At 33.4% G+C, this 57671-nt stretch carries 55 protein-coding genes, 3 pseudogenes and 2 CRISPR repeat arrays (2 of these 60 cut by a window edge); of the genes and pseudogenes, 5 read left to right on the top strand and 53 right to left on the bottom strand.

Translation table 11 applies throughout. The features are described from left to right. The 7 genes and pseudogenes from ACYQ3D_RS05100 to ACYQ3D_RS05070 form a co-directional block, all read right to left on the bottom strand. Positions 1-793, bottom strand: a pseudogene (locus ACYQ3D_RS05100) (efflux RND transporter permease subunit) (it extends 127 nt beyond the left edge of the window). Between the two features lie 82 nt (positions 794-875). Continuing rightward, positions 876-1244, bottom strand: a pseudogene (locus ACYQ3D_RS05095) (efflux RND transporter periplasmic adaptor subunit); the annotation flags it as partial. A 61-nt stretch (positions 1245-1305) separates the two neighbouring features. Next, positions 1306-1701 (bottom strand): HlyD family secretion protein, encoded by a 396-nt coding sequence (locus ACYQ3D_RS05090; RefSeq protein WP_459836851.1) that lies wholly within the window; start codon positions 1699-1701, stop codon positions 1306-1308. After that, positions 1698-1805 (bottom strand): biotin/lipoyl-binding protein, encoded by a 108-nt coding sequence (locus tag ACYQ3D_RS05085; RefSeq protein WP_459837004.1) that lies wholly within the window; start codon positions 1803-1805, stop codon positions 1698-1700. Before ACYQ3D_RS05085 ends, ACYQ3D_RS05090 begins: the two co-directional genes overlap by 4 nt. A gap of 42 nt (positions 1806-1847) precedes the next feature. Then, on the bottom strand, positions 1848-2021 hold the full coding sequence (locus tag ACYQ3D_RS05080) for a hypothetical protein (protein ID WP_459836850.1): 174 nt from the start codon (positions 2019-2021) through the stop codon (positions 1848-1850). Between the two features lie 134 nt (positions 2022-2155). Continuing rightward, complete coding sequence (locus ACYQ3D_RS05075; RefSeq protein WP_459836849.1) at positions 2156-2473, bottom strand: cupin domain-containing protein; 318 nt, start codon at positions 2471-2473, stop codon at positions 2156-2158. Positions 2474-2575: 102 nt separating this feature from the next. Next, entirely contained in the window at positions 2576-3139 is a 564-nt protein-coding gene (locus ACYQ3D_RS05070; RefSeq protein WP_459836848.1) for a TetR/AcrR family transcriptional regulator, read from the bottom strand. A gap of 343 nt (positions 3140-3482) precedes the next feature. Here ACYQ3D_RS05070 and ACYQ3D_RS05065 point away from each other — a divergent pair, with 343 nt between their 5' ends. Together ACYQ3D_RS05065 and ACYQ3D_RS05060 are read left to right on the top strand one after the other, a co-directional pair. Beyond that, positions 3483-3671, top strand: coding sequence for a YkuS family protein (locus tag ACYQ3D_RS05065; RefSeq protein ID WP_459836847.1), 189 nt, complete (start codon positions 3483-3485; stop codon positions 3669-3671). An 89-nt stretch (positions 3672-3760) separates the two neighbouring features. Next, on the top strand, positions 3761-4003 hold the full coding sequence (locus tag ACYQ3D_RS05060) for a YkuS family protein (RefSeq protein WP_459836846.1): 243 nt from the start codon (positions 3761-3763) through the stop codon (positions 4001-4003). Positions 4004-4050: 47 nt separating this feature from the next. Here ACYQ3D_RS05060 and ACYQ3D_RS05055 read toward each other — a convergent pair whose 3' ends face one another. The 9 genes from ACYQ3D_RS05055 to ACYQ3D_RS05015 all read right to left on the bottom strand — a co-directional run bounded on the left by ACYQ3D_RS05055 (position 4051) and on the right by ACYQ3D_RS05015 (position 14580). Then, entirely contained in the window at positions 4051-4272 is a 222-nt protein-coding gene (locus ACYQ3D_RS05055) for a NifU family protein (protein ID WP_459836844.1), read from the bottom strand. An 18-nt stretch (positions 4273-4290) separates the two neighbouring features. After that, on the bottom strand, positions 4291-4866 hold the full coding sequence (locus ACYQ3D_RS05050; RefSeq protein WP_459836843.1) for a hemerythrin domain-containing protein: 576 nt from the start codon (positions 4864-4866) through the stop codon (positions 4291-4293). A 2-nt stretch (positions 4867-4868) separates the two neighbouring features. After that, positions 4869-5264 carry a carboxymuconolactone decarboxylase family protein gene (locus tag ACYQ3D_RS05045; RefSeq protein ID WP_459836841.1) on the bottom strand — a complete coding sequence of 132 codons (396 nt, stop codon included), beginning with the start codon at positions 5262-5264 and terminating at the stop codon, positions 4869-4871. Positions 5265-5666: 402 nt separating this feature from the next. After that, positions 5667-6773 (bottom strand): group II intron reverse transcriptase/maturase, encoded by a 1107-nt coding sequence (gene ltrA, locus ACYQ3D_RS05040; protein ID WP_459835361.1) that lies wholly within the window; start codon positions 6771-6773, stop codon positions 5667-5669. 836 nt (positions 6774-7609) lie between these two features. Beyond that, a complete protein-coding gene (locus ACYQ3D_RS05035) occupies positions 7610-9850 on the bottom strand; it encodes an alpha-amylase family glycosyl hydrolase (protein WP_459836839.1) in 2241 nt (746 codons plus the stop codon). An 84-nt stretch (positions 9851-9934) separates the two neighbouring features. Beyond that, complete coding sequence (locus ACYQ3D_RS05030) at positions 9935-10621, bottom strand: 4Fe-4S binding protein (protein WP_459836838.1); 687 nt, start codon at positions 10619-10621, stop codon at positions 9935-9937. A 231-nt stretch (positions 10622-10852) separates the two neighbouring features. Beyond that, on the bottom strand, positions 10853-11368 hold the full coding sequence (locus ACYQ3D_RS05025) for a phosphatase PAP2 family protein (protein WP_459836837.1): 516 nt from the start codon (positions 11366-11368) through the stop codon (positions 10853-10855). Positions 11369-11523: 155 nt separating this feature from the next. After that, positions 11524-12822, bottom strand: a complete 1299-nt coding sequence (locus ACYQ3D_RS05020; RefSeq protein ID WP_459836836.1) for a Na+/H+ antiporter family protein — start codon at positions 12820-12822, stop codon at positions 11524-11526. Between the two features lie 93 nt (positions 12823-12915). Next, positions 12916-14580 carry a bifunctional aspartate transaminase/aspartate 4-decarboxylase gene (locus ACYQ3D_RS05015; protein ID WP_459836835.1) on the bottom strand — a complete coding sequence of 555 codons (1665 nt, stop codon included), beginning with the start codon at positions 14578-14580 and terminating at the stop codon, positions 12916-12918. Positions 14581-14761: 181 nt separating this feature from the next. On the opposite strand from ACYQ3D_RS05015, the gene ACYQ3D_RS05010 reads away from it, so the two are divergent. Further along, entirely contained in the window at positions 14762-15385 is a 624-nt protein-coding gene (locus tag ACYQ3D_RS05010) for a hypothetical protein (RefSeq protein WP_459836833.1), read from the top strand. A gap of 301 nt (positions 15386-15686) precedes the next feature. Continuing rightward, a CRISPR array of direct repeats spans positions 15687-18321; the repeat unit is 37 nt; unit sequence GTTTCAATCCTTGTTTTAATGGAATGAGCATTATGAT. A gap of 264 nt (positions 18322-18585) precedes the next feature. Here ACYQ3D_RS05010 and cas4 read toward each other — a convergent pair. The 9 genes from cas4 to ACYQ3D_RS04965 all read right to left on the bottom strand — a co-directional run bounded on the left by cas4 (position 18586) and on the right by ACYQ3D_RS04965 (position 29369). Further along, on the bottom strand, positions 18586-19176 hold the full coding sequence (gene cas4, locus ACYQ3D_RS05005) for a CRISPR-associated protein Cas4 (protein WP_459836831.1): 591 nt from the start codon (positions 19174-19176) through the stop codon (positions 18586-18588). Positions 19177-19185: 9 nt separating this feature from the next. Next, positions 19186-19476, bottom strand: coding sequence for a CRISPR-associated endonuclease Cas2 (gene cas2, locus ACYQ3D_RS05000; RefSeq protein ID WP_459837002.1), 291 nt, complete (start codon positions 19474-19476; stop codon positions 19186-19188). Positions 19477-19492: 16 nt separating this feature from the next. Continuing rightward, positions 19493-20467, bottom strand: a complete 975-nt coding sequence (gene cas1, locus ACYQ3D_RS04995) for a CRISPR-associated endonuclease Cas1 (RefSeq protein WP_459836830.1) — start codon at positions 20465-20467, stop codon at positions 19493-19495. Positions 20468-20566: 99 nt separating this feature from the next. After that, positions 20567-21256: a CRISPR-associated endonuclease Cas6 gene (locus ACYQ3D_RS04990; protein WP_459836829.1), complete on the bottom strand. Its 690-nt coding sequence runs from the start codon at positions 21254-21256 to the stop codon at positions 20567-20569. A 197-nt stretch (positions 21257-21453) separates the two neighbouring features. Continuing rightward, positions 21454-22545: direct repeats of the CRISPR family, unit length 37 nt; unit sequence GTTTCAATCCTTGTTGTAGTGGAATGATCATTATGAT. A gap of 275 nt (positions 22546-22820) precedes the next feature. Beyond that, positions 22821-25337, bottom strand: a complete 2517-nt coding sequence (gene cas3 / locus ACYQ3D_RS04985; RefSeq protein WP_459836827.1) for a CRISPR-associated helicase Cas3' — start codon at positions 25335-25337, stop codon at positions 22821-22823. A gap of 3 nt (positions 25338-25340) precedes the next feature. Then, a complete protein-coding gene (gene cas5 / locus ACYQ3D_RS04980; protein ID WP_459836826.1) occupies positions 25341-26063 on the bottom strand; it encodes a CRISPR-associated protein Cas5 in 723 nt (240 codons plus the stop codon). Between the two features lie 17 nt (positions 26064-26080). Next, a complete protein-coding gene (cas7b, locus tag ACYQ3D_RS04975; protein ID WP_459836824.1) occupies positions 26081-26986 on the bottom strand; it encodes a type I-B CRISPR-associated protein Cas7/Csh2 in 906 nt (301 codons plus the stop codon). A gap of 13 nt (positions 26987-26999) precedes the next feature. Next, positions 27000-28976, bottom strand: a complete 1977-nt coding sequence (gene cas8b, locus ACYQ3D_RS04970; RefSeq protein ID WP_459836823.1) for a type I-B CRISPR-associated protein Cas8b/Csh1 — start codon at positions 28974-28976, stop codon at positions 27000-27002. Between the two features lie 192 nt (positions 28977-29168). Continuing rightward, a complete protein-coding gene (locus tag ACYQ3D_RS04965) occupies positions 29169-29369 on the bottom strand; it encodes a hypothetical protein (protein ID WP_459836821.1) in 201 nt (66 codons plus the stop codon). Positions 29370-29485: 116 nt separating this feature from the next. Between ACYQ3D_RS04965 and ACYQ3D_RS04960 the strand changes: the two genes are divergently transcribed. Continuing rightward, positions 29486-29977: a GNAT family N-acetyltransferase gene (locus tag ACYQ3D_RS04960; RefSeq protein WP_459836820.1), complete on the top strand. Its 492-nt coding sequence runs from the start codon at positions 29486-29488 to the stop codon at positions 29975-29977. Position 29978: 1 nt separating this feature from the next. Here the strand turns inward: ACYQ3D_RS04960 and ACYQ3D_RS04955 are convergent, their stop codons facing one another. Continuing rightward, positions 29979-30278, bottom strand: coding sequence for a hypothetical protein (locus ACYQ3D_RS04955; protein WP_459836819.1), 300 nt, complete (start codon positions 30276-30278; stop codon positions 29979-29981). A 423-nt stretch (positions 30279-30701) separates the two neighbouring features. Between ACYQ3D_RS04955 and ACYQ3D_RS04950 the strand changes: the two genes are divergently transcribed. Continuing rightward, positions 30702-32018 carry a sodium-dependent transporter gene (locus tag ACYQ3D_RS04950; RefSeq protein ID WP_459836818.1) on the top strand — a complete coding sequence of 439 codons (1317 nt, stop codon included), beginning with the start codon at positions 30702-30704 and terminating at the stop codon, positions 32016-32018. Between the two features lie 41 nt (positions 32019-32059). On the opposite strand, the gene ACYQ3D_RS04945 is transcribed toward ACYQ3D_RS04950, so the two are convergent. From ACYQ3D_RS04945 to ACYQ3D_RS04815, 27 genes and pseudogenes are all read right to left on the bottom strand, one after another. Further along, positions 32060-33088, bottom strand: coding sequence for an aminoglycoside phosphotransferase family protein (locus tag ACYQ3D_RS04945; protein WP_459836817.1), 1029 nt, complete (start codon positions 33086-33088; stop codon positions 32060-32062). Continuing rightward, entirely contained in the window at positions 33066-33791 is a 726-nt protein-coding gene (locus ACYQ3D_RS04940) for a TIGR04282 family arsenosugar biosynthesis glycosyltransferase (RefSeq protein ID WP_459836816.1), read from the bottom strand. The genes ACYQ3D_RS04945 and ACYQ3D_RS04940 overlap by 23 nt, the downstream gene beginning before the upstream one ends. A gap of 259 nt (positions 33792-34050) precedes the next feature. Beyond that, on the bottom strand, positions 34051-34737 hold the full coding sequence (locus tag ACYQ3D_RS04935; protein WP_459836815.1) for a TIGR04283 family arsenosugar biosynthesis glycosyltransferase: 687 nt from the start codon (positions 34735-34737) through the stop codon (positions 34051-34053). A 1-nt stretch (position 34738) separates the two neighbouring features. Continuing rightward, positions 34739-35800: an ABC transporter ATP-binding protein gene (locus tag ACYQ3D_RS04930; RefSeq protein ID WP_459836814.1), complete on the bottom strand. Its 1062-nt coding sequence runs from the start codon at positions 35798-35800 to the stop codon at positions 34739-34741. 90 nt (positions 35801-35890) lie between these two features. Next, the gene (locus ACYQ3D_RS04925; protein WP_459836813.1) at positions 35891-36700 is read right to left on the bottom strand and encodes an ABC transporter permease; all 810 of its coding nucleotides are present in this window, start codon (positions 36698-36700) and stop codon (positions 35891-35893) included. A 16-nt stretch (positions 36701-36716) separates the two neighbouring features. Then, positions 36717-37589 carry an ABC transporter permease gene (locus ACYQ3D_RS04920; RefSeq protein WP_459836812.1) on the bottom strand — a complete coding sequence of 291 codons (873 nt, stop codon included), beginning with the start codon at positions 37587-37589 and terminating at the stop codon, positions 36717-36719. Positions 37590-37627: 38 nt separating this feature from the next. Beyond that, positions 37628-38884: an ABC transporter substrate-binding protein gene (locus tag ACYQ3D_RS04915; RefSeq protein ID WP_459836811.1), complete on the bottom strand. Its 1257-nt coding sequence runs from the start codon at positions 38882-38884 to the stop codon at positions 37628-37630. A 107-nt stretch (positions 38885-38991) separates the two neighbouring features. Then, positions 38992-39726, bottom strand: coding sequence for a TVP38/TMEM64 family protein (locus ACYQ3D_RS04910; protein ID WP_459836810.1), 735 nt, complete (start codon positions 39724-39726; stop codon positions 38992-38994). Positions 39727-39741: 15 nt separating this feature from the next. Beyond that, positions 39742-42279, bottom strand: coding sequence for an FAD-dependent oxidoreductase (locus tag ACYQ3D_RS04905; RefSeq protein WP_459836809.1), 2538 nt, complete (start codon positions 42277-42279; stop codon positions 39742-39744). A 241-nt stretch (positions 42280-42520) separates the two neighbouring features. Next, a complete protein-coding gene (locus tag ACYQ3D_RS04900; protein WP_459836808.1) occupies positions 42521-43066 on the bottom strand; it encodes a YeeE/YedE thiosulfate transporter family protein in 546 nt (181 codons plus the stop codon). Next, positions 43035-43253, bottom strand: a complete 219-nt coding sequence (locus ACYQ3D_RS04895) for a sulfurtransferase TusA family protein (RefSeq protein ID WP_459836806.1) — start codon at positions 43251-43253, stop codon at positions 43035-43037. Before ACYQ3D_RS04895 ends, ACYQ3D_RS04900 begins: the two co-directional genes overlap by 32 nt. 26 nt (positions 43254-43279) lie before the next feature. Next, positions 43280-43933, bottom strand: a complete 654-nt coding sequence (locus tag ACYQ3D_RS04890; protein WP_459836805.1) for a YeeE/YedE thiosulfate transporter family protein — start codon at positions 43931-43933, stop codon at positions 43280-43282. A 4-nt stretch (positions 43934-43937) separates the two neighbouring features. Further along, on the bottom strand, positions 43938-45218 hold the full coding sequence (locus ACYQ3D_RS04885; RefSeq protein WP_459836804.1) for a PucR family transcriptional regulator: 1281 nt from the start codon (positions 45216-45218) through the stop codon (positions 43938-43940). A 21-nt stretch (positions 45219-45239) separates the two neighbouring features. Further along, positions 45240-46121: a nucleoside hydrolase gene (locus tag ACYQ3D_RS04880; protein ID WP_459836803.1), complete on the bottom strand. Its 882-nt coding sequence runs from the start codon at positions 46119-46121 to the stop codon at positions 45240-45242. Positions 46122-46288: 167 nt separating this feature from the next. Further along, a complete protein-coding gene (locus ACYQ3D_RS04875) occupies positions 46289-47260 on the bottom strand; it encodes a sulfurtransferase (RefSeq protein ID WP_459836802.1) in 972 nt (323 codons plus the stop codon). Positions 47261-47490: 230 nt separating this feature from the next. Beyond that, a complete protein-coding gene (locus ACYQ3D_RS04870) occupies positions 47491-47688 on the bottom strand; it encodes a M48 family metalloprotease (protein WP_459837001.1) in 198 nt (65 codons plus the stop codon). 145 nt (positions 47689-47833) lie between these two features. Further along, positions 47834-48145 carry a hypothetical protein gene (locus tag ACYQ3D_RS04865; protein WP_459836801.1) on the bottom strand — a complete coding sequence of 104 codons (312 nt, stop codon included), beginning with the start codon at positions 48143-48145 and terminating at the stop codon, positions 47834-47836. Between the two features lie 65 nt (positions 48146-48210). Beyond that, a complete protein-coding gene (clpB, locus tag ACYQ3D_RS04860) occupies positions 48211-50772 on the bottom strand; it encodes an ATP-dependent chaperone ClpB (protein ID WP_459836800.1) in 2562 nt (853 codons plus the stop codon). A 149-nt stretch (positions 50773-50921) separates the two neighbouring features. Beyond that, a pseudogene (locus ACYQ3D_RS04855) lies at positions 50922-51085 on the bottom strand (asparagine--tRNA ligase); the annotation flags it as partial. 125 nt (positions 51086-51210) lie between these two features. After that, entirely contained in the window at positions 51211-51522 is a 312-nt protein-coding gene (locus ACYQ3D_RS04850) for a MoaD/ThiS family protein (RefSeq protein ID WP_459836798.1), read from the bottom strand. A gap of 5 nt (positions 51523-51527) precedes the next feature. Then, complete coding sequence (mobB, locus tag ACYQ3D_RS04845; protein ID WP_459836999.1) at positions 51528-52022, bottom strand: molybdopterin-guanine dinucleotide biosynthesis protein B; 495 nt, start codon at positions 52020-52022, stop codon at positions 51528-51530. Positions 52023-52042: 20 nt separating this feature from the next. Further along, positions 52043-52534: a MogA/MoaB family molybdenum cofactor biosynthesis protein gene (locus ACYQ3D_RS04840; RefSeq protein ID WP_459836796.1), complete on the bottom strand. Its 492-nt coding sequence runs from the start codon at positions 52532-52534 to the stop codon at positions 52043-52045. Beyond that, complete coding sequence (locus ACYQ3D_RS04835; protein WP_459836795.1) at positions 52527-53000, bottom strand: MOSC domain-containing protein; 474 nt, start codon at positions 52998-53000, stop codon at positions 52527-52529. Before ACYQ3D_RS04835 ends, ACYQ3D_RS04840 begins: the two co-directional genes overlap by 8 nt. A 35-nt stretch (positions 53001-53035) precedes the next feature. After that, positions 53036-53935 carry a cyclic pyranopterin monophosphate synthase MoaC gene (gene moaC / locus ACYQ3D_RS04830; protein WP_459836793.1) on the bottom strand — a complete coding sequence of 300 codons (900 nt, stop codon included), beginning with the start codon at positions 53933-53935 and terminating at the stop codon, positions 53036-53038. Between the two features lie 2 nt (positions 53936-53937). Continuing rightward, a complete protein-coding gene (moaA, locus tag ACYQ3D_RS04825) occupies positions 53938-54912 on the bottom strand; it encodes a GTP 3',8-cyclase MoaA (protein WP_459836792.1) in 975 nt (324 codons plus the stop codon). Next, positions 54905-56806 carry a molybdopterin biosynthesis protein gene (locus tag ACYQ3D_RS04820; protein ID WP_459836791.1) on the bottom strand — a complete coding sequence of 634 codons (1902 nt, stop codon included), beginning with the start codon at positions 56804-56806 and terminating at the stop codon, positions 54905-54907. Before ACYQ3D_RS04820 ends, moaA begins: the two co-directional genes overlap by 8 nt. Before the next feature lie 15 nt (positions 56807-56821). Further along, positions 56822-57671, bottom strand: partial view of a molybdopterin molybdotransferase MoeA gene (locus tag ACYQ3D_RS04815; RefSeq protein WP_459836790.1) — the 3' portion only. It continues 389 nt past the right edge of the window; only the last 850 of its 1239 coding nucleotides appear in the window; its start codon lies off the right edge, out of view; it ends in the stop codon at positions 56822-56824.

Below are 57671 nucleotides of genomic sequence, written 5' to 3'. Positions count from 1 at the left end.
GCAAATAATAAAGTCATAGCTAAAGGTCTAAACATCTGCTGAATAAATCCACCAATAAACATAATTGGCACTAAGACAATCATCGAAGTAAGAGAACCAGCTATTGTAGCCCAAGCTATTTCCTTTGCTCCCTCAATTGCTGCTTTTAAAGGAGATGTTTCTAACTTTACAAAATGTCGATTAATATTTTCAATTACTACAATTGCATCATCAACTAACATCCCTATAGCTAAAATCATACCAGTCATTGTTGTCGAATTTAAAGTTAATCCAAATACTTTTAATAAAGCTAACGTTATTAAAAATGTTAATGGGATAGAAATAAAAAGATTAAGACCATAGTTAAAATGATTCCTAACTGTAGACTACTAGCTAAATTATCGATTACTAACTTAACTAAATCAGATTGATCATCAGTAATAGTAAACTCCAAATCAGGAAAATCAGACCTTAATCCAGACAACTCTTCTTTAACTCTATTAACTACTGTAACTGTATTAGCATCCTGCTGTTTGATTATATTAATCGCTACAGCAGATTCTCCTTTAATCCGGAACTTACTTCTCACATCTTGATAAGATTTTTTTACTTGAGCAACATCTTTAAGATGAACTAATTCTCCTTGCTGGCCTCCTACAGTCCGAATCAAATATTCATTATTTGGTTTAGTAATTCTTCCTCCTGGTCTAGTAATATTTTCACCATTAACTTTAGTAATCAGATTACTTATTGAAATATTATATTCTTGCAATTTTTCCTGGTTAACACTGATATAAATAGCTTTTTTTGACATCCAAAAGCATTAACTGCAGCCACTCCTTTAACTAGTTGCAATCAATTAACCAGTTCATTATCTATTAAACTCCTTAATTCAGTTAACGTCGAGGAGTTAAAATTTCTACTTGAGACCCATTATCCATTCCAAGACTAACCTCTCTTTTAACAGCGTGACCTTCTTTAATCAAATATAAATACTCTGTAGCTCCTTCACTAAAGATAGCTTCTTTGGGAACTACTAAACTTTGCTTACGATCTTGGGTAATAATCTTTATTTGGGCTACCATGCCTTGCTTTAATTTATGATCATTATTATCCAACACAAATTCAATTCTGGTTAAGCCGGATTGATCAGTTACAGGATGAACTTTATTTACCTTAGCATTAAATACTTGGTTAGGTACTGAAGTAAAGGTTAATTCTGCTGGAGTTCCTGGCTCAATTACTCTTAAATCTTGGGCAGATACCGCTGTAGTAACTTTAACCTTTCATCTCCCCCTAACTACAACTTCACCTGTTGTAGCCAACTCATTGATAATAACTCCTTCCTGAGGAGCAGTTACTGTAGCATAATTTAATCTTAGCTTCTTCTAATCCATCCTCGGCTAACTTCACTCCTAACTGAGCCTTCTGTAAATCCTTCTCTAATAATTTTTGTTTAATATCTAACTGTCCTAATTTGACTTCTAATTTATCAGCTTCAATTTCAACTTTTTCTTGTTGGGCTTCTAAGTTATCCAATTTAGATTCAGAGATAGCCTCTTTAGCAAATAATTTTTTATTTCGTTGATAATCACTCTTTAATTTTTCTAAATTAGCTCTCGCCTCATCTATTTTAGCTTCTAATCCTTGCCAGCCAGCTTGATTCTTAGCTAAATTCAACTTAGCCGTCTTTCTTTCTTGGGCCAAATTAGTCAGATTCAATTTAATTTGTTGTGGTCTAGTTCAACCAATAATTCACCTTCATTTACTCTATCTCCTATCTCTACTTTCAAATCTTTTATTTTACCACCTACTTGAGGAGCTATTTTAACTTTTTGATTTAACTCTACTCGACCAGTATAGTTTAATTACTTACTGATCTCATCTTTGCTCACTTTAGCTACTTTAACTGGAATCCCCCGATCACTATTTTCTGCTTCTATTTCAACAGGAGACTTTCTTGCCTGTTGGACTCTACCAACAATTAATCCTGTTACTACTAATACTAAAATAATTATCAAAATACTGATCTTATTATCCATTCCTTACACCTCTCAGTTAATAGTCATCAGTCGTGAATAGAATTTTTTCGTAATGAATTTGCTCACAACTCATAAATTGATATAAAGTAGCCCAATATAACTTTTGCCCCCTGTAAACCAGAGGGCAATATAAACTACAGACTAGGAGTTTTAACATTTAAAACAACAAATTCTTCCCCTTGATCTGCCTGTAAAGACATTTTAGTGTTCGGAGAACAAGGAATAATATCCTTAGCTTCTACTACCTTCTTCTCATCTCCAATTCTCAAAGTTCCTCTCCCCTCTACTATATAAAAGAATACATTAACTGGAACTGAATGTTCTGGTACTTCATCTCCTGGCTTTAATACTAAATTCATTACCTGCGTATCTTCATTCTTAAGTATCTTTTTAACTGTTATTCCTTCCCATCTCTTACTTCCTTCAAGTTGATCCATCTTAATAATTTCCATTACAATCTCCTCCTTAGTTTATTAATTTACGATTTATAATTAATAATTTACAATTAAGCATCTTTAATTATTAATTTTCAACTCTCAACTATGAATTATTAACTATTTTCCTAATCCTAACCAAATTTGATTAATTATTTTTTTAGCTTGAGGAAAACTAAAATCATCATTCTGAGCTACTTTCATAGCCACTCCTCGAATAGTATTAAAGATAGCAGTAGCAATTAATTCCGAATTAACTTCTCTAATTTCCCCTTTTGCTTGCGCTTGGCCAATCATCTTAGCTAGTAAATCCGGTAACTGATTCATAAAATCATCAACTGCTGCTAGACTATGATTACTCGGTAAATTACTTTCTTGCACTAAAACTGTAGTAGTAGCAGGATTAGATTTTAAATCATTAAAATGTTGATCTAAAAAAGATACTAATTTTTCTTTTAAAGATAAAGCCTCATCTTCTTTTAACTTCTGCAATAACTTAATTCGTTTATCAAACTCAATTGCAAAGATATGATTTAAAATTTCTTTCTTATTCGAAAAATAATTATAAACTGTCCCTACCGCCACATTAGCTTGCTCAGCAATCATTTTCACTGTTGTATTATAATATCCTTCCTGAGCTATTATTTTAATAGCACTCTGTCTAATCAACTCTTTTTTGGCCACTTTTATTTCTCCTCCTTTCTTTCTGAATGAATGTTCAGTCATCTCAATTTAAATTATAATATAGATTCTTTTTCTCCTCTGTGAGATTAATCACACAATAAAAATCATTTAAAAAATATAGTTTCTTAAACTACACTCGTCTCTATAACTCTTCTATCTTCAGTATCAATATATTCTAGACTATTGTAGCTTTTTCATTTTGTATAATAAAAGCAAATCTACCAACTAAATACTAAACATAAATGGCTTTAGAAGATTAAACTGTTAAGATAAAAAATATCTTTTAACTATCTAAATAATTTTACATAACCTATAATAAAATATAATTAGGAGGTGTTATAAAATGATATTCCCTAAAACTACCATTGAAACTAAATCAGCAAAAATCATTCAAGAATTTCAAGGAATTGGCCATAAAATGGTCACTTCAGATAGAAATATTCTGCAAAATGTTGGTGCAATTATTGTTAGTGGAGAGGACAATAATCTTATGAATATGTCTGATATCAAAACTAAATATCCTACCTATTAATTTAAATTTATTATGTATTTTTCGATTACTTGACAACCAAAATATTAAATAAGAAAAGAACTTTTTAAATAGAGGAGGAAATTTAAAAAATGAATAACAAAATTGCTATTGAAGGTGGATTATCAAATGTTACACAAGAACTACAAGATAGTAACTATGACCTAGTTAATTTAGAGGAGAGTAATTTAGAAAATGTGGAAGCAGTTATTCTTAACGGTGAAGATAATAACATGATGAATATGTCCGATATCAAAACTGAAGCTCAAGTAATTAATGCCCAAGGTCTATCAGCTTCTGAAGTAAAAAGTGAACTCCAAAATAGATTAGTCTAAACAAAAATAAAGGAGAACGGCATTAGCCGTTCTCCTAATCTCTCTAATTAAACTGCCTGGACTTCTTTAACATCGGACACTTCTTCTTTTAATCTTTTTTCAATTCCATTCTTTAAAGTCATCTGGGACATAGGACAACCAGCGCAGGCACCTTGTAGTTCTACCTTAACTACTCCTTCATCTGTAACCTCAACTAATTCTACATCTCCTCCATCAGCCTGTAGTGATGGTCTAACTTCATCTAATACTTCTTTTACTTCTTCCTTCATAATTTATTCCTCCTTAATTTATAATTTAATATTACTAACTTGTTCCTCTAATTTAGCAACCAAGTTAAGATAACCTGCTTGAATTCCGGCTCGATTAGCATTTTCTTCAACTATTTTAGCTTCTTCTTCTACCTCAGCCATAACCTCAGAGCTTAATTCTGCTTGAGCATAACTATAAATAATATTATTCTCCTTATAAATATGTCCTGACAGTAAATCAGTATAAGCTATAGCATTACCAATGACATCTACTTTTGCATTTTGATTACCATTTTTTACATCTTCTAAAGCAGATTCCAAATTATTAATAAAGTACCTACCTAAATCATGTTCAGAAAACATGGCTTCAATAGGGTCTTTTTCTTCTTCCTCATCATCTAAATCTAATTTTTCCGACATCACAGCAAAGAGAATATCCTCTTCTTTACCATGATGGTGTTGATCAGCATAATTTCTCACAAAATCTATTGCCTCAGTAAAAGCTGTAAACTCAACCTGATCTGTCTGCAAAATTTTAACACATAATTTGCGCATAACTACTAGCATTCGTTTAATATTATCATGTTCTTCTCTTAGCAATTCTATAACCTTCATCCTCATTCCTCCTTATCAACTGACTGATTTGCAAATAATTTATTCATAAAAGAGATAATAGGAGCTATCTTAACTAAAGTAGGAGCACCTCTTAACCAGACAACTTGCCGCAACACTTCAATGATTTCTTCTTTAGTTGCTCCCTTCTGAACTGCTTTATTCAGTTCTAACTTAGCTCTTTTTTCGTTACCTCCAAATACTGCTGAGGATAAAGCTATTAAGTATTTATACTTTAAGGGAATTACTTCATCACGCCAGACAAGATCATGATAATCAGAAATTAGTTCTTGAAAATCCTCTCCTAATGCTTCACCACTCATAATCCCAGGAGGAATGAAACCTAACTCCTCTTTGAATTTTTCTTTCATCTCTTCCTTATCAAATTTTTCTTGACTCATAAATTAATTCCTCCCTAATATAATTATATCTTTAATTTATAGTTTATCTCACTTAGACTATTTATATTATATTCCTTACTTAATAAAATTTATATGATATTTATCACACACTTGCGGTTCAGTTAGAGTAAATAAATGGACCCGGTCACCATTAATCTCTAACTCAAGATATATATAATCCCTCACCTTAAGTTCTATATATTATTTATTTAAATTTTTCTTTTTAAGTTCCTGCTTTTTTATTTTTTTCTTCTGCAATAAAGTAGGACCAGCTTCACAGCTGGGACCCCTTATCAAACTGCACGAACGGTTTTCCCGTATACAGCTTTCGGTTATTGGTGCTCCATATCAGAGAGTAAGTCAGCGACTCTATGTTACCATAGATGTATATTTCACTCTCGATTACAGCACATCAGTAAGCAGTGAATCTAGTCCTTCTTCTCTTAAAAACTTATTCGATAAGCGATAATTCTGATGAATTATCGCTTTCTTTCCTTCTATGAAAGAACGTATTCTCATTCTTATCCATTTATCTAATTTCCTATATAATGTTTTGATATTGCCTATTTTAAAGTAATGTCCCCAGCCTTTTAGTACTAAATTTAACTCATCAATTATTATTTCCAATTTCTGAGGTCTATTTCTTCTAGTTATATCTCTTATTCTATCTTTAAAGTTATTTATTGCTCTATCTCTTGGACTTTTATAATACCAATGATGAAATCTAAATCCTAGAAATTTAAACCCATCATAAAAGTTTGTTATCACTGTCTTCTCAGGATGGAGTTTTAATTTTAATTCATTTTCTATTATCTGACGAGTTACTTGTAATGCTCTTTTGGCTTTATCTTTACTTTTGGTCAATACTACAAAATCATCAGCGAAGCGAACTAGTTTATATCCCCTTCGAGTCATCTTCTTATCAAAGTAATGTAAATAGATATTAGCTAATAAAGGAGAGATCACACCTCCTTGAGGTGTTCCTTCTTTAGTCTCTTTTCTTCCTTCTTCGGTCATGACTCCTGCAGTTAGCCACGATCTAATTAAGTCTAATACCCATCCATCACTTATATATTCTACTATAAAATCCATTAATAAATCATGGTTTATAGTATCAAAATAAGATTTTATATCTGCATCTACTACCCAATCGTAACCTTGCTGTTTATATTCTTCTATTTTCTCTATTGCATCATGGGTTGATCTGTTAGGTCTGAATCCAAAAGAACATTCACAAAACAATCTCTCAAAGTGTATTTCTAAGATTTGTTTGACTGCTTGTTGGGCAATCCTATCTTTAATTACTGGAATCCCTAGTGGTCTCTTTTCTCCATTTTCTTTTGAGATATACGTTCTTAGTACTGGTCGTGGCTCATATCTATCCTCTCTTAACTGCCTATATAATTCTTGCATATTCAGTTTATAGTTATTTCTATATTCATTGATACTTACATTATCAATTCCACCACAACCACCATTAGCCAGCACTTTTTGTCCTGCCTTATGCATTCGCCATTTATCTGTGATTAAATCTTTCAGACTGTATAAGGTTCGAAAATTTTTTTCACCTATCCTAATTTCACTACTTACCAGTTCTTTCTTTCCTGTCTCGATATCTTAACCCTTATCTTCATAGTACTCCTAAGCACGTCTTTAGGCTCTCACCAATCGCACCTCTTAGTTCACTACTACTTAAGTCATGGTATTTCCTAAATTCATCATATTTTCAGTTATTATTTCCTGTCTATATTTCTTTTAGAGCTCACTATCTTTAATAGCGTCTAAACCATTCTTATTAAGATATCATTGACAGTCTATTCTTAACTTCAATAACCTGACTATCCTTCACTGTAATCAACTTTCATTGATTTTTTTCGCTACTATGATAGCTTCTGAACTCTAATATATCCTCACTCTGGCTTTCCCATTTTAGGTTATACCATCATTTATCTCTATAGATTTCTATACAGAACTATATTAGAGACTCCTCTGGTCAATTACGAAAACTATTATAGCCATCCCAACCATAATCACACCTAGTAATTCGACATGGACACTCTCGTTATCTCGCTTTTTATCCAGAGCCACCTGCATCCCCCAAGTCGACATTGGACTTCTTCATTTTTATGGTGAATCGCCACTACTAAATGCCACCGACGGTTCACATATTGTTTTAGGCTGACTATTCACCTCAAACTCTTCAGATTCTATCTCACGATAGACACCCTGTTACTATTGGTTTCACACACCGATACGACGAAAACAGCATGGATAGAATTCTCATCTACTATTTTCATAATCTACAGAGCACACATAAAAAAAAAGGACACAATTTCACTGTGTCCTTAGGATTTCTTATAAATAAACCCACTATAAGGGGGCAACTTAAAGTTAGTAAAGGTCTTATCTGTAACCTGCAAATTAGTTGCCTCCTGGGATTGATTAGCAGTCACTTGGTTAATATCAGCTAACTTACCCCAACTTCCTGAAGAAGGGAACTCTAAGTCAACTGGTATCTCTTGACCAGCGAAATTAAGCATAACTAACAGTTGTTGATTTCCTTCTTTAGCAATCCAACCAATAACTTTTTGGTTACCTCCCTGTCTACTAGGCATCCACGGGCCAACCATCCAGCTAAATTTACCACTCTCAATAGGATTACTATCTGATATCTTTAAAGCATCATATTTGTTACGCAAATTAATCAACTGCTGGGTCCACTGATAAAACTCATTATACTGATAACCAGGACAATTAGGATCAGGAGTCACCTTATCAATATCAATTATATTTGCTTCCCGATTGACTCCAAATTCTTGGCCCATATAAATCATTGGCTGACCTAAAGCAACCATAGTAGCCATCATGGCTAACCTAGCTTTGCGATCTTTAATATCACAATTTAAGATATCATTGGTTTCCACTTCATATCTAATACTAGGTTCATCATGACTAGCACTATAATTGATAACATTATTTGTATGAGCAGCAAAGTGATTCTTACAAAAATAAAACATATCCCCTAAATCATCCGGACTATCATCACACCAACTTCTATAGACTCCTTCCCGCAATAATGCTTTTAGCTTATCATGGAATAAATCAGCCCACTGGGCATAACCATTAAACCCAGCAAAGTTCAAATCCTCTTGGTTAGGTAAATTTTCTGCAATCAAGATCAAGTCAGATTTAAAACCAGAATCTCTAATCTTCTCTTGAATCTGATATAATAATTTATGGTCAAGATAATTTGTATGTGTAGCATCAAATCTAAAACCATCAATATGATATTCTTCAATAAACATCTTACAGGAATCAACTAACATATTATTAACTTCATCTCGACTAGTATCTAACCGATTACCCCATTTAGTCTCGCCAGCAAAGTATAAACCACCGGGATTAGAACCATCAGCAATTAATTTCCAGAGAGGATTAAAATCATTAGAGGTATGATTAAATACTTGATCCATAATTACAGTTAAACCGTGCTTATGAGCTGTATTAATCATCTCCCGAAAATCATCAGGACTACCAAAATCCTGTTCTACAGATAAGAAACTACAGGGATCATAACCTAAACCAAAATCACTCCAAGCCTCTGAAGTAGGCATTAAAGCTAAAGCAGTAACCCCTAGATCATTAAAATAACCTTCTTTAATCCGCCTAGTAATTCCTCTAAATGTACTCTGATCCTCTAAAGGAATATCCGAATCACCATCAGTAAAACCATATACATTTAACTCATAAATAATCAATTGACTTATATCAGGAGTACTCCAATCCTTATCCGTCCAGTTAAAAGTAGTAGGGTCCACTACAACACAATTGTCAAGATCACGGTCAGAACTATACACTCTAGTATAAGGATCATAAACTGGACGTTCTCGCCCAGCAGTACCTCCTTGCACATAAAATTTATACTCTATTTGTTCTTTAGTTTTCTCTTTAACTTGGGCAGCAGGCACTCTAACCCACCAGATATTAGGTTGATCATAAAAACCACGGTAGAGATCAAGTTTGATTAAATCTTCATCAGATGAATAAGCACAATCTCGACAGCTATTAGGCGTCTGAAAATTATTGAGATTAGAACTTAGATAAACTCTAGCTGCTCGAGGATGAAAAAAACCAAAACTAACAGAACCATCTGTTAACTTATGAGCTCCTAACAAGGATGGCGTCTCAAAATCAGAAACATCAGTAGTCGGCAAATAAAAATTCTCTTGGGGAACTAAATCTTTAATTTCCTGATATACTTCTCTAATATGACCTACTGGCTTAGCTGGTTTGACATTATATACATTATAAAAATCAGCGCTACACCAGATCTCTCTACCTAACCCAAAATCATAACTTCTATTATTTTCTTCATCTTCCCAAACTACTCCTCTTCTACCTACATCCTTAAATTTGAAGTTAAAACTATTTCTATTAATTACTACATCATAATAAACACCATACTCATCTCTACCACTAGGAGCGAATTCCTGTTCTAAACTCCCAGTTCCTACAGTCCAAACCCATAAATGAGGCTGGTTAAAATCATTTCCATTATCATAGTGGATACGAACTTTACTTCTCACTTTGATTCCTCCCCTTGCACCATCATCATTTATTATTATAAACTAATTTCGGAGGAATCATTACCTATTTTATGAAATTCTACTTTATTCTCTAGTTAAAGCATCTACTGGACAAGAATAAACACACTCCTGACAATGTAAACAATCTAAATCTTTATCAGTACCGTCAACAAAATCATAAGGTTCTAAATCCATTGGACATTCTTGCGCACATATCTCACAATCAACACATTTTTCTTTATCAACTCTAATTTGTTTTGGTTGTGCTGTAAACTTATCTTTTAAATCTCTAGTACTCCGCTTTAACTTAACTACTAAAGCTGATAATGATCCCATCGGACAAAAAGAACACCAAGTTCGCTCGTGAAATATAATACCTAAAATAATAGTAATAGCACTTGTTAGAAAAATAATTTTATAAAATACAAACCCAATCTTAGCTAAGTCTCCTCCTGAATTAATAATTCCCGCTACAAAATTATAGATTAAAAAGATAAAAAAGGCTACTCTAAAAGTAACTGTCTTAAATAAACTAGGAATCTGTGTACTCCGACTGACCTTAGCTAATAAATTATCATTAAAGCTCCCCCGAGGACACAAAGCTCCACACCAGACTCTACCTTCTTTCCAAGTAGCTACTATTACTGGGGCCAACATACAAACTAAAGCTATACTCCCAATAATCGGATACTGCCACCCCAAAACTAAAAACGCTACTAATAAAATCCAGATCCACCGACCAATAAAACCTATTATTCCTTGTTGTCTCATCTACTGTCCCTCCTTATTAATAAATAACTATTCACAACTATATTGTCCATATAATCTAATTATGAAACATTAAATTATCATATTTAAATAATACGATATATATTGCAAATAACTTACTAAAATTATATATCCTTAAACCACCTTTGTCAACAAAAAAATGTTTTCTAACTCACAGACATTAGAATGAATTTTCTACCCCTTAACTTTAATTTATAATTTTCATTTGCTTATCTAATTAATTAGATAAGCAAATGAAATACCTATCCCAGCCCCTGTTAATACATCTGAAGGATAATGAACACCTAAATAAATTCTAGAAACACCTACTACTGAAGCCAAAGTAATAAATAAAAAACTATAGGCGGAAAAATTAAAACTTAAAGACATAGCTAAAGAAAAACTAGCTGTAGTATGACCAGAAGGAAAAGAATAATCTGCTACAGGAACTACCTGTAATTGCTCAATATTCTTAAGCACCTTATAAGGACGTAACCGATTAGCTAATCGTTTAACAATTTGAACTACTAAATGACTAGCAGCTAAAACTACTAATATTTCTTTACCTACTGGGGATTCTATAACAGTTAACAATAAACCAATAGAAATAGTAAAGATAGCACTTCCTAAGTGAGTTACATAGAGCATAATTAAATTTAAAATTCTACATCTTACTTTGGTAGATATAAATAGTAATATTCTGATATCCCACCGCCTTAGTAAACCACTCCTCTCTGTTAATCGATTCATTTGACTCCCCACTTTCTATTCGGAGATAATTGAGAAATATTATTTTTTCATATTTAGTGTATCCCATAAAAAGTCTTTTATCCCCAATTGGACCCATTAAATAGAATTATACTTAAAACAAACTGGTAGCAGGGTACACTGCTACCAGACAATAGCTATAAAATTAAGGCTCCTAGCCAAGCAAATAAGATTAAAGGAATGTTATAGTGTAAAAATGTTGGGACACATGTATCCCAAATATGATCGTGTTGACCATCAACATTTAGACCAGCAGTTGGCCCTAATGTACTATCAGAAGCTGGAGAACCAGCATCACCTAAAGCACCTGCTGTTCCAATTAGAACAATCGTAGCTAACGGACTAAAACCTAAAGACTGGGCCAAAGGCACATAAATAGCAGCTATAATAGGAATTGTTCCAAAGGAAGTTCCAATCCCCACTGTAACTAATAAACCAACAACTAACATCAGTAATCCACCTAACAATTGACTACCACTAATTAAAGTAGTTACTGACTGAACAATAGAATCCACACCACCAGTAGCTCTAATTACATCTCCATAGCCACCAGCAATCAACATTACAAAAGCAATAACTCCCATCATCTTAACTCCATCATCAATTAAATCATTTAGTTTATGCCAATCCACACTACCTGTAACTACCAAAATAGTCAAGCCTACTAAAGCACCTAGTGGTAAGGAGTCAATAGTTAACTGGATTACTAAAGCAGCTAGTAAAGCCACTAAAGAAAAAACATGTTGTAAATTCCAACTTACCTCTTCCTTATTTTCTGTTACTTCTTGCTCAGTTAACTTTGCTTCATAATCTCGATCACTATTATAAGTAATAAAAATAGCAACTAATAAACCAACAACCATCCCTAACACTGGAATCCAAATTACACCTGCAATCTCTCCTAGGCTAACTTCCATCCCATTAACAGCCATTTGATCCCGAATAATCTTATGAAAAGCAAGTCCAAATCCAGCTGGAATAGCCATATAAGGCGCTTGTAAGCCAAAAGTTAAAGCTGAAGCTACAGCTCTTCGATCAATCTTTAACTTATTAAATAACTTTAATAATGGCGGTATTAAAATAGGAATAAAAGCAATATGAACAGGAACTATATTCTGGGATAAAGAAGAAAAAATAGCAATAATAACTACAAAAATCTTCTTTTGCTTACCAACAATTTCACTTAAACTATTACTTAATAAGCTTACTATCCCTGTCTGTTGTACTGCAGCCGCTAGAGCCCCTAATAAAATATAACTTAGAGCAATATCAGTGCTAGCTCCCATACCATCAATTAAAGTATTCATAGTTTCTGTTAAACCTAATCCTCCAGTTAATCCTCCTACAAGTGCTGCTACAAGTAAAGCTAAAATAACATTTAAATTAGCTAAACTTAACCCAATCATTGTTATAACTGATATAAGTACTGGATTCATAATAATCCCCTTTCTTATTTTATTACTTTAATTAATTAAAACATCATAAAATTAACATATGAACTACCAAAAGTCAAGCAAATAATAAAATCCTTATCTATTCTGCTGGTAATAATTATAATAATTCTCTAAAACATCCATAATTGCTTGGCTGATAGCTATATAATCCTGATTATATAAATTAGCTAAGGAAACACGCAAAGTCCATTTCGGCCCATCAAAACCTGCTCCTGGGAGGCAAATAATAGCTTTTTCAGCTGCTAGCTTGATGATAAAATCAAGCGCCAAAAAGTTATCAGTCAAATAAGCAGCAAACTCTTCATTATATTCTGCTTGCGCTAAAGAAGCAATATTAATCAGGGTATAATAATGAGCCGCCTGACCTCCCTTTAAATAAGAGAATCCTTCGGGGAATGCAGAATACAAATTTTTAATCCGCTTATCCAGTATCTCGGTAATCATATCTTTATATGATTTTTCCTGATCCATTAGATCAAATAAAGAAAGTAAAGCCATAATTGCTTGTTGGGGACAGGATAAACCACCTGTATGGGCCAACGCCACATCTCGACTATCCATCTCTAACCGATCTATAAACTTAATCCTATCTGGTTCAGTAGATACAATACTATATCTTTCCTCTAACTCAACTTGTTCTGCAACTGGAAGTTGGTCAAGTAAGCTATCAATTACATTATCCTGATGAAGCATAATCACTCCTAGTCTCCACCCTGTCACTCCAAAATACTTAGAATAAGAATAAATACATAGTGTATTTTCCGGTATCTGACTTACCAGAGAATAAAATCGATCCACAAAAGTAGCATAAACAGTATCTGTGATCACAATTAAATCCTGACGTTTAGTCTGGACTAAATCAACTATCTGATCAATAGTTTCCTGACTGATTCCTACAGAAGTAGGATTAGTGGGGTTAACCAAATAAAGTATCTTAATTCTATCATCCTCTAACTTCTGTAACTCCTCGTCTGGAATTTGCCAGTTTAAGTCTTCACTTTCTCTGATTTCTACATTAATCAATTCATAATCCTCTAATTCAGGAATCTCTAAGTAAGGAGAAAAGATAGGAGTTACTGTAGCTATTCTATCCCCGGAACTAATAATTTTACTCTTTTTTAATGACTTAAAAGCATACACCATTGCCTCAGTAGCTCCTTCAGTAGCAAAAAAATCAAAATCGGCTACTGAATTAGTAGCAGATAACAATACATCATCTAAATAAGCCCCCACAATCTGTCTAGTATGCGGTAAAATCCGTGGCGGTGTCGGATAAAAATCTCCTAAGGCTGCATCTACCAGTTCAAATATAAAGTCATTCTGGTCTAACTGAAGCTCGTTTTGAACATATGCAATAGCATCTTGTAAAAAATCTGCTTCTTTACTCTCATCTTTCGTTAAATATTCTTCTAATTTATTACTAATCCCTTGCTTAGCAGGTCGAAAACCTAAAGTTCCCGCAGTAGCCTTTTCATTTGCTATCTCGGTAGAAAACAGAACCAATTTAGCAAAAGCTTGTCTAACTATAGTATTTAAGAAGTTAGGATTACCTCGCCCTGAATTTAGAAGGTTACATCCTCCATCTCTAGAACTGATTTCTACACAGGCTTGAGCAGCTTTATCTTCTAACAAGTCTTCTGTTTCAAAGGGACTTAACTTAGTATACTCTAGTTCTTCGGCGTAGGTTACATCAGGTGCTAGAGCTATTTTATCTCCTTTGGTAGCTTGAGATCCAGTCATTCCGTACCTACCTCCTAACTAAAATCAATTTACTATTCCCCAATCCCTAATTCTATTATATCCCACACTAACCAAAAACTATTTATTATTCTCCTAGTAATTATTAACAAATAAACTAACTAAAAATCATCTAGTGGACAAATCAAGCATAGATTAGTACTAGAAAGGAGGAACAACTAATATGAGGAAAGGAATAACAATTATAGGCATCTGCTTACTCGCCCTAGTAGTCATTGGCCCGCAAACTTTAGCTGCCAACCAAACTCTATATCAACTCCAGACTGCTGAACAAATCAAAGTCAAACTAACTGCTGATTCAGCTATTAAATATGATGTCTTTGCTGATGGAGAAAAAATAGCCCGGGTCACAAGAGATACTCTCCAATTTTTCACTGCTACTTTCAGGCTCCAGGACTTAAAAGGGAATCAGCTTTTAACAGCTAACCTCCCTACTGGACTTACCCCCTTTGCTTCTTCTTCAATCAAGGTAAAAGATAATACAGACCGATTAATAGGCTATATCCATAAAAGAGAATTAAGCAGCACTGTCTACAATAGATCCAGTAGGAAATATCAAATTCAAGTCTTTAATAACCGACAACAACTATTAGCAACTTCAAAAATTATTAACCAATCTGATCAACCAGTAACTAGTGATTTTACTAATCAACAACATAAAATATTTAATCTACAAGAAAAAAAGCCTGGTACTATCTACCAAATTAATAATATTGATGCAAATATACCTGTCTTTTATTCTATCTTTACTGCCTGTGCACTTCCTAAACTACAAAATATGAATTAAAAATTAAGTAGGACAGAGATGATCACCTCTGTCCTTACTCTTATTATAATCAGCTTGCTAAAGTTGGTTGAGAATGATTATTATGATTCCTCTTATAAGTTAACTAAATAGGCTGCCTATTTATTTCAATCCTTGTTTTAGTGGAAACTACACCCCTCTATAAAACTAAACCCTGGCAAATCGAATTACAATCCCCTTAAGCAAAATAAGCTAACGCTTATCCCATCCAGCCTACTAAGGCTGGATGGGAATGAGCATTATGATTCTCTAATAATCAAGATCAGTTTACAGATTTTGATTAGTTTCAATCCTTGTTTTAATGGAATGAGCATTATGATTTGCTGTTTGTTCTTCTAGCTTCTTGATCGTGCAAGTTTCAATCCTTGTTTTAATGGAATGAGCATTATGATACGATTACATCTGAAAGTCTAGTAACTGCACTTGCCAGTTTCAATCCTTGTTTTAATGGAATGAGCATTATGATTAGAAAATATAGAGAAATTGCAGACAAAACTAGAGAAGAAATATGTTTCAATCCTTGTTTTAATGGAATGAGCATTATGATTCAACAGGAATTACAAGTGAAGTAGTCGAGTTAACAGGTTTCAATCCTTGTTTTAATGGAATGAGCATTATGATCATCTGTCTTTTGATACAAATATAGTTCATCATAGATAGTTTCAATCCTTGTTTTAATGGAATGAGCATTATGATTCATATTATCATAAGAGAACTCACCGTCACCAAAACCGTTTCAATCCTTGTTTTAATGGAATGAGCATTATGATATTAATGATATACTGCTAGCACTGCCAGACCAGGCTCGTTTCAATCCTTGTTTTAATGGAATGAGCATTATGATGATAATCTAACAGGTGATAGCTCAGTATATACAGGGTAATAGTTTCAATCCTTGTTTTAATGGAATGAGCATTATGATTTCACTGGTGCGCTGAGTGGGGATCGAACCCACACGTTTCAATCCTTGTTTTAATGGAATGAGCATTATGATTTTCTACTATTTTCTTTGCTTGGGTTCCACTCTTCGCAGTTTCAATCCTTGTTTTAATGGAATGAGCATTATGATTACTAATTACGATCGTGTATATTCACCTAAAAAGATGTTTCAATCCTTGTTTTAATGGAATGAGCATTATGATATATTGCTCTGCCGTTGTCGTCGTATTCAATGAAAGTTTCAATCCTTGTTTTAATGGAATGAGCATTATGATAATTCTTGTAGATCAATAATTTTTCTACTTATCTGGCGTTTCAATCCTTGTTTTAATGGAATGAGCATTATGATTGATACTTTAACAGGTGTTATTTCGTCTTTCCAAGAATGTTTCAATCCTTGTTTTAATGGAATGAGCATTATGATGAGTAGTCTGCTGATCAGGACGGATCAGATACGGGGGTTTCAATCCTTGTTTTAATGGAATGAGCATTATGATAGTTGTAGTAATAGTAGTATAGTATTTAATAAGCACGTTTCAATCCTTGTTTTAATGGAATGAGCATTATGATCATATTTTTCAGCTTTCCCACGGCTACAATCTCTGAACCTATGTTTCAATCCTTGTTTTAATGGAATGAGCATTATGATTCTCGAATTTAGCTCGGTTAGGATTGTATTTGTCTAGTTTCAATCCTTGTTTTAATGGAATGAGCATTATGATTTTAACTTGCTCACCTTTCATCATTTCTTCAAAACTGTTTCAATCCTTGTTTTAATGGAATGAGCATTATGATTTTAACTTGCTCACCTTTCATCATTTCTTCAAAACTGTTTCAATCCTTGTTTTAATGGAATGAGCATTATGATACTTAAAGGAGAGTGGATTAAATGAGTGAGCTTATCAGTTTCAATCCTTGTTTTAATGGAATGAGCATTATGATACACTCTAAGGCGTAAATATGAAAGGGAACAAATTAAGTTTCAATCCTTGTTTTAATGGAATGAGCATTATGATAAAAAACGCAGAAAGATGGAGAAACGAAGGTATTATATAGGTTTCAATCCTTGTTTTAATGGAATGAGCATTATGATATCGAACGCATCAAAACTCATGTCCCCAACATTAAGTTTCAATCCTTGTTTTAATGGAATGAGCATTATGATCTGCAGTATCATTAATCGACCAAGTTCAGTAACCAGTTTCAATCCTTGTTTTAATGGAATGAGCATTATGATAAGAAGGATATGACACTTTAAAAGCAACTGACAGAGGTTTCAATCCTTGTTTTAATGGAATGAGCATTATGATATTAATTTGAGTTACTATTATATTAGCATACACAAAGTTTCAATCCTTGTTTTAATGGAATGAGCATTATGATGATGACAAAACTATCTTGTACATTCCCAGACGTATCTAACTGAGTTTCAATCCTTGTTTTAATGGAATGAGCATTATGATAATTTTGGGGATAAGCAATTATATGTTGAAGAGGGGTTTCAATCCTTGTTTTAATGGAATGAGCATTATGATTTGACTGATTCGGAAACAACTTCAAAAGCCTTTTTATTGTTTCAATCCTTGTTTTAATGGAATGAGCATTATGATATTATATCAGGACTTGCAGGAGTCGAGCTTGACTATCAGAAGTTTCAATCCTTGTTTTAATGGAATGAGCATTATGATGCAGAGTGATAGCTTGGTTACTATTACTCAAATTGCGTTTCAATCCTTGTTTTAATGGAATGAGCATTATGATAGTAGAAAAATTAGAGCAATTTGATGAGGAGGTCAAGTTTCAATCCTTGTTTTAATGGAATGAGCATTATGATAGTAGAAAAATTAGAGCAATTTGATGAGGAGGTCAAGTTTCAATCCTTGTTTTAATGGAATGAGCATTATGATTTCTTCTTCTGTCAAAGATATTAGCTCTGATACAAGTTTCAATCCTTGTTTTAATGGAATGAGCATTATGATCCGTTTTTGATCTAAATCCCTACCAATACAGGGCTTCAAGGACATTTCTTTATCAACTAACTCCCCTATTTTAGCATCGAATATTCATACATTCGACCGTTCAAACCAGGAAATGCCGTAAAAATAAAGCCTCTCTCAATCACTATCAATATAGTATTTATCAAAGTTCGTATAATTATACAGCAATAATTTTCCGGCGTCACTACTAACAATCTCCAATCCTACTTCAATTTTATAAAAAATAACTCCTAAAGTCAAACCTATTTACTTAACACAAATATTCCTGTAACAACAGTCTTTACACCTTCTCTTATAAGAAGTTGCCTCCGGATAATAATTTTCCTCTACTATCTTAATAATCTCTTCTAATATTCTTTCTACTTCCCTAAAATCATTCTGGGTAATAGATATTTCCTTTAACTGATTCTTACTTCTAGTATAGACAATAAAAGCTTTCTTTACTCCTATATCAAAATTATCCTCAATCAACATACTATACATTACAGCTTGATACTTATAAGTCCTAAATAATCTGTCTTTATACTTAGCAAATTTATAATCTAGAGAGGCAGCAGTACCATCTTCCAAAAACAAAATCTCATCTGCTATCCCATGAATCTGATACTTATCTGAACTTAATTTCTGATCAATTAACTTCTTTTGGACTCCAATCTTTTTTCGTAAATACTTCTTATTTGTCTTTCTTTTTCTTTCGTGTACTTTTCTACCCTGCTGTACTTTATATCTTTGGTCTTCTTTTTGCTCAATCCGCAAACACAACATAAAATAAATAAACCGCGGGCAATATAAATACTCAATCACTTCCGAAGGAGTAATACTTACTTTATTAGCCACAATAATCACCTATAACACTAATGTTTTTAATTCGTCATTCACCTTGTCCTTATTAAAAATTTCCCCTCTTAATTCTACCTTCTTAAAATCCTCCTGACACATAGGAAACATATAAACTGAATCCTCATCTTGATCCATCATTTCTTCTGAATATAATAATAATTCATCAGCTGTTGTCTCCTCAATATTACCTAAAAATACAGACTTTTGTACTCGATACAAACCTAATGCAATAGCCTTATCTGCTATTTTTCTTCTAGCAACATCCTCCACTATATCGTAAACAAACCAAGTTAAAATAATTTCAACTCCTTTCTTACTCGTTTATTAATTGATTAGCTAACTTATGTAAATCAGATTGAATAGTAGCTTCCCGTTCTATTTCCCGCCCATTATACCGAACCTGTTTAGCAAAATACTCATTTAATTCCTGAATTAATACTTTCTTCCCCTCTTCATTTAAAGTTAATCCTCCGTAAATATCATTAAAATAAGACTTCTTAATCTGTTTTCTACTGCATAACTTCATTACTATCCGATCTATATGATGCCGATAAGGTTCGATTACATCAAAGACAAAAGATTGCTTATTATAGTTATCAGTATGCAAAATTCCAATATAAGGATCTAAACCAGCTATAATACAAGCTTTTTCCACTTTAGAATATAATACTCCATAACCATAATTCAGCAGACAATTAAACTGATCTTGGGCTGGCCGATAACTCCTACCAGAAAACTCATATCTATCAGGAACTAAATAACTTAGTATTTTAAAATATTTCCGACCGATATTTCCTTCGTAACCCATAAGTTGATCTCTCACTTCCTCTACTAGCCCTGTGACATTACTTAATTTAGTTCTCAATTGTTGGATATCCTCAACTGCCTGCTCTATCTGCTCTTGTTTCTGTTTACTCCTTCTCCGGGCCAACTTCTCTAAGTGATCTACTGAATTATCCACCTTTTTGAGCATTAACTCTTTAACTAGTTCAGTCCCTGCTTCTTCTTTAGCTAATTCTAACTGCCGCCTTCTGATATAATTAGTACTTCCTAACTTAGAATGCCAGACCTTACCTACTGAATCACCATGCTCGTCCAAAAACTGAACTTCAATATTATTATCTAGAGCTAACTTAATAGCATCACTACTAACTGAAGCCCCTGTAGTTATCAAAATGGAATCTACTTTTTTAGTTGATACTTTAGTCTTTTCTCCCTCAGCTTTAAGCTCAAAACAACTCTTTTCCCGGTGCAAATAACTACCATAGGTATTAACTACTAATTGCATTACATCCTCCTATCTACATTAATTTCTCCCTGTTAAACAAATCTTTTTAGATTATTATTCCATATTAGTTATATTTTATAACAAATCCAGCCAATCTCCTTAGACTAATTCCTTCTTTTGAAGTGTACCAAAACCTCGAGCCACTGATTTACCTAATCCAATATATTCTGGGAGCGAAATATTAGAATAAAACTTACCAACAAACCCAATCATTTTTTTATTCTTAAACTGAACTTCTACTTCCTCTAAATCAGGTACTACTTCTATCTCCTCTTCTATCCACCAGTCAACTCCTTTAGCATAAGTTAAAATATTACCAATTAAGATTTTAGCAAAAAAATCTCTTTGCTTCTTAGAAGACTTGTCTCTTATTTCTTCTATATAACGTTTATAATTACGTTGGTTTAATCCTACCCAAGGTGCATAAAATTGATACTCAAACTTAGGCATTGCTATATCTGTTACCACTTCTAATTCCTGATCAACTATTTCTAATCTACCTTCTGGTTCTATATATTCTTCCCCTGCTAAAACGAGTTTTTCAATATCTAAAAATTTATTGGTAATTAAGTTGGCCCCTTCTTCTAGGCCAATTATTGTAGGTAAACCAGCAATAATCTTATACTGGATCAATGGATAAGCATAGCGATAACTACCATCTTCTTTATGATTATGAAATAAAACTTCTTCAAAGCGATTAGCAAAAAAACCTCGTAATTTATGTCCATAGCGCAAAGGTAATTTATCTGATAAATCAAATTTTAATATTGCTTGTTTAACTTCTGTCATTTCTAGCACTCCTTCATTTATTGCATTTAGTTAAATAACTTAAATATCTTTTTAAGTATACTTTTTCGACCAAGATACTTTACAAAAGCAGCCGGACCTTTGAATATCTTTTTGATAAAATTAGCTTTGCAAGCTAATTTATAAAGCAGATTAACAATCTTCAAACTTTCACCTCCTAGCTTTTTTTATCTTTATTTATTTCAATCCTTGTTGTAATGGAATGATCATTATGATTCATCAAAGTATTGTAGTATTTGTTGCTGTGACTTCTGTTTCAATCCTTGTTGTAGTGGAATGATCATTATGATTATATAGATATTTGTTTTCTAAGTTAATTGATATTTGTTTCAATCCTTGTTGTAGTGGAATGATCATTATGATCTAGATTAGACATACTCACATTATTCACCTCCTTCAGTTTCAATCCTTGTTGTAGTGGAATGATCATTATGATTTTGCAACTACATTTTGTCTTTTATTTTCCTCGAACATTTTACGAGTTTCAATCCTTGTTGTAGTGGAATGATCATTATGATCAGATATGGCAGTGGATAATCTTGTGCATGAGGAAGAGTTTCAATCCTTGTTGTAGTGGAATGATCATTATGATGAGTATGTCTAACCTGGCTAAGAAGAAGATATGTGACAGTTTCAATCCTTGTTGTAGTGGAATGATCATTATGATAAAATTGAGGTGCTAAAAGTGTGGAATTATCTCTCGTTTCAATCCTTGTTGTAGTGGAATGATCATTATGATTCCTACTGTCCGTTCCAGGAGATGTGTCTTATCATCTCGTTTCAATCCTTGTTGTAGTGGAATGATCATTATGATTTTTGCTTTCCTGTAATCCGCCTGTTAGCTCGTTTAGTTTCTGTTTCAATCCTTGTTGTAGTGGAATGATCATTATGATCTAGCCTGTTTCTCGCTAGAGAATCTGTTAACTTCATCATGTTTCAATCCTTGTTGTAGTGGAATGATCATTATGATAAGTACTATCCACATTTGTTTTATTGACTGTATCGCGTTTCAATCCTTGTTGTAGTGGAATGATCATTATGATTGCGGTAGCGACTTAGGAGAAGCAAAAGAAAAGATGTTTCAATCCTTGTTGTAGTGGAATGATCATTATGATTAGAAACTTGACTGACAGTGTGCTACTCCGGGAAGGCGACAATAGTTTCAATCCTTGTTGTAGTGGAATGATCATTATGATCCATCAACATAAACAGTTACATAATTATCTGCTTGTTTGTTTCAATCCTTGTTGTAGTGGAATGATCATTATGATCCGTTTTTGATCTAGATCCCTATCAAAACAGGGCCTCAAAGGCATTTCTTTATCAACTAACTCCCCTATTTCAACATTGAATATTCATACATTTGGCCACTCAAACCAGGAAATAGCGTAAAAAATAACCCTCTCTCAATCAGTGTTAATATAGTATTTGTCAAGGTTCGCATAATTATACAGCAATAATTTACCGTTATCACTAATAATTTCCTTTGATTCTTAATCTTATTTTATAAAATATTCTTCAAAAAATCAACCAGTTTTAAAAACTATCATATAATCAAAGTACTTTGCGGAGAAGATTTAGGTTCTCTACAAAAACCTGTATCTTCATCATATAAATACTTCTTTTGGTCGTCATAGCTTACATAATTGATAAACCTAAATTCTTTTATTATTTGATAATCTCTATAGTATTTATTTAGTTGATTACTATAGACACTTATTCTATACTTAGCTAACTCCTTTTTAATTAGTTCAATTTTACCTATTAAAGAATTTAATTTTTCTTTATCGTCATTAACCTCTTTAAGTTCTTCGTATAAAACTGATAATTCATCTATCTTCCCTTCCACATCTATAACATTTCCCGCTTCATCCTGACCTTTTTTACATATAATGATATCTTCTTTACCTGCTTGGTACTCAATTAATTTAAAGGCTTTAATTGGGATTTGATTATCTATTTTTTTGGAATAATTTAATTCAGTTATAGCCTTTAATAATTGAATACTATCTCTTTTATACGAATTTCTGATTTTAGTAAAATAATCTTTACTTAAATCTATAAAATCCTTAGCCTCATAATGATCCTTTTCTCCCATAACTTCTTCACAAATCTCAATCAGTTTACTATCATAAACCCTTTTACAATATTCATTTTCTTTTTCATCTTCTAGCTTAACCACTTTAACTTTTCCTTTACCTGGGGCCAACTCCTGATTTCTATTACAACGGCCAGCAACTTGGATAATAGAATCTAAGGGCCCAAAATCTCGATAAACTTCTTCAAAACTCAAATCAACTCCAGCTTCAATTAGCTGTGTTGATACTACAATTACTTTTTCTCCACTTTCAACTTTTTCCCTAATCTTATCTATTTTTTCTTTTCGATCTTTAGGTATTTGATAAGTAGTTAAAGAAAAAATTTGATAGTCAGCAAACAAATGATCAAGCTTTTCAAAAACATCTAACGCTGCAGTAATAGTATTGCACACAACCAACCCATTATTACTGTTAAAATTAATATCAAAATAATTTACAAATTCATCTATATCTTTAGATTTTAATTCATCTATAATTTCTAAATCTACTCTATTAAAAACCGACATCTTAGCATATTTTTCATCATCTACTAGACTTATAACGTCATTTCCTGGAATTATTTCTGGCTGAGTAGCTGTTAACAACAAAATATGAGTATTAAACTTCTTAGCTAATATCTCTAGTACTTTTCCTACAATCCGATAATATTTAACAGGAATATTCTGTACTTCATCAAGAATTATAATTGAATTAACAATATTATGGAATTTCTTTAGAAAACTATTTTTATTTCCAATAATACTTTGTAATAACTGAACAAATGTAGTAACTATATTTCCTGATTCCCAAGATTCTAATAGTAACTTTTCCTCTAAATACTTATCTAAATCTTGACTTTCTTTACTATCATCTCCTAAATCAACATCTCTTTTTAATTTCATCGGAGTAAGATAATGATGTCTCAATAAATACTTAGTTGGATTCTTTCTATATTTATCTCCTAAATTAAACTCTATAATGTCCTCCAAAATATCATGGTTTTGATCAATAATCGAAGTAAAAGGTAAGCAATAGATGATTCTTCTACCTTGATCATAAAAATCCTTAACTCTATTTGCAAAAGCAAAAGAAGTAAATGTCTTTCCTATACCTGTAGGAGCTGTTAGACTATACAGATAATTATTCTTTTTAAGTTGCGAATTATTTAATACTTCAGTAAAAAATTCGTTTCTAGCTTCATTAATTGACTTACTAGGATCAAATTTTTCCGGTTTTTTCCTCCGACAATCATCAATATAGTCTTTAATATCTATCTCTTTTTCTTCTGCACCATCAAAATAACTATTATCTACCCTAGCAGCATCCTTTTTATCAGTATCTATCACTACTGAATAAAGTAAATTAGTAATTAAAAATAATTCAATAGTTTTATTTTCCCCAGCTTCAAACATATCATCAAACCAAATAATTTCCTCAAACTTATCAATTAATTCATCTTCTTTAGCAATAATTTCAGATAATTCAGTAAATAATTCTTCAACCTCAAAATCAACCTCTGTTAATAATTCATTATAAATTTTCTTAACATTATCTTTAGTATTATCTTTAATATTTTTCAATTGATCTTGGGTTTCATAAAGAATATCTCTTGGTTCTTCCAATGGGGACTCCAAATTTCCATGATGTCTCTTAATCACCATATAAGCAATCATAGCAAATATCTCATCATCAAAATGTTTATCTACTAATAGGTAACCAAATAAAGCAGAAATTAAACCATGGTGAGAAAGTTCATGCTTCTCACCATGAATAAGATAATTTTGAAAAAAGGTTGTTGCTTTACCGAAATCATGTGCAACACCTATTAAATAACTAATTTTAACTAACTTATCTTTTTTAATAATAGAAGATAAATCTAAATCTTTACCTCTGATTTTATTCCTGCTTTTCTCAGCAACATTTTTTAAATGAATATATAACTTTTTCTTATTCTGTTTTGAATAATGAGAATATAACTTATCCATAATCTAATCCCTCACAATCGGTGTAAAAAAGCTAATATTTTCTTCTTCTACTTCTAATACTTCATCAAAGCTCCCAACTATGGATCTTCCTTCCTCCTCAAAACAAACTTTTACCATTTTTTCTGGCTCTCGACCTGACTTAACTTCTTTAAAAGAAGCAGGCATAGTATCTACTGTTAATTTAGCTTGGCTATTTTCATTCAACTTTTTAATATTATCTTTAAATGTTAAAGTACTAACTTTACCTTGATAGTTTCTTAATTTATTAAAAAATTCGATTACCTTAACAAACTCAGCCGTAGCCCTAAATTGTCTTTGTCCTAAAAATAATCCATACCCCAGTTTATCTTCCTTAATCTTTCCTGCCAACTTTTCAACTATTTCATCATTTTTATGAGTGAAAAATATCTGATATTCCACTATATCTTCTTTAGGTAACAACAATTGCAATCTAACCTGTGTATGACCACCATCTTCTTTTAAATAATTCATACATTCAAAATGAGGAATACCAGGTTTTATGATTTTAACCCCAAACTTAGCTCTATTAGGAGCAAACTCTTCATAATAGCTATCTCGGGGATAACCTAAAATAGAAGCAACCATCCCCATTAACACACTTCTAGGAGGTACTCGATAAGTTAAAGAACTCTTATTACTATAGAATTTCTTAAAATGAGCTGCCTTCCCCCTTATATTAAAAACTAGGATTTTATTTATATTCATATCAACAACTCCTAATTTTAATAATTTAATTCCTCGCTATTAAATTCATTTAATAACTTCTCAAATCCATCATCTTTAAAGTTTAATTGACTATCTTTCCAGTAATGAACTTTATTAATTTTATCCTCATTACCACTTAAATAATCTATTAACTTGTCAATATCTACTTGGCAATCACTAATTTCTCTAATATCTTCTTCTCCAACATCATAATCTAACTCAATATGCTCTCTTAGATCATTTAAGAAAGATTCATTATCCTTTAACTCTACTCTCAGATACAATCTAGGAGTTTGTCCAATCTTAGACCGAGTTCTATTTAAAGGAATAGACTTAACTACGGCTTCATCTAATAATTCAATATCATCATCTTTTAGTTGAGTATCTTTAGCTGCTAAACCACTAATACCACCACTAAATGCAATAAAGGAATATTTAACTCGATAATCCTTTCCTACTCCTTCACCTGAACTAAAACTAGAAGTTATCGTCTTAGTCTCTTGTAATTCCACCTTATTTAAAGAATAACCCCAGTTAAATTGAACTGGTCCGGTTAAATGACTATTTCCACCAGGAGTTCCTAAAACAGCTCCAAAAAATTTAATATCAAAACATTCATTAGCAATCTTTAATAATTCTTTATCACTAACAGGTTTTTTCTTAGAAGGTTTTCTATCCAACAATTGTTGCACTCTATTTTCTGCCTTTTCAGCTTCTTCGCTTACAAACAATGTTTTTCCCTTAACAGTTTCTAAATAATCTCTAATATATCTTTTCAATCTTACATCACTAACTAAATTAGTTCCCGTATCCCAATCCATTCTCGGCTTGTTTTCATTATCCATATCACCATTTGGATTACATCTTTTAGCATCATATAAAAATAAAATTTCTGAATTATTAATTTGATTTTCTTTACTCATCTTAATCCCCTTTCTAGTTACTTTGATTATATTTGTGGCCTAAATATCTACCAAAAGAAATACCAGATAAAATATAAAATACAACTTCATCCTTATTTAAATTAGAATTTTCGATTCCTTGTAATCTATCCATCATCTGAGCATGTAATAACTGATTAACTCCGTACTTGTCATAAATATTTAAAATCTCAGTTATATCCTTAGCAAACTTTCTTAATCTCCTTACTGGTAATCCATCAAAACTTAATTTATCTAAAATATTAGCTGATTTATTCTCACTTTGCTGTTCCTTTAATACCTCATTCATTAATTTTCCTAAAATAAATAATCCTTGTCGATAATTATTATCTGCATAAATATCAGCATGAACTTCAAAAAATTCTTTTATATCATCATTTATAACATCAGTTAAACTAGTTCCTTCTGCCACATTAAATCCTCCTTTCAAATCAGTTATTCGGTTAAACCAAGACAATAAAATATTCATTTGTAATGGTTGATAAATAATATCCTTCTTGTTTTTAAAATATCTCTTTCTAAAAATAAAAGTAAAATTATCAATCAAGTAACTATAATCTATTTCTCTTTTCTTCAGTATTGAATTAAGTAAATTAAGCAATTCCTTGCGATATAATTTAGGATCCGGATTAGAATGAGATTTATAATTAGGAAATAATAACCAGTAAATACTGTTTAATTTAGGTTTTAATTCTCTAGATAACTTACTATAGAATTTATTTCGTCTAATATCCCTCAATTCAGAGAAAATTTCTTGTAAATCATTATAGTAAACATCATTAATCGAATCTAATACAATAAATGAAGCTTGATCAGTTCGCCAAAATAGAAAATCAACTTTTAAATCTCTTTTCTTAATCTTATTAACCAATTCTAAATCTTGATCATAATCATCTGGTTTATCAGATAAAGTTTTTTTAATCCATTTAAGTCTCTTTTCATAGCTCAAGTTAGTATTGATGTTCTTAGGAATAACATAGTAGTTAAGTTGATTAAATAATCTTGCCGAACAATCTTTTTGTATTTTCCCTATTCCTACCATAACCTGTTGATAACAATTTTGACAAATACCAAATGACTTATAAGCATTTTTATCATTTAAATTTTCAAAGAAATTAGGACTACTAGTAACATAAAATTTCGTTGGAATATCAATTTTACCAGTTACTAACTTACTTTGATTGCAAGCTCCACATAATGATTCCTCATTAACCATATCTTCTGACTTATCAAAAAATCTTTGCTGTAAGATATAATGAACTACATCAAGGTATTCATTTTTATAATTAGTTTCAATTATATACTTATCATCGATTTTTAAAGAAAAGATGTTCAGATAATATTTACTTTGTTTAACAAACTTTTGTGTTGAATCTAAAAAATTACTAATTAATTTTAATAAAGTTTTCTTTAAATCATTATGATTTATTACCTCAAATAAATTTTCTCCATTTATATCCTTTTTCTTTTCCAAATATTGTTTCAATTTTTCTCTTTGTTTTTCTTTAAATTTATTCACCTTAAGATAAGATACTGGTCGATTAAAATAATCTGTTCCTTCAACTATATAAAATATTTCTCTTAATTTTTTTAAATAACTTAAAAATTCACTATAATCACTATTATTAAAATAGTCTTCTTTTTGTATATAATAAATCAAATGTGGAATTGTGAGTAAATGATAATACCACTTATTACTAGTGAAGAAGGTTTTGCTACTATTCCCTGATAATTCAAATCCAAAAAATTCTTCTCTATTATCTTCCAAAAGCTCTTTTCCTTGTTTGACTTCTATTTCTTCTTGTTCAGTATCAAGATTTATAATCACTTCTCGATATTTTTCACGATCTTCATCATCAGAATCCGGCTTATTTGGTTCAATAGTTTGGGTTTCTAAAAACTTCCTCTTCTTTTCACTTTCAGATAATCCTTTTAGTTCTTTTTTTCCTAATTCTTTAAACGCATCAATCACTTTAACACCTCCTTTTTTAACTAATAATTAAGAATAAATTACCTTTTATACTAAATGATAATTTATTTTACAATATTATTAACAACATTGACTTTATTATAACATACTATTTAAAATTATAAATAGTATAATCATAATTTCCCAAAAAATAAAAAATTTCGAACCATTAGTTCGACATCACTTAATCTTAAATTAAAATTCAAAACCTACTAAAGCTAATAGAACATAGAATACAAAGATAAAATAGTTAATAGTTGTTAGGTTAGGCATCAGTTGGCCCACAAAAAAGTATCCACTAGATTCTAACATTCCAAAGATCATAGGTATAGTTAATCGAAATAATTGCTGAACTACATTCCTTTCTGTTAATCTTACTTCTTTAGCTGTCTTCATTAGTATCACCTACTTACAATCTAGTTTCTAATTGCAACCATTCTTACTTTACAAAGCCTTTTTTAATACTTATAATATCTATCAGGAAGTAACAGACCTAAAAAAGGAGAGATAAGATGAAAGTTAGACAGGCTAAATTAACTGATTTGGAGAGAATAACTAACATATATAATCACGCTATAAAAAATACAGTTGCTACCTTTGATACCAAACCTAAAACAAAAAAAGAACAACTAAAGTGGTTTAAAGCACATAATAAACAATTTCCTATCCTAGTAGCTATAGACAAAGGAAAAATAAAAGGCTGGGTAGCCCTATCTCGCTTCTCCTCTAAAGCTGGTTATGACCAGACAGCAGAAATTTCAATTTATGTTGCTCAAGGATTTAGAAGACAAGGGATAGGCCAACTATTAATGACAGAAATTATTACTTACGGCCAACAAAAGACAGACCTACATACAATCATTGCTAAAATTGCTGGAAATAATCAAGCCAGTTGCAAACTACATAGTAATTTTGATTTTAAGCAAATAGGAACTATGAAAGAAACAGGGTATAAATTTGAGGAATATATTGACGTTCACTTATACCAAAAAATCCTTGACTAAACTACCTATCTTCCATCTGAGCCAAAGCTAATTTCACTCCCTGCCGATAGAAATCATTAACTTGATACACTTCTTCTTCCTTAGGCGCTTGAGTTATATAATCAGTTTCTACCACTTGGGCCAATCCTTCTTTAACTTTCTCCTCACTAAGATCTGTCACTTCTAAAATATCTTCCCTACTAAACTCTTCCTCTAAAAAGTTAGCAAAAATAATACATAATAAATTATATACTTCTTGGGACATTTCACCTGCTTGATAATCTTTCCGGATTGCTCCTGGTAACACCAATTCTTCTCTCATACTTTTCCCCTCCTAAATAAATATAGTTTGTGGTTGCCTTTAATTTTCCCTTTTTTAGTTAATTAATTACATCTATTATTATTAAAGCTATCTGCTATGTGCCATGTGCTAATTCAAATTCAAAACCATAAATCTAGTTCCCCCCTTAAAATATAGCAATGATAAGGGGATTAGATGTTGAATTCAAAAGTTTTGAATTAGCAGATAACACACAGCACACCTTTCGGGTCTCACGACCACTTCATGATAAATCTACTGACGACTGTGTCACCTGCGGTGACACAATATATCAACAAAATCATTACTAATCATTGCTTTTTTTAAGATTAGCTATTATAATGATTATGTATTTTTGCTAAAAATAATCTTACTACTAATTAAATTAAATCTAATAATATTCATTATGTTCTAGGAGGTATGAAAATGTCAAATCGAGATACTTGGACTAGTAAATTTAGTTTTGTTCTAGCTTGTATTGGATCTGCTATTGGATTAGGTAATATTTGGATGTTCCCCTGGCGACTAGGAAAATATGGAGGAGCAGCATTTTTAATTCCTTATTTATTATTTGTATTTGCTCTCGGAAGTACTGGTTTAATAGAAGAATTTGCTTTGGGAAGATCACAAAAAACAGGTGCTATGGGCGCTTTTACTAAGATCTTTAAGAAAAAAGACTTACCTTTTGGAAATTTAATAGGAGCAATTCCAGTTTTAGGACTTACAGGAGTCTTTATCTTTTATACAATAGTTGCGGGCTGGATTCTTAAATACTTTTTATTAACTATTAGTGGCTCTTTTCAAACCGCTGGAGAGATACCTAATTATTTTAATAGTCTCGCTGGCCAACCCGAAAGTATTTTATGGCATCTATTAGCAATAATACTTACTTTAGCCATTGTACGATTAGGCGTTAAAAAAGGAATTGAAAAAGTAAATAACTTTATGATGCCTACTTTATTTGTTATCTTTATTATTCTAGTGATTAGATCATTGACACTGCCTGGAGCAAGTGCAGGAATCAGATTTATGCTGGTACCAGACTGGTCACTGCTACTAAAACCTATTACTTGGGTTATGGCCTTAGGACAAGCCTTTTTTACTGTTTCCTTAGGTGGAGCAGCTATGTTAGTCTATGGTAGTTATCTTAAAGAAGATGCTGATATTCCGTCAGCAGCCTTTAATACTGTTGTGTTTAATACTCTATCTTCTTTTTTAGCTGCTTTTATCATTATCCCAGCAGTTTTTGCTTTTAATCTAGATCCTCAATCGGGACCTCCTTTATTATTTATTACAATCCCCAAAATATTTCAACAAATGACTGGAGGTTATTTCTTTGGAGTTCTATTCTTCTTAAGTATTGTTTTTGCAGCTATTTCTTCCTCTATAAATCTGATGGAAGTACCTGTAGAAGCATTAATTGATCAATTAAACTGGAGTAGAAAAAAGAGTGTCTTTACTGTAGCTAGTTTAAGTTTCTTAGCTGGAATCCCATTAGATCTAAATATGAAGTTTTTTGGTCAATTTACTGATATTGTTAGTATTTATCTTATCCCTTTAGGATCAGTATTAGCTGCTATTACTTTCTTCTGGGTGTTTGGGATCTCTAATGCTCAAGAACAGATTAATCAAGGAGCTAAATATCCTGTAGGCAACTGGTGGGCATTTTTTGCTAAGTATATCTTTACTAGTGTATCTATTATTGTCTTAATCCTAGGTATTATCTATAATGGAATTGGGTAAAGCATAAAAAAGACTCCTGCCTTAAGGCAGGAGTTATATTATTAAATAAGTTCAGGGAATAGATCAGCTAAAAACTCCTCTTGTAAATAACTATCCATTGTTTTAAAAGTATCTTCATTCTTTAATAAACGATCAAGTTGTTGATACTCAACCCAAGCCATAGCCGGCCAAGAGATACCTCGCATAGCAGAAAATTTATCAAAAATCTCTAATGCATCTTTGATTTGGACTAATTGATTTGCACTTAATGACCTTTCCTCACAATAAGCTTGTAAAAATTCTTCTCTATCTTCTTTAGTCAACTGATAATCTGTCTTCCATAAAGTTGTCGTAGGAACCACAAAGTGGCTTAAATCTTGGAGAGGACTAGTTACCAAAGGCTTCTCCCAATCAACTAAATAAGCAGCATTAGTCTCCTCATCTACTAAAAAATTCCCGGAATTAACCTCTGTATTAACAATAGATAATGGTAATAAGTCCATAATCTCTTCTTCTTTAGACCGTAACTTATCTAATTGATTAATCATTCTTTCTAAAAATTCCTTAATATTATCTTTGCCTAAGGGAGAATTAAGATAAGCAGGGATTAAATTAGAGCATTCTTTCCAAATCCCAGACAAAGGCTTTTCTTCCTTAATCAATTGATGATCTTCAGGAATAGATACTTCATGTATCTTAGCTAGTACTCTAGCTGCTTTAGTTAAATCAGTTCTATAATCTAAACTTCTACCTGGTAAATATTCCATAACTAACATATCTAAAGATAGCTGATCACAAGAATCATCTATCAATAAAGGACTAGGAGTTACCTGGGAAGGAACTAAATAATCTAACGCCTGATACTCATACTTGATCTGATTATCCAGATTCATCTGACTACCTGTATTCAACCGTAAAACAAATTTCTGCCCACTAGTCTGGACTAAAAAATTAATATTATATTCCCCTTGGGCCAAAAAAGAAACCTCAGGAGTTTCTGCCAAACTAAGAATAGTTTTAAAATCTTTACTTGCTACATAATCTTCTACCTGGTTTAATAATTGATTTTTACTTAACTTGCTGTTGGACATATAAATCTCCTCCTTCTTCAAGCTTAGCCTCAACTAAATCTGTTACTAATTTAGCAGTAGCCTGAGGATAACTCTCCCATTGATTATCAGCCGTTAAATCATTATATAATTCCACTAATTCAGGAAATAAATCAATATCAGGCCAAGTAGTAACTAGCTCATACTTTAATCCTTTTTCTTTAATAGCTTTAATAGTAGCTTCTAAAACATCATTATTACCAAACACAATATCAGTAAATAAAACTGAAGTAGGAGTTTTAGTACCTAATAAATAATAACCTCCATCTTGGGAAGGGCCAACTACTACATCTTGCTTATCTAACTTTTGTAGAGCAGCTAAGATTATATTCGGTTGTAAAGTAGGTAAGTCACTACCTAGAATAATCTGTTTCTCATTTTCAGAAGCTACATGTTCTAAAGCATGATACATCTTAGCTCCTAGATCTGGCCCTTCTTGAGCAAAGAAATTAAATTCAGCTGGAACTAAATCTGTAAACATATCTGCCGTACTACTAGGAGTATAAGTTAAATATAGATTAATAGCTTCTCTTTTCTCTTTAATTTCTAATAACATCTGACTAATATCCTGTAAAAAAGCCTGATGCAGTTGCGCACACTGCTGACCTGTTAAATGAGTCTCCAAACGAGTATTAGTTTCTCCGGGAATCGGGGCCCGAGTCATTAAGATAATTCCTGTCGACATGATATCCCTCCTCCTTTATTTAATTTACAATTGAGAATGGAGAATTTACAATTAAAATTTAAATTGATATAAAGTGGCACTTTCGTGCCACAGCTATCTGCTATCTGCCATCTGTCGTGAGTTAATTCAAATTCAAAACCATAGATTTAACCCTTTGAAACATAATAATTTTAAGAGTTTAGATTTTGAATTTAAAAGTTTTGAACTGACTGATAGCTGATAGCACACAGCACACGACTGTGTCACCTTTGGTGACACCTTATCTCGCCTCTCGATAAATCTTTTTTAACTTTTTAGGCTCTACTCCCCACATGTACAAAATTTTAATCTTATGCATTAAAAATATTGTCTTCCAGATTCCAAACTTATGCCATCTACGAGCCGAAGTATATATTTTATGCGGAATAACAGCTAATTCACCATCTGCTTTAGCTAACTTACGAGAAAATTCCCAATCTTCCATTAATTCAATATCAGGATAACCATCTAATTCCTCAAATACAGATCGACGAACAAAAATCCCTTGATCACCAAACATTAGATTCAGATATTGAGCCCGTAAATTAGAACTCCAGGCAATAAATTTAAGTGGCCAACTGTCATCATCAATCTCTAGATTTAAACAACCACCGATAATCTTATCATCCTCTAAAGCCTGTTTAATACCTAATAGAGCCTCTTTTGCCAACCAAGAATCACTATGTAAAAAAAGCAAAATACTTCCTGTGGCTACCTTAGCTCCTTGATTCATCTGATAACCACGACCGCTTCTAGTCTCAAATACCTTATCTGCTAACTGACTAGCTAACTGACAAGTGTTATCTTCACTACCACCATCAACTACAATAATCTCTTTACTCCCCGCCAACATATTAACCTGTTCTAATGTATCTTTAATTGTACTAGCCTCATTTAATACCGGAATAATCACTGATATAGCACTCATATTAATCACACTCCATTAACCAAATATTAGCTATATCAATAGTAAGTATTACTTCTTCTCCCACACTAAAATCAGAAGGGAGTAAATTGGTAACTTTAATCATTTGAGTTCCCGTATCAATCTGATAACAAATTCGCTCACCGACAAATTCGCGGCTAGTAATAGTACCAGTCAATTGACCGGTCGTCTCTTTTTCAGCCCGAGCCAAGCTTACAAATTCCGGCCGAAGCATCAATTCTAACTTCTCTCCCTCTACTAACTCAACTTCTGGAGCTACCACTGATGATTCAACTGGTAATTTTCCCTCCGAAAAATGAAACAAGCCAGCTTGATAGTTACCAGAAATATAATTAGCAGCTCCTAAAAAATTAGCTACAAATCTAGTTCGAGGATGTTTGTATAATTCCTCTGGGCTTCCTACTTGTTCAATTTGGCCCTGATTCATAACTGCAATCTGATCTGCAATTAACATAGCCTCATCTCGGTCATGAGTGACAAACATACTAGTCATTTCCTGCTTATCGTGCAAATCACAGATTAATTGCTGCATTTCGCCCCGGAGATTAGCATCTAAATTAGTCAATGGTTCATCTAGCAATAATACCTCGGGATTAATTGCTAAGGCTCGGGCCAATGCTACCCGCTGTTGTTGGCCTCCCGAAAGTTCTTGCGGAGTATGCTCTTCATAGCCCGACATATTAACTAAATCAAGTAACTCTTTAACTCGCTGGCGCTGATACTCTTCTTTTGCTCCCTGCATCTTAAGCCCAAAGGCAATATTATCTGCTACATTAAAATGGGGAAACAGTAAATAATCTTGAAAAACCAAGACTGCTCCTCTAGTCTCTGTAGCTACATCAACTACTGACTCCTGATTAAATAAAATATCACCTGTATCCGGCTGCAACAAACCAGAAATTAACTTTAAGGTAGTAGTCTTTCCACAGCCTGAAGGGCCTAATAAAGCCACCAATTCTCCCGGGTTTACCTTTATATTTAAATTAGCAATTACTTGTTCCTCAGCAAAACTTTTTGTTAAATTTTCAAGCCTGATTTCTACCATCCTTATTACCCCTTTTTCAGTTGATAAGTGCTATATAGTTGTGAGTCGTGGATTAAATTTAAAAGAATTAAATTTAATCCACGATAACTATTACATATAGAAGTGGTCTTCGGGCTGATCGCCACCTTTAAATAACCGCTCCATAATTATAGTAAAGATTAAAGCAGCAATAATAAATACCCAACTATAAACTGCTGCTAACATCCGATCTCCACTCTTGACTAAGGGAAATAAAACCATAGGAAAACTAACTATCTGGCCTCCCCCAATTAAAAAAGTCAGTAAGTACTGACTAAAAGAAATAATAAAGACCATAATCCCGGCGGAAAAGATTCCAGGATAAATTAAGGGTAATGTGATATGAAAGAATCGCTGCCAGATATTAGCTCCTAACACCTGGGCCTGAGCTTCCAAACGGTCACCTAAAGCTTCAAAAACATGAGTTAAAATCCGGACCGAATAAGGAATAGTCGGAATTAAATGGACTAAAATAACTCCAGTAATAGTATCACTTAATCCTAACTTCATAAAATTAATATGAATCCCCATCGTCACAGCCAAGGGGGGAACAATTATCGGGGCTAAAACTAGTAACTTAATTAGTTCACGACCAGGAAACTCATAGGTTCCTAACGCCTTCCCCGCCGGAATACTGACTGCTAAGGCCAGACTAGTAACTCCCAAACCAATCACAAAACTAGTTTTTAAAGCCGACAGGGCATCATTTACCGGATTCCAAAAATACTTCCACCCCTGTAGAGTAAACTCTTGGGGCAGTAGATAGGGCCAAGTCCAACTCTCAGTTACTGACCAAATAACCAGTATAATCAGCGGTAAAATTAATACAAATATTAAACTATATACTACTGTATAGCGGATTATTTTTCCTGGATTAGTCATGATTAACCTCCCTACATCAATTATAACGTAATACTAAATCAAACAATCTTTTATACAGATAAATCAACCCAAAACAAATCGCTGCTAATGTAATTGCAATTACCATTGCATAAGGTCGTTGGGTTAAATCAGAACTAGCATAGCGCTGGTAAGCTAGAACCGGCAACGTCTTGGGGTAAGTTGGCCCTAACAAATAAGGGATTTCAAAGGCACCAAAGGAAAAAGCAAAAACAATTATAAAAGCTGTCCCAATACTAGGCAGAGCTAAGGGAAAATAAATTTTCCAGAATATCTGACGAGCGTTGGCCCCTAAATTAGCAGCTACTTGACTAAAAGAATCATTAATATGCTTTAATACCGTATAAGTAACTAAAGCAATAAAGGGGATCTCTTTCCATAGATAAACTAAAATAATCCCTACTCCTCCTCGGTCAAAAACAAGCCGGGGAAAATTTTCTAATTGATCTATAATCCCTAATTCAAATAATAAACGTGATAATAAGCCACTTTGAGTAAAAAATAAAAATATTAATAAGGAAGCAATAATATGGGGTACAATAATTGGTAATTTATACAACAGTTGAACTATCTTATGCTCTCGAGGCAATTTAACCAATTGATAAGCTAGCCCAACTCCAATTACTACTGCTATTAGCGCTGACATAAAAGAAACATATAAACTATATAATAAAGCATCTAAAAATTCAGGACTACTCCAGACTTCAAAGTAATATTTTAACGTAAACTCTTTCAATCCTAGTAACGGAAAATAACCAAAACTCTGAGTTAAAGCTAAAACTACGCCTCCTAAAAATAAACCAATTAATATCGTTAGCACTGGTAATAATAAAATATAAGGTTGCCAGTTAACATGTTCCTGCAAATCCAAATTAAACACTTCCTTTCTAAATTAATAATAGGGTATGTTTACTGCCCTACTATTTCCTGCCATTCATCTTCAATAATGGGTACTAAGTCAGCAGGAATCTCTGGAACACTATGGTTATTAAGTTCAGTTGGAGATAAAGTAGCCTTACCTAAATCAAGCTTTTCTAATTTGGCTCGTTCTTTTTTCGCTAATTTAGCTGTATCAAATACTGGTAGCGCTCCCCAATTATCTGGTTTATACTTGGAATACTGAGCAGCAAAACTCTCCAAAAAGTTAGCTGTTACTAATGATCCTGGTTTATTAGGAGCATTAAATGGAATTGCTAAAAAATTAGTATTAGCGATAGTTCCTTTTTCTAACACAAAAGTCCGAGCTGTCTCTGGATAATTACCTTTTTTAATCTCAGCTGTTGCTTTACTAGGATCATACCCCATACTCATCCAAACTTCACCATCAGCAAACAGATTATCCAATTGAGCACTAGTAGCAGGATAAGTTTCTCCTTGCCGCCATAAATAAGGCTCTAACTTAGCTAGAAATTCAAGGGCCGGCCGAATTGTCTTTCTAACTTCCTCTTCGCTCATCTCATAGTATTGTTGATAACCACCAGTCTTCCGATAAATCACATGTCTTACAAAAGCACTACCTGTAAAATCAGGTAAAGCTGGATAAGTAAACTTCCCCGGATGTTCCTTAATCCAACTTATTAATTCCGCAAAATTTTGTGGTGGATTAGCTACTTTAGCCTGGTCATATATAAATACAAATTGGGCTCGATTATAGGGTGCTTCATAGCCTTCAGTTGGGAAACCAAAGTCAGTTGTATTTTTATCAGCATTCGCATCTATATACTGGTGATAATTAGGTAATTTATCAACAAAAGGGCCAAATAAAAGATCTTTCTGGCGAGCTGTCTTGAAATTTTCCCCATTAATCCAGAGTAAATCAATACTACCTTCTTGTTTATTAATCTGTTTTTCCCCTAATAGCTTGTTCAAATAATCTTTAGGTCCCATCGGCACCCGATTTAATTTAATATCATAACGCTTCTTTAACTGAGAAGCAACATAAGTATCAACCCAATTATTAATTGTCCTATTTCCACCCCACATATAAAAATTAACTATTGTTCCTTCAGCTTCTTTTACAATCTGCTTCCAATCTTGTTCTAAAACATTTGTTTTCTCTTCTTCTTCACTAGCACCAAAAATCCACCAAGCACTAGCAGTAATTGAAAGAGTAATTATTAAACTAAAAGTTATAGTTAATATTAAATACTTATTTTTAGTTGACATTTAGTTATCACCTCAATTTATATATATTTTATAGATAACTAGATTAAATCCCTGGCATTATTTCAAAAAGATGAGCCTATTACATAATGTAATAGGCCCATTTATAATTAAGCTGTTTCTTCTTCCTCTTCCTCTATTTCATCTAAAACATCATCATCATTTTTCTTCTGTAACCACTTAGGAATTAAAGAAATACCAAATAAGACTACACCAGCAACTGCTAGATAGGCAATAATTTTAACTGGACTACCACCTGAAGTAATTGCTCCCCCAGCAAAAGAAAAAGCTAAACAACCAGGTAGCATAAAGACAAATGTAGTCCACGTATAAACTGGTAGACTAACAGCTGTCAAGGAATAGACATAATTCTGCACATTATAAGGAAAGACAGGCACTAACCGAGTTAACATTAAGAAACGCCAACCTTCCTTTTCTACTCCTTTATCAATTTTTTGTAACTTAGGATTATTTTCTACCATATTTTCTACCATATCTCGAGCTACATATTTACCAGCTAAAAAGGCAGCTACTGCCCCTATAGTCGCTCCCAAAATGGTATATAAAGTTCCTAACCAAGGGCCAAAAAGCAATCCCCCAACAAGTCCTAATGCTCCACCAGGTAATAAAAAGACAGCAGAAGCAATCCATAAACCAATAAATGCAACTGGCCCCCAGAAACCTAAACCATCAATCACCTGCTTTAACTTCTGTGGATCTTTTAGATACTCCCAATAACCCATTTGTCTTACAAACAAAACAACAGCAGCAATTACTGCCACAAAAATAGCTATCTTTTTCCAGTTGCCTTGTTTCTTTTCTTCCGCTTTTGCTTGGTCACTCATTAGTATAACCTCCTCTCATTTAACCTGTTTAGCTTTTCTTTTTGCTCTCCAACGCTTAAACCACTGTTTAACTGGATTATCTAGTCCTTGGGCTCCTTCTTTCCAGTTATCTCTAAAGATAAACTCCAGCAAGTGATAAGCTGGTTTATCAACCATAGCCATAGACTCTCGACAAGCAGCACAATAAGTAACTATTTCTTTATCAGTTTGATTAGCTCTTCTAGCCATTATATCAGTAGATAAATCTTCATTAGCAAGTAATACCATCCCACCAAAACCACAACAACGAGTATCCTCGCGATTATGTTCAAACTCATCAACCTCTAAGCCTAATTGTTGCGCAATCTCTCGTACTCCCTCGTGAATTTTGGGGAAGTGTCTAGCAGTACAAGAATCATGGATAGAAATTGTTTTTCCTTCTGCTACTCCTTTTCTCTCTTCGGGAATACCAATTTCAGCTAATACTTCGTATAAAGGAGTAACTTTGATATCATCTGGTTTATGTTCAATGATATTGTGTGTACAATCCGGACAAGCAGTAATTATTTCATCAGCACCTAATTCTCGTACATCAGCAATTAGGCTCTGGAATCTCTCCGCAAATTTATCTTCTTCACCTACCATATTAGTAGGAGCACCACAACATTTTAAAACAAATCCAGTTCCTGGTAAATTGTCTTGTAAATACTGATATGTCTCTTGGACAACATCAGGTGCATAAGAGGATAAACTACAACCAGGGAAGAATACTCGCTTAGTAGCACCAGCTTGATTATCATTTAGTTTCGTAGTAAAGAAGCTAGAGAAACCTAGTGGCTGATGGAATTTAGTTACTGGATTATGTCCTTCAAGTGGACCTTCTCCTTGTCTAACTAGTTCTCGTCTAATCTCCATAAAGATATCAGCTAACTCAAAATCATTTGGACAATAAACTGTACATGTATCACATAAGTTACAGAAATAGGACATAGCTAAATTATCAACATCTGTAGGATCTTCCAGTAATTTTTCCATTAGTTCTTTCGGATGTTCAGTATATTCATCTAAAAATTCACACTCAGCTACACAATCTTTACACTCACACTGTAGACAGCGATCAGCTTCCTCTTTTGCTCGCTGAGGATCAAAAGGCTGTTCTACCTCTTTGAAGTTTTCTTTTCTTTCTTCTACAGGAATCATATCTATTGCAATTCGCTCTTTTTGGGGCTCTTCTACTTCTTTATCTAACCAAGTTTCATAACTACCTTCCTTTTCTCTATCTTCAAATAAGTCTTCACCTTTTAAGTAACGATCAATAGATTTAGCTGCTTTTCTTCCCTGAGCCATTGCTTCAATTGCTAACAGCGGTCTACCTGCAGCATCACCACCTGCAAAAACATGTTCCTTAGCAGTCTGTAATGTTACATCATCAGAATCAATTTTACCTCCCTTAGTTAACTCAATTCCTTCTTCCTCAACTAAAAATTCTGACTGAGCACTCTGGCCAATGGCAAAAATAACTGTATCTGCCTCTAAATCTTTAGTAGTACAAACATCATAGGCCGGATTGAACTCCCCCTCTTCATCAAAGACACGTTCACACTTTTTTAAAGTAATCCCGTCTACTTTACTCTGACCATTAATCTTCATTGGCCCCCAAGAAGAATGAACTTCAATTTCTTCCTCTTCAGCATCTTCAATCTCCCACTCATGAGCCGGCATTTCCTCTCGAGATTCAATACAAGCAATATTAACTTCTTTAGCTCCTAAGCGCCAAGCAGTCCGAGCAACATCCATAGCTACATTACCGCCACCAATAACAGTTACTTGATCGCCAATATCAATCTCAGAAAACTCCTCTAATCCAGCCTTTCTTAAAATATCAACCCCCGACTTAACTCCTTCTAAATTAGAACCATCTATCGGTAGCATTATACCTTCATGAGCTCCAATTGCCGTAAATACCGCATCATAATCTTCTTCTAACTGAGCAAACGATACATCTTCACCTACTTCAGTATTTAATTTAATCTCAACTCCTAATTTCTCTAGAATACTATACTCTTCTTCAATCACCTCATGTGGTAAGCGATAAGCTGGAATTCCTACTCGTAACATCCCACCAACTACTGGTAATTTTTCATAAATAGTTACCTGATGACCATTCTTACGTAAGTCATAGGCAGCTAAAGCACCTGCTGGACCTGAGCCAATAATTGCTACTTCCTTTTCTGTTTCAGGAGCAGTACTTAAATCCCAATCTTGGGGATTATCATACTCTGCTGCAAATCGTTTTAAATTTTTAATTGAAAGAGCTTCTTCTACATCCTGTCGCTTGCACTCTTCTTCACAAGGATGAGCACAAACTCGCCCTAAAATACCTGGAAATGGAGTTGTATCTCTAATTAACTCCAAAGCTTCCTTATAGTTCCCTTCTTGAATTAAATCAATATACCCCTTAGCATCAATATGTAACGGACAAGTTGCTACACAAGCAGAAGGAGCATCTCCCATACAATCATCAACTACTTCCTTCATTTCAGCAATTAGTTCTTCCGATAACAAATTAACCACTCCTTTCGCTTAACAATATATAATTTTCACAAGGACTTTCACTATTATAATTATATCCTTTAATATTGCGTTTGTCTTTATGACTTCAGGATAATTTTTCAATCTGTTTTTGTATGTTGGCTACAATAAAAGCTTCTCATAAAATTAGAAAGTACTTTATAAAGAAATAAATTTGTAATTAGTAACTAATACCTAGTGTTTTTTCTTACCTACAATTTTGTACTTCATCTGTTAACCTCCATTATACAAACCACTTATTTAAAATCTTACTTCCTAAATAAATACCTATCAGACAAAATGGTAAATACAACCAACCATTGATTGCTAAAGAGGAAATAGCACTATACAAACCACCTATATTACATCCAATTGCTATCCGAGCTCCATACCCCATCAGCCAACCACCAACTAATCCTAAAAATAACTGTTTCTTATTCTTAATAGCCTTAAATCTAAATTGGCGGGCCAATAAGATAGCTATCAAACTTCCTAAAATAATCCCTAGATTAGAGTAAGTATATCTATCATAAATAGGATGAATATAATCATAGTAATTCCAAGCTGACCACTGCTGAATATCAAAACCTAATATCTGCAAACACCAAGCTCCCCACCGGGCCAACCCGGTAGTAATCGCCCAGCATTTACCAGTTAAAAGCAAATAGATAATATTAATAACTGCTACCAAAACTCCTCCTACCCAATAAGGCCAAGGACGCTCTAGGAGTAAGTTAATTATTTTTTTCTCTTTCTTATCAGTTTTTGGTGATTCTAATTTCCCATTCACCAAAGACCACCTCTTCAATCTCTACATTATAGCCTTTTTTTCTAGCCCATTCAGGTACATTAGTCATCGCACAAGTATGATCAATTGCAATACATAACTCTTCTCCTGAGTTTAACTGATTTATTTCCTTTTCTACTTTCATTAAAGGTAACGGACAAGGTTCACCAATACAATCTAAATTTTTCATAACTTATTCCTCCCTAACTTAGCCAATCATTCTGCCGGAAACTTATATTGTTCCCACCAATAAGCAATTAAATATAATAATCCTAATAATAATAATTGGACTACAACCCCTGCTTTCCAACCAATTAAAGAGGGCAGATGAGTTACTTGATAACCACTAAATAATTGATACCAGACTGCTCCATCATAAGCTCCATGAGTTGATCCAATAATAAAACCTAGTAATACAGACCATTGTAATTGAAATCCTTCTCCCAATCGAACCAAAGTACCAGAAGCACAACCTCCACTAATAGCTGCTCCTATACCAAAAATAAAAGCACCAACCGGAATATGCAACCCCAAAGAAATAAACTTTCCCGATAACTCCAATCCTTGACTCAACTGATAATACTGCACTCCAGCATAGCCAAGACTAGTAATTATTAAAGACAATATTATAGCTCGCGTTAGCTCAGTCATGCCAAATAATAAAGGATCACGTAAAGCAGCCGTAAAACAAATTCGAGACCGCTGTAAAACAAATCCTATTAGTAAACCAAAATACAAAGCATAAGCAAGATCAGGAGACAATAAGTTGTAAATAAAATAACTACTAACTAAAACAACAATAATTAACAAAAATCCTAATTTTCGCTGCCACTTAACATTTCTATTTAATTTATAAGCTATCTGAGCCATATTATCAGTCTCCTTTGTCTTGGTTAGGACCAATAAACTTATTAATTTTATAAGCAATAGCTAAATTAAGTTGGTTCTCAAAATCATGTAAATCCAAATCAATCATCTCTTCCATTCTTTTAATCCGATACCGCACAGTATTAGGATGAATATGTAATCTTTCAGCAGCCTGTTGAATAGCTCCCCCTTCTTGTAAAAAAATACCTAAGGTTTCTACCCAATTGGTATTATTTTGCTGATCATATTTAATTAATTCAGCTAAATATTCTGTAGTAAATTGCTTTAAATATAAATTATCTATCTGCCATAATAGACGTAAGACCCCTAAATCTTTATAAAAGAATACCGCAGTTGATTGCTTAGTAGAAGCTAGAAAATCTAAAGTATATAACCCTTGCTGGTAGCTACGAGGGATTTGGTAACAATCAGTAACAAAACCTCCCGCCCCAACAGAAAATTTTATATTATCAAATTGAGCTTGTAATTTCTGATAAATTTGCTGAATATCACCTTTTATCTTTGCTTTTGCCTCTTCATAGTGGACTAATAATAAAATATCACTATCATAAGAAAAGATAATATATTTAGTGGATAGATTAGCTCGAATAATGCGATGTAAACTACGAATTATTCTTTCTTCTAATTCATAGTTATATAAAGTTCGTTCATTATTAACAAACTGCTCTTTATTCTCTGACTCAAATCGCAAAATAAATAGCTGATAGGAAACAGTTAAGTCCCAACCAGCTAGTTCGCCTCGTTTAACCAACTCCTCTTTACTACTAATTTTCCCTTGTAATAAATCATCAATCAACTCATTACTACATTTTTGGGCTAAATTCTGGATCAAATCATTCTGGTGCAATTTCAATGATAGAGCATAAACTGCTTGAACAATAACTAACAAATCATCTTCACCTAACTTATCTTCTTCTAGGATAGATAGGATTCCTAACACTTTATCTTCATTTTTTAATTTAATTTGTACTTCAGTAACTTCCTCTTGCTGCCAACTATAAACTATTCGTTCCATATAAATCTCAAATTCATTAAAAATTATCTCTATAGTTACAGACTTACGATTATTTAAATAAGAATAAAATTCTACATTATTCTCACGTAATTTACGATCAATATAAATAATATTTTCTTGATACTTATCCAGAATAAAAATTTGATTATTAATTTCTTCTCGTAAAGTATTACATAAAGTTCTGAGTCCACCATTATTCAATAATATCTTTTGGTATTTATTCTGTAAGGAAAAAAGTCGCTTAGTATCCATGGTTAGAAACTCCTTTACTAATTAAAAGTTATCCCAAGCTGTAAAGATTAAATCTTTAAATTTGCTTCCATCCTTTATTCCAGCTGGAATACTAATCACTCCTTGCTTATCCTTTTTTGCTTGCTTAGTTTTATCTAATACAAGTTGGCCAGTGGTTAAATCTTCTGTAGTAGATTGGAGAGTATAATATTGTGAAGTATACAGTTTGGGATTAGTGATATATAAAGCAGCTACTACATCCCACATATAAAATCCGGGCTTACCAATTAATTCTTCTCCAAATTGATACCAATCTGTAATGTAATCAGCTAGATATTGATATCGCGAACTTTCTTCTGTAGTTAGCCTCTCCCATTCAGTTGGCCCGAAGAAAGCATCTAAACAAAGGTTACCTGAAGCTACAGTAACAGGAACCCCTGCCTCTAAAACTAATTTAGTAGCTTCTGGGTCACAAGAAAAGTTTAACTCATCTATCACTTGACCATTAAAACTTAATTCCTCAGTTATTCCACCCATAACTATAATTTCTTTAAAATAAGTAAAGAAATCATTATCTAACTGATAAGCTGCCTTGAGATTAGTCAACGGACCAGTAGCCAACAAAGTAATTTCACCAGCTAATTCCTGCGCTTGCTCCACTAAAAACTGAGCCGCAGCAGTATTTAAATCATTTTTATCCTCAGCTCCAGAATAAAAAGGTAGCTCATTAATAGCTAACTCTTTTAATAATTGGGTAGTCGCTTTCTTTACCTGCTCTAAAGAACCATTTCCAAATACACTAGTTATTCCTTCCAGTTGAATATCATCTCTACCTAATAAATAAAAAAAAGCTAATCCATCATCTACATCTTTTTCTTGCAACCCCATAGTATTATCACAATCAAATAATATTTTGTGGGTCATCCTCAAACCTCCTAGATTGTCTATAAATCAGTAATTACTTCACTTATCTTTTCATTTAAATCAATAATATCAGTATTAATTTCTTAGTAGTCATAACTACCCTTCCTAGTATAAATATAGCAAAGAGGGATATAATATCCCTCTTTGCTATAATTGACTATCAACCTTTATTCTCCTTTTTCAATTGGTAATTCTTTTCTAGCACTCCAACCAATCCATGACTCATCATAATTTCTTACCTCATCATAACCTAATAACTGCGTTAAAACAAAAGTAGAGTGAGAAGACCTAACTGCTGACTGACAATAAGGAATAATTTCCTTACTATCCGTTACACCTTTAGCTTGATATATTTCTTTTAATTCTTGAGCCGTCTTAAAAGTACGTGGCCCTTTAGACTTGCCACCATTAACAGCTTCCTTCCATTCAATCCAAGTAGCTCCTGGAATTCTTCCTGCCCGGTCAGTATATGTCTTTTCACCAGTATATTCTTCTCGGGTACGAGTATCTAAAATAAGAGTCTCTTGCTCATCAATAGCCTGCTTTACATCTTCTACCTTAGCTAACCATTTTTCTTTATTAATTTTAGCTTTATCAAATTCAAAGTTACCCTGCTTAACATCAGGTCCAGTAAGATTTGTATCATAATCTAATGCTTTCCAACGAACAATTCCCCCATCTAACAATTTAACTTTATCATAACCATACATTGTTAAAATCCACCACATTCTTGCTCCATCATAATCGCCTCGATCATCATAAATAACAATGGTATCACCATTATTAACCCCTTTAGTCTGTAACATCTCTTCCATCTGCTCAGGAGTAGCTCTCATCCCTCCAAACTTATGATCAGAATTTTCTTCATCACTACGATAAATCTGGACTGCTCCTGGAATATGTCCTGTATGATACTTAGTTTTACTTCTAAAATCAAAAACTACTACATTTTCTTGGTCTTTAACATCTTTTAACTTCTTAGCGCTAATTAAAGATTCAGGATGAGCATATCCTCGTTCAGAAATAGGTACATAATCTTGATTACTAGTTGCTTGTTGACTACTACTACATCCAGCTACTAACATAAGTCCTCCTAACAAAATAAAAATACCTACTGTTGCCATCAATCTCCTTTTCATTATTAATTCCCCCTTTAAGTTACTGATCTATTTTTCACAAAATAAATTACAACCCTCTTATAATTAATGATATCTTTTCTATTACTTTTTGTAATTATTATCACAAACTAATTTTTAAGGTGTGATTTGTAGTCTAACCACAAAAGACTTTAAATTAATAGTATACATCTTAGTATATCCTAACCAACTAAGCAACGGACTCCAGATAATACTAATCAAAATAGTAACTACTAATAGACTGCTAAATTGCAGGGCCAACAACTTAAAAATATCTTGATACCAATTTCATGAGCCAAAACAGCTTCAATCTCCGAGTTATTATATTTCTCCTGGAGATTATCACCTAAAATAATCTTTCTTGTCTGCCCCATTCCCATCACTGCAGCATTAGCCGAATTAACCTTCGAACTAAGATTAAACTCATAAATATCCGCTACTTCAATATCTGCCTGAGCAAAAAGATCTAGCAGCCTATCTCGCAGAGGAGATTCAGGATAAGGAGTTAATTTAAAAAAAAGGGGAAATAAGACTATTGGAAATAAAAACCCCGCCTCTAAGAGGCGGGACTAAATTCTAATCTCTGATATCACCTTGTAACTCTCTCCTAGCTTCTTCAATAAAGTAATGAGAAGTCCTTCCGGTCCAAAATTTTTCTCTTCCTTGTTCAGCTAGTTTTTGGGCACTGTGATCGAGATAATTTACCAAATCAGCAGCAGATTCTCTCTTAATTACTGGCCTATCTACTTCATCTTGATCTAAATTAGCTATTCTATACTCCCCATCTTCTCTAAATAATACATAACCAGCACCACTATTTTTTACTTGGGATAAAATATCATATTCATCATCTGCTACGGTTTCTGGCTCATCTCCTAGCTGATCCATTATATCCCTCCTAGTAGATCACATTAAGTATTATATCCAGCTGAAGTAATCTTATAAAAAAACTATTATGTTCTAAATACAAACTTCTCGCCATCATAATCAACAGTAATCTCGTCTCCAGCAGTAATTTTATCTTCTAATAACTCCATTGCTAACTCATCTTTAATATACTTTTGGATCACTCGGCGTAAAGGACGGGCACCATAAGTTGGATCATAACCTAACTCTCTAATTTCATCTCTAGCTGCAGTAGTTAATTCTATATCTAAATCCTGCCGGGCCAACTTCTCTTTTAAATAACCTAGTTGAATCTCAATAATCTGATTTAAATCCTCTTTAGATAGAGAGTGGAAGATAATCTGTTCATCAATCCGGTTAATGAATTCAGGGCGGAAGTGTTTTTTAACTTCTTCAGTAACTTTGTCTCTCTTTTCTGCTTCATCAGTGAGATCTTGAATATACTGTGAACCAATATTAGAAGTCATAATAATTACTGTATTTCTAAAATTAACTTCCTTACCTTGACTATCAGTCAGAATACCATCTTCTAAAATCTGGAGTAAAATATTAAACACATCAGCATGAGCTTTTTCAATTTCATCCAGTAAAATTACCGAATAAGGCTTCCGTCTAATCTGTTCCGTCAACTGTCCTCCTTCTTCAAAACCTACATAACCAGGCGGAGAACCAATCAATTTTGCTACAGCATGGCGTTCCATATACTCTGACATATCCAATCTAACTAAGGCATCTTGATCATCAAATAAAGCTTGAGCCAATATCTTAGCTAATTCAGTCTTGCCTACTCCAGTTGGCCCCATAAATAAGAAGGAACCTAGCGGATGATCTCTATCCTGCAGACCTGTTCTAGAACGACGGATAGCATTACTAACTGCTTCAATAGCATCTTCTTGGCCTACAACTCGCTGGGCTAACTCCTCTTCTAGATTAACTAATTTTTCTTTTTCACTCTCCATTACTTTAGTAACTGGAATATCCGTCCATGAAGCCACCACTTCAGCAATATCTTCAGCCGTGACTTTTTCTCGTAATAAATCAGGTTCTGTTGCCTTCGTCTGGGCTTCTTCCAGTTCTTTCTGTAATTGATGTAACTTACCATGCTTTAACCTAGCTGCCTGCTCATAATTTGCTTCTCGTTCTGCTGTTTCAGCTGCTAATTTTGTTTCTTCAATCTCTTCTTTTAATTGCTGAATCTCCTGCCTAGTTTCTTGTTCCTGGTGCCATTGCTCCTGTAAAGGCTTAATTTCCTTTTCTAAATCTGCTAGTTCCCTGTTTATTTCTCCTAGTCTCTCCTGAGCCGTCTTCTCTTCTTCATTCTTTAGAGCTTCTTTTTCAATCTCTAATCTGCATCGTTTTCTGGTTAACTCCTCTAGTTCTAAAGGCTGCGAATCTAATTCAATCTTTAATTTGGAGGCTGCTTCATCAACTAAATCAATTGCTTTGTCCGGTAAAAATCGCTCTGTAAGATATCTATCTGACAATTGAGCTGCACATACTAAAGCAACATCCTGGATACTTACTCCATGGTGTATTTCGTACTTATCCTTTAATCCTCGTAGGATAGAGATAGTATCTGCTACACTTGGCTCCTCTACTAGGATAGGTTGCAATCTCCGTTCCAAAGCAGCATCTGCTTCAATATATTGTTTATACTCTTCTAAAGTAGTAGCTCCTACACAATGGAGTTCTCCTCTAGCTAAAGCAGGTTTTAGTAAGTTAGCAGCATCCATAGTGCCTTCTGTTGCTCCAGCACCTACTACAGTATGCATCTCATCAATAAAGAGGATAATCTGTCCTTGAGCTTGTTTAATCTCCTTGAGTACCGATTTTAACCGATCTTCAAATTCTCCCCGGTATTTAGTCCCGGCTACTAAAGAGCCCATATCTAAAGAGATAATCTTCTTATCTTGTAAAGCCTGGGGAATATCTCCCTTAATAATCCGTTGGGCCAAGCCTTCTACAAGTGCGGTTTTACCTACTCCAGGCTCCCCAATCAAGACAGGATTATTCTTTTTCCGCCGAGATAAAACCTGCATTAATCGTCTAATCTTCTTTTGGCGACCGATAACTGGATCTAAGTTACCTTCTCTAGCTAGTTCCGTTAAATCTACAGTATAATTTTCCAAAGCTTGGTACTGACTTTCTGCATCTTGGCTAATCACTTTGTCATCTCCTCTAATTTCTTCTATTACTTCAGTAATCTTTTCTACAGTAATCCCTTTTGCTTGCAACAAATTACTAACCTTATTATCTTCAGCAGTTAAAGTTGCTAACAAAAGATGTTCTATAGAAATATACTCATCCTCTAGCTCTTGACTTTCTTTACGGGCCTGACGTAAAACCTTACCTAAAGCTTGCGAAGTATATAATTCAAAATCAGCACTATAAACTTGAGGTAGCTTAGCAATTATCTCTTCTAATTCCGTCTGCAAATCAGTGTTATCAACTCCTAGCTTTTCTAAAATAGCTTTTACAATACCTTCCTCGGCTAGCAAAGCTAATAACAGATGCGCTGGATATATCTCTTGGTGGTGTTTATCCTCGGCTAAATACTGAGCTTCCAGCAGTCCTTCCTGAGCTTTTCTAGTAAAATTATTCAGCTTCATCTTATCCTCCTTTTATATATTGTATTAAACTGAATCATTCTCATTACTTAAATTAATGTAAAAAGACGACCTATATCAGGTCGCCTATAAACTCATTAAAATTCGCTCAAATCCTAACCCAACTCCAAGCACTAAACAATCAACTGCTTTTGTGGATAGTCAGTCACCATAATTGGCTTAGCAAAATATTCTTCTGTTAAATAACGTTCATGTTCAGTCTTTAAGTCAATTCCCCACTCCACTGGATACTCAAATTCTTGCTCAGCTTCTTCTAAAATTTCAATAGCTCTGTATATGTGATCCGCCCAAAATCAGTACCAATTAATCCTTTTAAAATAACAAATGGATAGAATTCTCATCTACTATTTTTATAATTTACAGAGCACACTTGAAAAAAGCAACCCAAGTTTGGGTTGCTTTTTCTTAAACTTGACTACCCTACTCCCCTTCTACCATACCTAATATAGCTCTATAAGGGCCAGGCGTTCCTGGAGGAACAAAAGCTACTCGATCACCAGGTTTGATAACTCCTTTCCCAAAAGGATCAGCTTTACCATTTATAATAACAGATTCTATCTTTTCCATAGGCAACTCCAGCTCTTTTGCTACTTCAAGATCTGAAGTTGCACCATCTAACTTAAAATAGATTGGCAGAGACCAATCACGTTCATCAAAGAGTTTTCTAAGATCGCCAAAACCTCTTACTTCTACCGTACCCGCTGCTTTAGAAGTTAATATTTTCTCTTTCACTTTACTCACTCCTTGCCCGCTGCTAAAACCTCTCTTTCAATCAATTCTACCGTCTCATCTAATTTATTATTAAATATATTATCTACTGTTTTTTCTTGTTCAGAATTAATAATCCTCTTTAAAACTTCATCTTTAGATACAGCATATTCATCATAAAGATCTGGTCTAAAGATCTCTATTTTAGGTAAGTCACCAGTCTTAAAACCTTCTACAATCACCAAATCAAAACTAGAGTCTATATATTTATCAGCTAACTCCTTTACTGGAACTTCTTTATTAACTTCTTTAATTACTGCTACCTTTTCATGAGAAGATAAGATAACTGTTTCTGCCCCTGCTTCTCGATGCCGCCAGCTATCTTTCCCCGGCTTATCTATCTTAAACTTATGGGCATTATGTTTAATTGTACCCACTTTATAACCTTTTTTCTTTAGTCTAGGAATTAATTTAGTTATAAAAGTAGTCTTACCTGAATTAGACCAACCAACAATAGAAAGCATTGCTGTCAATTTTTAATCACCTACTCCCTAGCACAATCTTCCACTTTATCTTTTAATAACTCAACTGCATGAGGAATAACTTCTAAAACTACTTCTAAACACTCTTTTACAGCTTTAGGACTGCCCGGCAAATTGATAATTAAAGACTCCTCTTTAGTCCCTGCTACTGCTCTAGATAACATAGCTTTACGAGTCTTTTTTAAACTCTCTGCTCTAATAGTTTCTGTTATCCCCGGCACCTCTTTTTCAATCACCTCTTTAGTCGCATCAGGAGTTACATCTGTAGGAGCCAATCCTGTACCTCCAGTAGTTAGAATCAAGTTCAAACCTAATTCTGTTATCATCTCATTTAACTCACCTATAATCATCTCTTTATTATCAGGCAACACCTCATAATACTCTACTTGACCATCAATTTCTCTTACAAGCTCTTTAATTACTGGTCCACTTTCATCCTCGCGCCCTCCTGCTGCCCCACTATCACTTAAAGTTAAGATACCAACTTTAATCATCACTAATCACCTTAATTTGAACTCCACTTTGTAGTCTCCCACCCTGTAGCACTTTAGCAAAAATACCCCGCTTAGGCATAATACAGTCTCCAACTTGATGATAAATATTACAATGATCATGACACTCTTTTCCTATCTGAGTAACCTCTAATAGAATCTGGTCCCCAAGCTGTAATCTACTGCCTACTGGTAATTCATATAACTCCAACCCCTTAGTTACTATATTTTCTCCAAAAGCTCCTACTTCTAATTCTAATCCTTGTTCCCTCATCATCTCAATATCTTCTTGACTTAATAAACTAATTTGGCGGTGCCAATCTCCAGCATGAGCATCACCTTCTAGACCATAATTTTCTTTTAAATAACCCTCATTTATCTCTGATTTAGCTTCTCCTTTATTTTCACTACGACAGATAGCAATTATTTCTCCCACTAAATTTTGATCTGGTTTAAACTTAGTTTCCACTACTAGCCACCCCTTTCTTTACAAATCTAAAATAGCTATTCCTCTAATAATACTTCTAATCTATCGCCAGTTTTTAATTTGCCCCCTGCTAAGACACTAGCAAAGATACCTTCTCGGTACATAGCTAAATAATGATCTTCTACTCTTTGATCATCTTTACCAATCTGATCTATCTCTAAAATAATCTCATCTCCTAACTTTAATTTAGTCCCAATCTTTAATTTAGGTAATTCCACTCCTTCAGTTATAATATTAGCCTCAAAAGTACCTAATTCTAACTCTGGATCAGCATATTTAGTCACTGAAGCAGCAGCTAAAAGACTGACTTGATGTTTATCTTCTCGAGCATGGATATCTCCTTCCAAACCATAATCTTTTTTGATAACTACTGAATCCACTTCTTCTTTAGCTTTACCTCTTTGAGTACCAGAATAAATTCCCTTTACTATCCCAGTTAATTCATCAGCTAGATAAGTTCCACTCTTCCCACCAGTCTTTTTCAATAATTTTATCTCTCCAATCTCTATACTTTTATCCACTGCTTTACACATGTCATAAATAGTCAATCCAGCAGTTGATACAGCAGTTAAAGCCTCCATTTCCACTCCCGTCTTACCAGTTATCTTAGTAATAGCAATAATCTCTATAATTTGTTCGGAATCTATAATATTAAATTTTACATCAATTCCACTAACTAACAAGGGATGACACATTGGAATTAAATCTGGCGTTTTTTTAACTCCCATAATACCTGCTACCCTAGCTACTTCTAATACATCCCCTTTTTGCATTTCATCATCTTTAATCATTTGTAATGTTTGCGAACTAACTTTGACTTCTCCCTTAGCAATTGCTACTCGTTTCGTATCTTTTTTGTCACTAACATCAACCATTCTTGATCTCCCTTGATCATCAAAATGACTTAGTTGATCCATTTTTATCCTCCTATCTGTGACATATTTTTAGCAAAATTATTTTTATTATTTAATGAATGATCTTCTGGTTTTTTCTTAACCGCTTTAATAAATTGCTGTTGTAATTCTTGCTTGCTTCCAACTTTTCCTTTTAAATTAATCTCTTCTTCACTACATAAACAAGGTCTTAATTGACCAGTTGATGTTAATCTTAAGCGATTACAGTCACTACAAAAATGGTTACTAATAGGGCTAATGAAGCCGATTGTCCCTAAACTTTCTTCTACTTGATAATAATAAGCTGGCCCATTTCCCTTATCAAACTGAGTAGGTAATAATCTTTCTTCTTTTTTTATTAATTTCTTCAATTTACCAATTCCTAAATATCGCTTTTCCTGCTCAGTTTTCTTATCACCAGATGGCATAAACTCAATAAACCTAACATGAACAGGATACTTCCGGGTCAAATTAACAAAATCAAGCACTTCATCATCGTTAATTCCTTTCATTACTACTACATTAATCTTAACTGGATCTAATCCTACTTTTAAAGCTGTCTTTATACCTGATAAAACCTGTTGATATTTATTAAAACAAGTAATTTCTTTAAATTTATCTGCTTGTAAAGTATCCAAACTAATATTTACTCGCTCTAAACCAGCCTTTGCTAAATCTTTTCCATACTTAGGTAACAAAATACCATTAGTTGTTAAAGCTATCTCTTCAATTCCTGAGATCTCATTTAACATCTTAACTAAATCAACAACACCTTTTCTAACCAAAGGCTCTCCACCAGTTAACCTGATTTTTTTTATTCCTAACTCAGCTCCTGCATTAACTATTTTTAATATCTGCTCATAACTTAAAATTTGATTATGATCTACAAACTCTACTCCTTGGGGAGGCATACAATAATGACAACGTAAATTACATCTATCAGTTATTGAAATTCTTAAATAATCTATTAATCGACCATAATCATCAATAAATTTAGTCATTTTCTATCACCTTCCCCGTAGCTGAAATTTCATAACCTGGTAACTCGGTTACCTGCTGTTTAAATTCTTGACTGCGAATTGTTGCCAGTAACTTTTTAATTCGAGAATCTTCCCAATACTCAACTGGAATAGCCAAATCATATCTTTCGGTAACTAGCGGAATAAACTCTAAATCAAAAGCCTGAGCAGCAGCTAATACTCCTAACCCTACATCTGCTCCTTCATTAGCTATCTCACTAGCTAATGTAAGATGAGTATATTCTATTCGATCATATCCTGTAATCTGTTTAGAATCAATTCCTATTTCATTTAATTTATAATCGAGCAATACCCTAGTCCCTGAACCTCGCTGACGGTTAATAAATAATACATCATCCCGAACCAAATCACTAAGTTCAGTTATATTTTTAGGATTTCCCGCTTTAACCATTAATCCTTGTTTTCGATAAGCTAAATTAACTAATTTTACTTCTCGATTTGGAAGATACTTTTCTAAATAAGAATGATTATAATTTCCTGTTTCTGGATCTAATAAATGAGTTCCAGCTAAATGACACTCCTGACGCTTTAAAGCAGTTAGCCCGCCCAAACTACCAGTTGATTTAGTTAATACTTCAATTCCCTCTTTAGCTAACTGATTAGTAACTAAATCTAAAGTCAAATCATTGCTTCCACTAATTAATAAATTAGTTTCAGGTTTAACTTGATCAGTTAATAATTCTACTTCTACTTCTTCACCACGCTGTAAACCTTCACTAAATTCAGAAATAGTTACTAAACCATCTGCTTCTACTAAAGAACCAATTACTCCTGAAGCTCTCGGTAAAGAGGTAGCAATTACTTCCTGACCTAAACTAGTTAACTTAACCCGGACATATTCTCTCACTCCCAATTTTGAAACCAACTTAGTACCTAACTTGACAACCCTCTTTTTAGCAACAGGTGCTTCTTGACCAGCCATCTGATAAATTAAAGGCTTCACAAATAACCGAGTAGTTAAAGCTGCTGCTACTGGATAACCAGGCAAACCAATTACTGGCGTATTATCAATTACTCCTAAAATAACTGGCCCTCCTGGCTTCATACTAACACCATGGACTACTACTGTTCCTAATTCAGCTATTACCTGACTAGTATAATCTTCTTGCCCAGCTGAAGAACCAGCAGTAACTACTACTAAATCGTGCTCTTTAACTCCTTGTTTAACTTTTTCTTTAATCTGGTCATAATCATCGCTAACAATAGAATTTAAATTAGCCTCACCGTCCCACTGCTCTACTAAATTACCAACAACCTGAGAATTATATTCAGTTATTTCTCCTGCTTTTAGTGAAGTTCCTGGAGGACGAAGTTCACTTCCTGTCGGAATTACTTTTACCTCAGGTTGAGCATAAACTGTAACTTCAGTTATTCCCCCTTCTAATACTAATCCAATCTCATACGAGCCAACTTGCTTACCAACAGGTAAAATCAACTCCCCTTTAACTAAACTTTCCCCAATATTACGTACATGCTGCCAAGGAGTAGCTGAAGATTCTATTTCTACCATTTCTTCATCAAGCTGGTTAACTTCCTCAATCATAATTACAGCATTAAATTGTTCTGGTATGGGATCTCCCGTATCAACAAATTGATAATTACTTCCTTGATCTAATTTTATCGGATTAGTTTCAGAAGCACCTGCTGTTTCTTCCGCTTTAACAGCTATTCCATCCATAGCTGAAGCATGATAATGGGGAGCAGAATGGTTAGCATAAACCGGTTCAGCAATTATTCTCTGTCGGGCGGCCCTAATATCAACTGTTTCTTTTTTGGGGTCAATTTCTAACTTATCATGCCACTTAGTCAATGCTTCTTCAACTGATACATTATCTAAATAAATATTTCTGCTCACTTAAACCCCTCCTTACTAAAACAATAAAACTTCAACTTCAGTTCCTGCCTTAATACCTTCTGATCCTAAATCTACCTTAATTAATCCATCTGCTTCCACCATAGTAGTAATCAAACTTGATTTCCCTAACATTGGTTTGGCTAATAATTGCTCTGCTTCCTCATCTACTAACTTCACTCGCAAATATTCTGTTCTACCTTTATTAGAGGCTACATTTCGAGTTAATTTAGCAGTCACTTGACTTTTTAAAGGTAGTGCTTTCTTAAAACCAACTAATTTTTGAATAATGGGCTTTACTACAATCTCAAATACTACCATCGCTGAAGTAGGATGCCCTGGCAAACCAACTATTAATGTATCATCTACAAATGCTATAATTGTTGGCTTTCCTGGCTTAATTGCTACTCCATGAATAACTACTCCGGGATCACCCAATTCATTTAAAACTTCAATTGTTAGATCCTTAACCCCTACTGAACTCCCACCAGATAAAATAATCAAATCACTAGTAGCAACTTTATCCTGTAATTGCTTGTTTAACTGCTCTTTATCATCCGGAATAATCCCGCCATAGTCTACAACTGCTCCTACCTGCTTAACCAATCCTCCAATCGAATAAGAATTTATATCTCTAATTTGACCTTGAATCGGCTTCTGCCTAGGAGTAATAAGTTCATCCCCAGTAGAAAAAACCGTCACCTGAGGCTTAGTATAAACTTCAACTTCAGTAACTCCAATTCCGGCTAAAGCACCTATATCTTGAGGTCTTAACTGGTGTCCTAAAGAAAGTAAATTTTCTCCCTGACTAATATCTTCTCCTGCAACTACTATATTTTCTCCTACTCCTACTGAAGTAGTTACCTCT

The sequence above is a fragment of the Halanaerobaculum tunisiense genome (genome assembly GCF_054657635.1).
This window is presented reverse-complemented; position numbering and strand designations above follow the sequence as displayed.

What these genes read in the sequence shown, in the direction of transcription:
- ACYQ3D_RS05080 (WP_459836850.1), bottom strand. Translation starts at nt 2,021, where the DNA reads ATGGATAATAAGATCAGTATTTTGATAATTATTTTAGTATTAGTAGTA.
- ACYQ3D_RS05075 (WP_459836849.1), bottom strand. Translation starts at nt 2,473, where the DNA reads ATGGAAATTATTAAGATGGATCAACTTGAAGGAAGTAAGAGATGGGAA.
- ACYQ3D_RS05065 (WP_459836847.1), top strand. Translation starts at nt 3,483, where the DNA reads ATGATATTCCCTAAAACTACCATTGAAACTAAATCAGCAAAAATCATT.
- ACYQ3D_RS05060 (WP_459836846.1), top strand. Translation starts at nt 3,761, where the DNA reads ATGAATAACAAAATTGCTATTGAAGGTGGATTATCAAATGTTACACAA.
- ACYQ3D_RS05055 (WP_459836844.1), bottom strand. Translation starts at nt 4,272, where the DNA reads ATGAAGGAAGAAGTAAAAGAAGTATTAGATGAAGTTAGACCATCACTA.
- ACYQ3D_RS05050 (WP_459836843.1), bottom strand. Translation starts at nt 4,866, where the DNA reads ATGAAGGTTATAGAATTGCTAAGAGAAGAACATGATAATATTAAACGA.
- ACYQ3D_RS05045 (WP_459836841.1), bottom strand. Translation starts at nt 5,264, where the DNA reads ATGAGTCAAGAAAAATTTGATAAGGAAGAGATGAAAGAAAAATTCAAA.
- ltrA (WP_459835361.1), bottom strand. Translation starts at nt 6,773, where the DNA reads ATGCATAAGGCAGGACAAAAAGTGCTGGCTAATGGTGGTTGTGGTGGA.
- ACYQ3D_RS05030 (WP_459836838.1), bottom strand. Translation starts at nt 10,621, where the DNA reads ATGAGACAACAAGGAATAATAGGTTTTATTGGTCGGTGGATCTGGATT.
- ACYQ3D_RS05025 (WP_459836837.1), bottom strand. Translation starts at nt 11,368, where the DNA reads ATGAATCGATTAACAGAGAGGAGTGGTTTACTAAGGCGGTGGGATATC.
- ACYQ3D_RS05020 (WP_459836836.1), bottom strand. Translation starts at nt 12,822, where the DNA reads ATGAATCCAGTACTTATATCAGTTATAACAATGATTGGGTTAAGTTTA.
- ACYQ3D_RS05015 (WP_459836835.1), bottom strand. Translation starts at nt 14,580, where the DNA reads ATGACTGGATCTCAAGCTACCAAAGGAGATAAAATAGCTCTAGCACCT.
- ACYQ3D_RS05010 (WP_459836833.1), top strand. Translation starts at nt 14,762, where the DNA reads ATGAGGAAAGGAATAACAATTATAGGCATCTGCTTACTCGCCCTAGTA.
- cas1 (WP_459836830.1), bottom strand. Translation starts at nt 20,467, where the DNA reads ATGCAATTAGTAGTTAATACCTATGGTAGTTATTTGCACCGGGAAAAG.
- ACYQ3D_RS04990 (WP_459836829.1), bottom strand. Translation starts at nt 21,256, where the DNA reads ATGACAGAAGTTAAACAAGCAATATTAAAATTTGATTTATCAGATAAA.
- cas3 (WP_459836827.1), bottom strand. Translation starts at nt 25,337, where the DNA reads ATGGATAAGTTATATTCTCATTATTCAAAACAGAATAAGAAAAAGTTA.
- cas5 (WP_459836826.1), bottom strand. Translation starts at nt 26,063, where the DNA reads ATGAATATAAATAAAATCCTAGTTTTTAATATAAGGGGGAAGGCAGCT.
- cas7b (WP_459836824.1), bottom strand. Translation starts at nt 26,986, where the DNA reads ATGAGTAAAGAAAATCAAATTAATAATTCAGAAATTTTATTTTTATAT.
- ACYQ3D_RS04965 (WP_459836821.1), bottom strand. Translation starts at nt 29,369, where the DNA reads ATGAAGACAGCTAAAGAAGTAAGATTAACAGAAAGGAATGTAGTTCAG.
- ACYQ3D_RS04960 (WP_459836820.1), top strand. Translation starts at nt 29,486, where the DNA reads ATGAAAGTTAGACAGGCTAAATTAACTGATTTGGAGAGAATAACTAAC.
- ACYQ3D_RS04955 (WP_459836819.1), bottom strand. Translation starts at nt 30,278, where the DNA reads ATGAGAGAAGAATTGGTGTTACCAGGAGCAATCCGGAAAGATTATCAA.
- ACYQ3D_RS04950 (WP_459836818.1), top strand. Translation starts at nt 30,702, where the DNA reads ATGTCAAATCGAGATACTTGGACTAGTAAATTTAGTTTTGTTCTAGCT.
- ACYQ3D_RS04945 (WP_459836817.1), bottom strand. Translation starts at nt 33,088, where the DNA reads ATGTCCAACAGCAAGTTAAGTAAAAATCAATTATTAAACCAGGTAGAA.
- ACYQ3D_RS04940 (WP_459836816.1), bottom strand. Translation starts at nt 33,791, where the DNA reads ATGTCGACAGGAATTATCTTAATGACTCGGGCCCCGATTCCCGGAGAA.
- ACYQ3D_RS04935 (WP_459836815.1), bottom strand. Translation starts at nt 34,737, where the DNA reads ATGAGTGCTATATCAGTGATTATTCCGGTATTAAATGAGGCTAGTACA.
- ACYQ3D_RS04930 (WP_459836814.1), bottom strand. Translation starts at nt 35,800, where the DNA reads ATGGTAGAAATCAGGCTTGAAAATTTAACAAAAAGTTTTGCTGAGGAA.
- ACYQ3D_RS04925 (WP_459836813.1), bottom strand. Translation starts at nt 36,700, where the DNA reads ATGACTAATCCAGGAAAAATAATCCGCTATACAGTAGTATATAGTTTA.
- ACYQ3D_RS04915 (WP_459836811.1), bottom strand. Translation starts at nt 38,884, where the DNA reads ATGTCAACTAAAAATAAGTATTTAATATTAACTATAACTTTTAGTTTA.
- ACYQ3D_RS04910 (WP_459836810.1), bottom strand. Translation starts at nt 39,726, where the DNA reads ATGAGTGACCAAGCAAAAGCGGAAGAAAAGAAACAAGGCAACTGGAAA.
- ACYQ3D_RS04895 (WP_459836806.1), bottom strand. Translation starts at nt 43,253, where the DNA reads ATGAAAAATTTAGATTGTATTGGTGAACCTTGTCCGTTACCTTTAATG.
- ACYQ3D_RS04890 (WP_459836805.1), bottom strand. Translation starts at nt 43,933, where the DNA reads ATGGCTCAGATAGCTTATAAATTAAATAGAAATGTTAAGTGGCAGCGA.
- ACYQ3D_RS04885 (WP_459836804.1), bottom strand. Translation starts at nt 45,218, where the DNA reads ATGGATACTAAGCGACTTTTTTCCTTACAGAATAAATACCAAAAGATA.
- ACYQ3D_RS04880 (WP_459836803.1), bottom strand. Translation starts at nt 46,121, where the DNA reads ATGACCCACAAAATATTATTTGATTGTGATAATACTATGGGGTTGCAA.
- ACYQ3D_RS04875 (WP_459836802.1), bottom strand. Translation starts at nt 47,260, where the DNA reads ATGAAAAGGAGATTGATGGCAACAGTAGGTATTTTTATTTTGTTAGGA.
- ACYQ3D_RS04865 (WP_459836801.1), bottom strand. Translation starts at nt 48,145, where the DNA reads ATGGATCAGCTAGGAGATGAGCCAGAAACCGTAGCAGATGATGAATAT.
- clpB (WP_459836800.1), bottom strand. Translation starts at nt 50,772, where the DNA reads ATGAAGCTGAATAATTTTACTAGAAAAGCTCAGGAAGGACTGCTGGAA.
- mobB (WP_459836999.1), bottom strand. Translation starts at nt 52,022, where the DNA reads ATGCTTTCTATTGTTGGTTGGTCTAATTCAGGTAAGACTACTTTTATA.
- ACYQ3D_RS04840 (WP_459836796.1), bottom strand. Translation starts at nt 52,534, where the DNA reads ATGATTAAAGTTGGTATCTTAACTTTAAGTGATAGTGGGGCAGCAGGA.
- moaC (WP_459836793.1), bottom strand. Translation starts at nt 53,935, where the DNA reads ATGGATCAACTAAGTCATTTTGATGATCAAGGGAGATCAAGAATGGTT.
- moaA (WP_459836792.1), bottom strand. Translation starts at nt 54,912, where the DNA reads ATGACTAAATTTATTGATGATTATGGTCGATTAATAGATTATTTAAGA.